Here is a 57671-nt window from a genome sequence, read left to right as displayed (position 1 = left end):
CACTGGTAGACGACGACATTCCGCTGAATGCAGGCTGTCTGAAACCGCTCCACATCATTATTCCTGACGGCTCTTTGCTGAACCCGCAGCCCCCAGCGGCGGTGGTAGCGGGCAATGTGGAGGTGTCGCAGGCGATCGTCGATGCGCTGTATGGCGCACTGGGCGTCATGGCCGGTTCCCAGGGCACGATGAATAATCTGACCTTTGGCAATGCCCGCTACCAGTATTACGAAACCATCTGCGGCGGTTCGGGGGCTGGCCCCGACTTCGATGGCACCGACGCCGTGCATACCCACATGACCAACTCTCGCCTGACCGATCCCGAAGTGCTGGAGTGGCGCTATCCCGTGCTGGTCGATCGCTTCGAGATTCGCCAGGGCAGCGGCGGCACTGGTCAGCACCGAGGCGGTCACGGTATTCGCCGCAGTCTGCAATTCCGGGAACCGATGACTGCATCCATTCTTTCCAGTCACCGCACCGTCGCCCCCTTCGGTCTGGCCGGTGGTGAACCGGGCACAGTCGGGTGCAATCGCCTGGTCAAAGCTGACGGCTCCGAAATACTGCTCGCCGGACAAGATCAGGTCGAGGTTGTCAGTGGAGACTGCCTCATCATCGAAACCCCTGGTGGCGGCGGCTACGGGTTAGCTTGACAGTTAAGGTTGGATAGGCCAAAGTTCTGGTTATTAAAAGGCTTGATCACCATGCCGACTTTGCTCAGGGTTGGCCCCTACCGATTCTTTTGTTATGCGGGCGATCGCGATGAACCTCCTCATGTTCACGTTGAACGCGACAATGGATTAGCAAAGTTTTGGCTGAATCCGATTCGCTTACAATCCAACAAAGGCTTTGCTGCGATCGAAATCAACCGCATTCAAAAACTCATTGCAGACCATCAACAGCAACTATTGGAGGCTTGGGATGACTTCTTCAACGGTTGAGGTGCTAAACATTCCTCAAATTTTAGAAGTTACGGTTTCAGAGGAATTTCTCACCGTCACGCTTTCCGATGGGCGCATCATCTCAGTGCCTGTAGCGTGGTACCCCCGATTAATGCAGGGCACGATCGCTGAACGCAATCATTGGCGACTCATCGCGGGTCAAGAAGGAATCCACTGGCCCGATTTGGATGAAGACATCAGCCTCAAAAACATTCTGTTAGGTCAACCCTCCGGAGAAAGCCAACAGTCTTTGCAAACATGGCTCAACCGTCGGCAACAGTAGCATCAAGCTGAATATCGGGCTAATTTATTAGACGAATGGTTTGTTGTGAGATAAGCAGACAGGCTTTACAGCAATGGCAAATGAGGAACAGGTCGCATTGCTGAAACAAGGCAGTCGAGTTTGGAACGATTGGAGGGACAAAAGTCCTACCCAAGTTATTCTAAGTGCAGCAAATTTTGCCTATGCAAATCTTAGCAATGCAAATCTTAGCTTTTCTTACTTAAACTTAGTTAAACTCAATTTTGCTAATCTCAACCAAGCTAATCTAATTTTTTCCGATATTGGTGGTGCCAATCTCAATGGTGCCAGTCTTATTGGTGCCAATTTGAGTAACACTAATCTCTGCTTAGCAGATCTAAGAAATACAGACCTTACTCAAGCCGATCTCAGTTATGCAAATCTTAGTGGTGCTCGACTCAGTGGTACTGACTTAAGCAATGCTAATCTCAGCTACGCGAATTTAAGTGACGCCAAACTTAGTAACGCTAATCTCAGTAATGCAAATATGGCTGGAGCTCAAATTCTAAGGACTGACTTTAAACACACTATCCTTACTGAAACTTGTATTGGAGATTGGCAACTTGGCAGTTCTACGATTTTTGAAGGAGTTGAGTGTGACTACATTTATCGAACCTATGATACTCAGGGAAAGGAATTGACTGGACGACTACCGGTTGATCCTAGTAGCAGCTTTGCTCCTGGTGAATTTGAGAAATGGATAGAGGTGAGGAAAGGAGCGCTCGATACCATTGACATCACTTTCACCGATGGCATCAACTGGCAGGAATTCTTTCATTCACTGCAAAGAGTTCGACAACGACATCCAGAAGCCCATATCGCAATGAGATCGGTCGAGGAGCGTAACGGTGTTTTTGTCGTTCGCTTTGGAGTTGCAAGTGAATATACAGGCGATGCTCGACAACAATTAAATGCTGATGTTGAGTCCCAGTTGAAGTTGCAGCTTGCAGAAGCGCGGGGTCAAATCAAAGAACTGAGAGATTCAAAAGATTCGCTTGAAAACTTACTGAAGGAAGCAATCATGTCTCCTAAATACAGAATTGAACAATTAGGAAATCTAGCCGATGTCAATCACGGCAACATGACGGCGACGATTCACAACCACTATGGTCAAGACGCCGACACGATTCTCCAAAAACTGGAAGCTTTGCGTGAGTATGCGAAGTCATTTCCAGAGGAGGAAAAGGAAGCCGTCCAAGTACACGTGGAAGGTTTGGGACAGGATCTTCAGCAGTTCCAGAAACCCAGTACTGCACGGTCAAAAACTCGATTGGCAGGTTTATTAGGGGTTGCGATCGCCCTCGGCACCCACATTGCCACTGCCACCGACTTTGCTAACAACGTCCTCGAACTGGCGGACAAGCTCGCTGTTCCGACTGACGCCTTGCAGCCTCAGCTTCAGCAGCTCAAGGAGATCCATCCGGAGTTTGAGTGGCAGCCGTTTGAGTAATTAATTCTGTGCGGATGGTTCAGAAACAAGTCGGCGTTCTTGATGGTTGTGATATCACATTTGCGGATTACGTGACGGCAGCAGCAGACCAACCACCAGCAGCGGCAACAGGGCACAGAGATAGAGACCGAGACGATAGCTGCCAAAAATGTCGTTGCATAGGGCGAGAAAGGATGGCCCGATCGCGCTGGCAATCACCAACGTCATCATGTTGACCCCCGCGATCGCCCCCAGATGTCGTCGCCCAAAATAACGCGGCATGGTCACGGTGGACAACGTGCCAAAACAGCCCCCCGTGAAGCCCAGGCCCGCGATCGCTAGCACCCGCCACGGCAAACTGTCGAGGTGAGCCATGCCCAGCAACCCCAGCGCTTCGCATACCATCATGGCGATAAACAGATATTTCAAACGCAGGCGATCGGACAGGATGCCGACAAGATAACCCGTCGCGGTAGAGAGAATACCGATGGGCAAAAACAGCGCCACCGTCTGCTTTTGCGATAGTCCCGCCGCCGCCCCAATATCGACAATGTGAAAGGTAATGCCCGTAATCGTCAGGGCTTGAGTCGCCAGCGCCAGCGTCACCGACCAAAAGGCCAGGGTGCGGAGCGCTTCCCGGCGGGTAAAATCGCGGGGGGTGACATAGTGACGTTGAACCGGGAGCGGAGCACCGGCGGCGAGTGGCTCATCGGTAGAGCGGCGCGATCGCGCCATCGGCACTGGCGGCACAGCGTCACCATCCATCACCAGACCGCACTCCTCAGGGTTGTCGCGAAACAGCAGCCAGCCGATCGCCCCCATGCCCACCCCCACAAGCGCCGCCAACGTTAACCATGCCCCCCGCCAGCCAAACCCATCAATAAAAAAGCTCAGCAGCAGCGGCGCAGTGGAAAAGCCAAAGGCCACAAAAATCCCCGAAGTTCCTGACGCCATGCCCCGCCGCCGATCAAACCACTTGCCCAAGGTGGTGCGGCTGACCATCGTCAACATCCCCTGACCGCTAAACCGCAGACTCACAAAGCCCAGGCACAGCAGCCCAAACGCTAACGGCTGCGAAGAGTCCAGGGAGAAGAACGTGCTGAGGGTTTGCGCGAGGCGATCGCTCACACTCAAAAACACCAGCGTCAACGCCAGCCATAGAGATGCGGCAACCACCACCAGTCGCGCCCCAAAGCGATCGATAAACACCCCGCCAAAGGGCAACAGCAGCCCACTCGTCAGGGTGCCGATCAAATAAGCGTTGCTCAGGGCCAACCGCGACAGCCCCGTCGCCGCCAGCAGATAATCGGTAAAGACGCTCACCCCCGCCGTCTGACCGGGAATGCTCATGAGAATGCCAACGGTCGCCGCGCCTAAAATCACCCAGCCGTAAAACACCGGCATTCGCTTCGGGGCAAACGGAAAGTCCGGGGTCAACCAACGGGTGTGGTTCAGACGGTGCAGTGACTCCGCCAGCGGTTTTGTAAACGGTAGGGTCGGCAAGATGGCTTCTCAATGGGCGAACGGCGATCGCCTTTTTCCTTCCAGGCAAAAAGACGCTGGTGAAAGTCTGACACGCTTTTTTCCGACTGACGAGCACCCCAGCGATCGCCGGACTCGGTCGGGGGGCCATGAGGGAGCGATCGCGCCTGGACTCAGTTTGATTCCGGTACAGTATGTGCGCCACTGGTTTACCCAGGGTGGTTACAGTGCTTGACCAACCTGCAAACCGCGATCGTAACCGTCCCAGAGACTATGCTGGCTGAGCGAAGTCGAAGCCAAAACCTAACCAGAATGTCCCCTTCGACTCCGCTCAGGGGACGGTTACCCGCGATCAAAGTTACATGCCAAAGTTGAGGAGTCAACCATGCCAGAAACCATCATTTGCCTGGGAGAATGCCTGGTCGATCGCCTCTTTGAGATGGGCCAAAATTCCCACAATGCTCATGACCAGTGGACGGATTATCCCGGTGGGGCACCCGCTAACGTCGCCAGTGCGATCGCGAAACTCGGCACTCCGACCCGGCTGGTGAGCAGCTTAGGGCAAGACGACCTCGGAGACTGGCTAGTTCAGGGGGTGGCAGCCCAAGGCGTTCACTGCCAGATACAGCGCGTCGCCACGGCTCCGACTCGGATCGTCTTAGTCGAGCGGGATGAAACCGGCGATCGCCGCTTCGTGGGCTTCAGCCATCCAGATCCCGCCGCCTTCGCCGATGCCTACCTCACGGCTGAATGGATTGACACCATCAAGTTTACCGGGGTGAATTATCTGGTAATGGGCACGCTGGGGCTGGCTTATCCCACCACGGCCAGAGCCATGGAACGAGCGCGGCATCATGCCCAACAGGCCGGGGCCAAAATCGTGATTGATGTGAACTGGCGTCCGGTGTTCTGGCCCGACACCGCGATCGCCGCTGAAACCATCCGCGCGGTTTTGCCGACCGCTGACTTGCTCAAGCTCTCCCTGGAAGAAGCTCAGTGGCTGCTCGATACCGACTCTGCCGCTGCCATATGCCAGCAGTTCCCTAACCTGCAAGCGGTGCTGCTCACCGATGGCGGCAACGGCAGCACCTGCGCCACCCACCAGCATCAGGTTTCGCTACCGGCCTTTGCGGTGGCCAACGTCGATACGACCGGGGCTGGCGATGCCTTTTTGGCGGGCTGCTTACATCAGCTTTGTCAGCAAGGGTGGAGCAGCTGGCAAACACCTGACCAGATTGAGGCCATCCTGCGGTACGCCAGTGCAGTCGGAGCGCTGACGACACTGCAACCAGGAGCGATCGCGGCCCAACCCACCCCCGAGGCAGTCAATCAGTTCTTAGCCTCCCATGTCCTGACTTAAACAGCCTGCGCAAACAGCCTGCGCCGCTTCGGGATTTTATGTCATCCTGATCCCCCCGCTAAGAGGCTTGTGCGCAAAAGAGATCCCCATAAACCGCGTTTCGACTCCGCTCAACTCTCGATACTGGCAGGGTGAGCGCAGTCGAAACCGGATTAAACGGGTACTCTATTTAGCTACGGCTCCCTAACTTTTCGGGGTCTATGCGCGAACTATTGGGATTGCACGATCGCGACTCGTCCGTAGCGGGAATCAATCTCAATTCCCCAAATATTGAGTTGGCTGGAGCCGAGGGCATATGCTGCCGATTCGCCCGGACTGAGGGTGAGACAAGTGTCAAACATCGCTTTGCGGTGTTCCAGGGGCAGAAAATTCGTTTCGCCCAAGCTGAGAGCCGCTTCATTTTGAAAGGAAAGGCGACCTTCGTGGTTGAGAATGCCAGCGGGGGTGGGGCAATGGTCACAAAAGCTGACGGCGAGAAACCAGCGGGCATCGGCGAAGCGATCGAACACGCGCTCGGGACGGGGGTGCTGCAAGACGCGATAGCCACCCTCAACCGACAAAATCGTGCCGCCCAAAAATCCACAAACCATATTGGTGTTGGGACTCATTGCTGCCCTCCGGGGTCTACGGGTAGTCGCAGTATAGCGGTGATGGCCTGGGCTGGTGGCAATTATCAGTAGCTGCGTCCTGGGCGCGATCGCGCGCGCTAGCCAGCCGCATTAGCGATCGCGCTCATCGTTCAACATCAGGGCGATCGCCGTGCGCCAGACGAGATATCCGCGATCGCTTAAATGCAGACCGTCAGTGGTCAAGTCGGGCCGCAGCGCTCCCTCACCGTCGGCAAACAGTGGGTAAAGATTGAGATATTCAACCCCTTCAGCGTCAGCCATGTTGGCGATCGCCGTGTTGACGGCTTGAATGCGATCGTTCGGTAACTGTAAGAGCTGATCACGACCCTCCCAAGTCGCTCGCTCCGCCCCGTGGGGCAAGATTGATTGCACAATAATGCGGGCCTCTGGGTGCTGCTGCTTCAGATACTGCACCGACTGTTCCAAATTTTGCGCGACTGATTTTTCCGGCACCTGGGCGATCAAATCATTAATGCCCACCATGACAAAAATCGTGTCTGGTTGGGTGCCATCGAGGGCATCCAAGCGACGCAACAACATGTCCGATTTTTCGCCCGAAATGCCCTGATTAAGCCAGGTGCGACGACCCGGCAGCAGCTCTTGGGGAAACCAGAGAGAAATCGAATCCCCCAGCAACACCGTTAAGCGAGAGGCATCAGCATGGGCTTGGGCTTCCTGACGCACCAGATCAACCCATTGTTGATAGGTGAAATATTCGCGATCGCCCACCGCAGTGACCAATCCGTTCGTGGCCTCTGGGGCCGCTTCGGTCGCCACTGAGGCATTCGCCTGGGGCAGCACAGAAGATTTTGGCGTGGGCACTTTGGCAGTGCGATCGCCTTCCCAAGTCAGTGACACGGCCATCAAGAGCAGGCAGTTCATCGCCAGCGAGAGCAGCGCCCAATAGGGAGCTTTTTCTAGTCTTTCCAGCACTTTCATGAACACGGCGTCGTGGAGAATGGGTCAAATTGTATCAAGCCCATTCCCGACTGTGCTGTATTCACCAACAATTCCTCAGATTTTCGGCTGGCCACCGGGTCATCCCATTTACACGTTGAAACGGAACAGCATCACGTCCCCTTCTTGCACAACGTAGTCTTTGCCTTCACTACGCAGTTGGCCCTTTTCTTTGACCCCATTCATCGAACCGGCATCCACTAAATCTTGATAGGAAACCGTTTCCGCCCGGATGAACCCACGCTCAAAGTCGGTATGAATCACGCCCGCAGCTTGCGGTGCCGACATCCCCCCGAGAATTGTCCATGCCCGCGTTTCCTTGGGGCCAGTGGTGAAGTAGGTTTGTAGACCGAGAAGTTCATACGTCGCCCGGATCAGGGATTGCAGCCCGCCTTCTTCCACGCCAAGAGATTCTAGAAAATCCGCGCGGTCTTCTGGCGGCAGTTCGACCAGCTCGGATTCCACTTGGGCAGAAATGACGACCACTTCCGCCCCTTCATCAGCGGCGATCACTTTCACCTGTTCGACGTAGTCATTGCCCGTCGCCAAGTCATCTTCATTCACATTGGTGGCATAAATGACCGGCTTGCGGGTCAGCAGGCCCAGCGGTTTGATGATGAGCTCTTCTTCAGCGGTTAAGTCAACGGTGCGGGCGGTTTTACCCTCGTTCAACACGGGCAGCAGCCGGTCGAGCACATCGACTTCGGCCTGAATGTCTTTGTCTTTTTTGGCTTGTTTGCGGGCGCGGTCTAACCGCTTTTCGACCTGACTCAAATCAGACAGCGTCAGTTCTAGATTAATGATCTCGGCATCGCGGGCGGGATCAATCGAACCGGAGACGTGAATAATGTCGTCGTTTTGAAAGCAGCGAACCACGTGGACGATCGCATCCACCTCGCGAATATTGGCTAAAAATTGATTGCCCAGACCCTCACCTTTGCTGGCCCCTGCCACCAGACCGGCAATGTCCACAAACTCCACGCGAGCCGGAATAATCTCTGCCGATTCGGAAATTTTTGCCAGCACATCCAACCGGGGATCAGGCACCGCGACGACGCCGACGTTCGGCTCAATCGTGCAAAACGGAAAATTCGCCGCTTGGGCTTTGGCATTGGCGACCACTGCATTGAACAGGGTCGATTTTCCGACATTGGGCAGCCCGACAATTCCGGCTCTGAGCATAGCGATCGCACTAACGTTTCAAATAAACCTTTACCAGCATAGAGGATGTTTGCCAGGGACTCGCAGAATGCTCCCTCAGGAATTTCGCCGGGGCGCAGGGCCAGATTTCTACCTGGCTAACCTCCCCCACCCCTCACCCTCAGACGCCTTCATCCAGGGTTTCAATCAGGAGATCAACTTGTTCTTGTTTGGCCTGCAAAAAGTTTTCGCACTGGTGCAGCTGCTGCACGGCCAGCTCAAATTCTTCGAAGACCGCGGCCAGGGGCAATTCGCCTTGTTCGAGACGGGTCACAGTGGCTTCAATTTTGGCGACGGTCTCTTCATAAGACCAGTTTTTGGGCAATTTGACGGATTTTGTCATGGTGTTGATGGCATTGCAGGGTGATGTGGATGGGCGGGCCAGGGCGAGGCAGTTGAACCGCAACGGTGCCGCCTCAGTCCCACCAGATGATCATTCAAATGACTGGCCCCTAGGGCGATCGCTGTTTGACTTCGACGGTGAGTGAACCCTGGCCCAATTGCACCTGTAATTGCTGACCCACCGTGACTTGATCGGCCTGGCCGATCACGCGATCGCCCTCTGCCCGGACGACAGCATACCCCCGCTTGAGTACCGAGTCGGGATCAAGGGTTTGCACCGTCTGCGCCAAATATTGGCAATGTTGCTGGGCCGCTTGCAGCCGATGCTGAATCAGTTGCCGGAGCTGCTGCTTTTGCCAGGTCAGGCGTTGACGTTCCTGGGCCAATTGCCGATCAAGGTGGAGCTGCTCTAACCGCCGCCGCCAGTCGGCAACGTCTTCATAATGCATTTGCACCGCTGATTGCAGAGCACTGCTCACGGCTTGTCGTCGCGCTGCGTGGTCGGCCCACAGGCTCGTGATGTGCGGTACGGCACATTCGGCGGCGGCGGTTGGGGTATGGGCACACACATCGGCGGCCAGATCCGCCAGGGTTTCGTCGCGCTCATGGCCGATGCCCGTCACGACCGGCAGGGGACAGGTAGCGATCGCCCGCACCACCTGTTCATCATCAAAGGCATCCAAATCTTCCCGCGCGCCCCCGCCCCGCGCCACAATCAGCAGCTCCGCCTGGGTCGCTTGGCACACTCGTTCGATGGCTTGCGCAATCGACCGGGGCGCTTGAACCCCCTGCACAATCGCAGGCGACAACACCACCGACAGCCCCGGTTGCCGCTGCTGCAAGGTGCGCTGAATATCGCCCCAGGCGGCGGCTTGGGCCGAAGTCACAACGGCAAGGCGCTGGGGATAAGTCGGCAAGGGCCGTTTCAGCGCTTCATCAAATACCCCTTCGGCGGCGAGTCGCTCATAGAGCTGGCGGCGTTTCAGCGCTTGCAAGCCAGCCCCCGCAGGCAACAGTTGCAGCGTACTGAGCTGATACTGACCGCGAGCCGGATAAACGCGAATTTGGCCCAGCAATATTACCTGTTCGCCGGCGGCGGGCAGGGTTGTCAGTTTTTGGCGTTGCGATCGCCACACCACCGCTTGGATCGCAGCAGTCGCCTCAGGATCTTGCAGGGTAAAAAAGATGTGCCCCCCGCGATCGCTCGCGCTCGACACCTCACCCATGACCCAAACGCGGCTGAGTTGAGGGTCTTGCTCCAGCAGCGCTTGAATGTAGTCGGTAACGCCCGCCACGCTGAGGGCAGTATCAGGAACAGCAACAGGAATTCGTGACATTTCGCAAAAGGGTCGGCGCGGGTAGTCGGCAGGATCAGGCAATCAGCATAACGCTAGCATCTTAGTACATGCGTATGTATGATAGGAAGGATAAAAAATTCAGGTTTGTCGCTAGACTAGCGTTAACTTTGCTCAGCACTCTGCGACCTAAGGGACTGTATGGCTAAGACTACCACTGGCAATTCCGAGAAAGATAAAGCCCTAAGTATGGTGCTCAACCAGATTGAGCGCAATTTTGGTAAAGGCTCCATCATGAAGCTGGGCGACGCTAGCCGGATGCGAGTGGCGACGGTGCCCACCGGTGCGTTGACGCTAGATATGGCGCTGGGGGGCGGTCTGCCCAAGGGGCGCGTAGTCGAAATTTATGGCCCGGAAAGTTCCGGTAAAACAACCCTGGCGCTGCACGCGCTCGCCGAGGTGCAAAAACAAGGGGGCACTGCCGCTTTTGTCGACGCCGAACATGCCCTTGATCCGGTTTATGCCCGCGCTCTGGGGGTCGATATTGACGAGCTGCTGGTCTCGCAGCCGGACACCGGAGAGGCCGCCCTCGAAATTGTGGATCAACTGGTGCGATCGTCGGCGATCGATATTGTGGTGATAGACTCCGTCGCGGCCTTGGTGCCTCGGGCAGAAATCGAAGGGGAAATGGGCGATGCCCACGTCGGTTTGCAGGCGCGCTTGATGAGCCAAGCCCTGCGAAAAATCACCGGTAACATTGGCAAATCTGGCTGTACAGTCGTCTTTCTCAACCAGCTCCGGCTCAAAATCGGCGTCGTCTACGGCAACCCGGAAACCACGACGGGCGGTAATGCTCTGAAGTTCTATGCCTCGGTTCGGCTCGATATTCGTCGTATTCAAACCCTCAAAAAAGGTACAGAGGAGTACGGCATCCGCGCCAAGGTAAAAGTCGCCAAAAATAAGGTAGCGCCGCCGTTCCGCATCGCCGAGTTCGACGTCATTTTTGGGGAAGGGATTTCGAGTCTCGGCTGCATCGTCGACCTGGCCGAGAAGCACGACATTATCGTCCGCAAAGGCGCTTGGTATAGCTACAAAGGCGAGAACATTAGCCAGGGCCGTGACAATGCCATCAAACTCTTGAAAGAACAGCCTGAACTCGCGCTAGAAATCGAAAACAAGGTGAAGCAAACACTAGAGATTGGCGAGTTTGCGGAAGCTGCCACCAAGGAAAATCTTGACGACATGCCAGATGACGATTAGCGCCAGGTCTCATCATTGGGCGAGGGATCGGGGCGATCGCGCGACCCCCATCGGAGCCCCCGGTCGCTGCATGGGTGTGGCTGATGTTATGCAGCGGGATCGTCCATGCTAGTCGATGCGTATATACCCCTGTGCCATGTATCGGATCGTTAGTCAGGCTAGGAAAGTAAGCCTGGGCTCGTTGGAAAAGAGGGGTCATGGCCCCATGAAATCAGCTTCTAGCCTTTTCCTTTTTGGACGTAATATGGATGTCAGGAATCCTCCGTAACGCCCTACAAGAATTAGAAACTGCTTTTAACGATCATGACCAATGCTGTAGACGATAAATCCGTCGTTCGTGAATATTTCAACGCCACTGGTTTTGATCGGTGGCGGCGCATCTATGGCGATGGGAAAGTCAATAAAGTCCAGCGCGACATTCGTAAAGGCCACCAGCAAACGATCGACACGGTGATGGCTTGGTTAGAAGCCGACGGCAATTTAAAGGGATTATCAATTTGTGATGCGGGGTGCGGGGTTGGGAGTTTGAGCATTCCCCTGGCGCAGGCGGGTGCCGTCGTGACGGCCAGTGATATTTCTCAAAAAATGGTGGGCGAGGCCCATGAACGGGCGATCGCTACCCTGCTAGCGGGGCCGGTGCCGTCGTTTCAAGCGTCCGATTTAGAATCCCTCACGGGTAAGTATCACACCGTCATCTGTCTGGATGTGCTGATTCACTATCCCCAAGACAAAGCGGCGGCCATGATTGAACATTTGAGCTCCCTGGCCGAGTCGCGGGTCATTCTCAGCTTTGCGCCCAAAACCGCTTTTTACACTGCTTTGAAAAAGGTGGGCAGCTTTTTTCCCGGCCCGAGCAAAACCACCCGCGCCTATCTCCATGCCGAAAAAGATGTCGTTCAGGTGCTGGAGTCTCTAGGGTGGAAGATTGAGCGCAAAGCCATGAACAAGACTCAGTTTTACTTTTCTCGGCTCATTGAGGCCGTGCGGTAGCCCGATAGCGGCTTCGAGAACCCCGATCGCTGACTGAAGCCATGCCGTGCTGTACCGTTTGGACAGACGGCATGGTGAGGTGAGGAAGTGGCGAGACAAAGTTGGCAGCGCTGTTGGACGGTGGCGGTGGGGTTGCTCAGTGTTCTGGTGATCGGGCTGTGGTGGCCCAGCGCCGGGCGATCGCAGCCCTCTGCTCATGTCGCGATCGGCACTGGGGGCGCGGTGGCGAGTGTTGATCAGCGCGCCACCCAAATTGGTCTGGAAGTCTTGAGGTCGGGCGGCAATGCCGTGGATGCCGCAGTGACGACAGCAGCGGCTTTGGGCGTCACCGAGCCCTTTTCGGCGGGCATTGGCGGCGGGGGCTTTATGTTGATTTACCAGCCCGATCGCGACACCGTGATCACCCTCGATGGTCGCGAAGCGGCCCCCGCCGCCGTCACCCCCGAGTTGTTTCGCGACCCCGACAGCGCAACCGGCGAAAATTTGCCGTTTTTTCCCAACCGCATTTCCAGTGGTCTCGCCGTTGGCGTACCGGGCACACCGCTGAATTGGGCCACCGCATTGGCACGATACGGCACGCGATCGCTGGCAGCAAGTCTGCAACCGGCGATCGCCCTGGCTGAGTCAGGCTTTACCGTCGATGCGACCTTTGCCGAACAGGTCGAACGGAACCGCGATCGCTTCGCCGCTTTCACCAGCACCCGCGACTTGTACTTGCCAGGGGATGAACTGCCCGCCATCGGCAGCCGCTTTCGCAACCCGGATCTGGCGGCCACTTATCGCCGCCTGGCAACTGAAGGCGTTAACGATTTTTACCGAGGCGACCTTGCCCAGGCGATCGCCCACACCGTACAAGCGCCTCCCGTGACCGACAATCCTCCGTTTAAAGTTTGGCCGGGCACCTTAACCGAGGCCGACCTGGATCGTTACGAAGTCCGGGTGCGCCCCCCAGTGACCAGCACCTATCGCGGCTATCGGCTCTATGGCATGGGCTTACCCAGCAGCGGCGGCATCACCGTCGCCCAAACCCTAAAACTACTGGAAGGCTTTGACTTAGGGGCAATGGAACAAGCCGAGGCGCTGCACTGGCTCATCGAAGCGGAGCGCCTTGCCTTTAGCGATCGCAATGCCTACCTGGGCGATCCAGAATATGTCGATGTGCCCCTGGCGGGACTGCTCGACGACGCCTATCTCGCGCAGCGCCGGGGCGAACTGCCTTCAACCGCACCCGCTGATGAAGCCAACTATCGGGCGATCGCAGGCAACCCTTTGCCCTACCAGCGTGATCCAAGCCCAAGTCTTACCACCCAGCCCCCCGTCTCTCTTACCCAGGCTAATGAGGGACTCTCGACCACCCATCTCACCGTGGTTGACCGCAACGGCATGGCCGTTTCCTACACGCTCACTTTGGAATCGACGGGCGGCTCTGGCATGGTGGTGCCCGGTTACGGCTTTATTTTGAATAACGAATTGACCGACTTTGACCCCGAGGCCCCACACCCCAACGTGCCCGAACCCGGTAAGCGACCCCGCAGCAGCATGGCCCCGACGATCGCGCTGACCCCAGATGGGGGGCTATTGGCCTTTGGGTCGCCAGGCGGCTCCACGATCATCACCACCGTCTTGAATATCGCAGTGAATGTGATGGACTTTGGTTTGATTCTGGAGGAGGCGATCGCGGCCCCCCGGTTGTCGCAACGCAACAGCGGCGTCACCCTCGTTGATCAGGGGTTGGAGCGCACAGCGGTTGGCCAGGCTCTATTAGCCCAAGGTCATCAATTGACGCCCACCGACGAAATTGGGGCCGCCACCGGAATCTTTGTCAAGCCAGACGGGATTGCGATCGCCGTGGCCGAACCCGTCCGCCGGGGCGGTGGCAGCGCCCTAGCCCTGCCTTAACAGGCTTCTTAGACCCATCGAGATAAATATTGAAGAAATGTTGCAAATTCTCCAGAGAATAGTTACATTTGTAAACAAGAGATGATTCAAGTCTCCCGTCTCCTTGAAGCAACAGAGGTTTGTAACATGGCTGAAGAGCAAGGTAAGTTTGGTTTCACCGAGTTTGCAGAAAACTGGAATGGCCGTTTGGCAATGCTCGGATTCGTAATTGGCATTGCCACTGAAGTAATCACTGGCCAAGGCATTCTGTCTCAGCTGGGTCTGATGTAGTTTTTACAATTTTCTCTGGAGTCTGAGCTTTTTGGTCTTGGTAAAGTTTTGACTCTAAATCACTAGGAGGCATTGCCTCCCAGTCAGAGGTTCTGAGGGTAAGCTGGTTAGCTTGCCCTTTTTTATTGCTTCATAGCGTTTCTCAGCCTAGTAGAGTTTATATCTGGTTGCAGCGCACCGCGCGCGACCGTGAAGAGTCATTTTTAGATCGAGCGGGTCACCGTAATTTGTTGACTGAGGGGATGGTCTGCATAGCTGATCAATCTGGCTCGTCGCTAGCAAATCAGCCTGATATGGTGACAGCAGTGAAAGATTTTGCAGGCAACTTCATTGCGCAAAGGTGAAAATCACGTGGTGCCCCCCATTCAGTCTTTTTTGGAAACGCTGTACCAAGAATATCGGGATCTCAACGATGGCCAGGTGGCGAGCTACATTCCCGAACTAGCTAAAGCGGATGCCAACAAATTTGCCATCAGTGTAGTCACGCTGGATGGTCGCATGTTTCAAGTGGGCGACTTTCAGCAAGAGTTCACGATTCAATCCATTTCCAAAGTGTTCGTTTACGGCATGGCCATGGAAGATTGGGGTCGCGATCGCCTGCTAGAAAAAGTCGGAGTGGAACCCACCGGCGATCCCTTCAACTCCCACATCCGCCTGGACGAAACCTCCCATCGACCGGACAATCCCATGATCAATGCCGGGGCGATCGCCACCACCAGTTTGATCAAAGGCGACACCCCTACTGAGCGGCTCAATCGCCTGTTGGCCATGTTTGAGCGTTACGTCGGCAGAGATGTCTACGTCGATATTTCCACCTTCCTATCCGAGCGGGCCACGGGGCACCGCAACCGCGCCATGGCCCACCTCATGCTCAATTTCGGCATGTTGCACGGTGACATCGAAGAAGCCCTCGATCTGTACTTTCAGCAATGCGCCTTGCTCGTGACCTGCCAAGACTTGGCCACCATGGCGGCGGCGCTGGCAAACCAGGGGCAACATCCCATCACGGGAAAGCGAGTCTTACAGCCTGAGTACGTGCGCGATTTGCTCAGCGTCATGTACACCTGCGGCATGTATAACTTCGCGGGGGAATGGGCCTTTCGGGTGGGCATTCCGGCCAAGAGTGGCGTTTCTGGCGGCCTGATTGCCGTGGTGCCCAATCAAGCCGGTATTGCCGTGTTCTCACCACCGTTGGACGAACATGGCAACAGCGTGCGCGGTCTCAAGGTGTTTGAAGCCCTGTCGCAGGAATATGGCTTCCACATGTTTGATCTCTCGATGGGGCACTGTCGCTTTCGCCAAAGCTTAACCACTGACTCGGTGGAGTCCGCCCCTTGCCCGCCACACCCCGACCTGGCGAACCCGAGTTAGCGGGCAGCACCCAATTGTCGAATCGGCACTGAGTTTATTCGTGAATGCGCTCAGTGCCGATTCGACTCACCGAAAAACCGAGAAGATTTTATACCTCAGAAGTGCATTTTTACCGAAAAAATCCCTCGAAAGGGGGTGACATTGCCCTGAGTTATAAAATATACTAATAATACAACTGAAAAATCCTCCTCTCAACTAAATTGAATACTCTTAGCGTTTCCTCTAGTGTCCGTTTCCTTCGACCTCTCTCGGCAAGGCCTTTTCAATTCAATATTTTCTCGCCTAGCGATCGCGATTCGATTGACTCTCAATACTCAAATCGCACATCAAAGGCCGAAAATCGGCTGATAGGTCAATTTAATTTACCTATCGATCAACTCAGTATCTTCACCATTGTGCTAGGTGGTTTAGTGACTGGCGGCAGCTACAGCCTGCCCGCTTTGGCCGATCGCTTGGTGGCGATGCTGCCTGATTACACCGAATGGCCGCTGTTCTTCACGACGCTGCGGCTAATAGTCGCCAGTGTGGCGGGCTAGTAGCCCAAGGCTACTAGCATCGTGGTTTACATCAATAGGGCCGTTTCTTTGGTAAGGAACGGCCTATTTCTTTGCGTGGAGCAACGAAATGCGTCCAGGCAGTTTCGCCAGTAGGTCGAGGCCCAACTCACCGACTGGTGAACCGGTAGGAGTAATGTTATGACCGCCATCCAGATGGCGATCGCGGGAACGGTAGCCGAAGTCGCCGCTGCCGAATTATTGGGCCTGGAGGGAATTGAGGGCCGTTATGAGATCAGCAATGAAACTATTGAGAAAATGGCCGACTGAGACAATGGCCGACGCCCTCCCCCCAGCGAAATCAGACAACTGCCCAGGGGACGCTCCCTTTGAAAGGGAGCGTCCCCTGATCGAGATCGCTACGTGGGCACCAGTTCGCCGGGGCGCAGCTTCGACCACTTGCCCATTTCTTCAGCAAAGCTGTCGCAGCCGACGACATCCCACTCCATCTCGATAATTTCGCCGTCTTGGCGAATATTGACATTGATGGTGGGGTTGGTCGCCTCAAAGGTCGGCGATTCCGTCAGATGGGGTTGCTGGTGTTGGGTTTCGACCGCGTTGTAAGTGGTGCAGCGATCGACGTAGTGGCAATTCACACAAATGCACATTGGATCTTTTCCGAAGAAACGGCCTACTGTGGAACAAGAGAGTGCTAAGTTTTTGCTAATCTAGCGCAACTTGCGGTTGAGCTGCTTTCAGAGTGGGGAGCAATGTTGCAAAATGAAAAGCTGTGCCTTCGTTGGTGGGTACCCTCTCGTACCCGAAGGTTTTGTTGTCTACCCGTCGTCCTGCATTGCAAGCTGTTTCCCTCGAACAATCCCCCTTCGCTGCCGCCGCGCTGTCCGTGAGCTCTGTATTATCGCCTCAGACTTGGCCCTTTGAGCTGTCCCTCCTGCCGGAATCGGCGCACTTGGTGGGGGGCAGTGTGCGCGATGCCCTGCTGGGCCGCAAGGCCGACTATCTCGATTTGGATTTTGTGGTGCCCGGTGCGGCGGTGGAAACGGCCCGAGCGATCGCCCGTCACTATGACGCCGGGTTTGTGGTGCTCGATCCACAGAATCAGATTGCGCGGGTGGTATTTGCCCAAGCCACCGTAGACTTTGCCCAGCAGGTCGGCGATAGCCTGGAATCCGATTTGCATCGCCGCGATTTTACGGTGAATGCGATCGCTTACCATCCCCATACCGAACAGGTCTTTGACCCGCTGGGGGGCTGCGCTGATTTAGAGCGGCGGGTGCTGCGGATGATCGCAGCGGATAACCTAGCGGATGATCCCCTACGACTGCTGCGGGCCTATCGTCAGGCGGCCCAACTCGATTTCACCCTGGATGAACCGACCCGCTCCACCATTCACGAACTGGCTCCCCTGCTGGGCAAAGTGGCAGCGGAGCGGGTGCGCGGCGAGCTGGATAGCCTGCTGAGCAAGCCGGAGGGCACGCCGCTGATGAAGCTGGCCTGGGACGATGACGTGCTCTGTACCTGGCTGCCCAACCTGTCGGCGGTGCAGATTCGGCAGTTGGCGGCGGTGGACGCGGCGGCAGTGCAGTTGCGAGAACATTGTCCAGGATTTGCCAAGTTGCTCAACGGGTGGATCAAAGAACAAACGCCCCCCGGCTTTCACCGGAGCTGGTTTAAGGCGGCGAAGCTGAGTCGCATCTTGTCGCCCGATGTCGCCATTGCCGAAACGGAACTGACCCATTTCAAATACAGTCGCGCCGAGCAACAAGCCGTGCTGGCAATTTTGCGCAGTTGGCCCGTCTTGCAGGCGATCGCTCAGGGCGATGATTCAGCTCGGCAGCAATATCAGCTATTCAAAACGGCGGGGAACAGCTTTATCGCTTTAGTCTTAGTGGGCTTGGCCGAAGGGGTACCGTTGACTGTCCTGACCGGACTCATCAATCGCTTTATGAATCCGGCAGATCCGGTGGCCCATCCCCATGCTTTGGTGACGGGGCGCGATTTGATTCAGCAATTGGGGCTGCGTCCGGGGCCGCACATTGGTCGACTGCTGGCTGCTGCCGAAATTGCCCATGCCGAGGGCCACATCACGACTTCGGCAGAAGCGTTGACCTGGCTCGCACAACAAACGGATGCCTAGAGCGACCAAAGCCAGGTAATGGCGGACAATCTCTCAGCGCTGAGGATGATCTCAAATCTCATGCTGACGAAATCCGCCTAGAACCTAGCAGGGAACAGCCGAGACGGCGGTGCCAACTTCATTAAATCTCGATTTCTAAGCAGCAGAACGATCGGGCAAAACCCATAAAACGGCGGGGCAAATAATCACCGTGGAAAGGCTGATCATCAGGCAAATCCACAGACCTTGTATTTGTTCGAGGGTCATGGGGGGCACGCTCCTTACGTTGGGTTGTCTATGAAAACAGCCCCATCTGACGTCGCTCCCGGACGGAATATGTGTTTTTGCTCACAGGTTGGGGTGATGTCAGTCTTCACAGCAAAAAGCCCCCCGATTATCTTCGGGGGGCTTTTTATCGGTTGCCGTTAGCTTGCGGCGACGCTAACGCATGGTGACGAACTCTTCAGCCGCACTGGGGTGAATGCCCACCGTCGCGTCAAAGTTGGCTTTGGTTGCGCCGGATTTGAGGGCGATCGCGACTCCTTGAATAATCTCCGCCGCATCGTCACCGACCATGTGAGCGCCGATGACGAGATCGCTCTCCGCGTGGACGATCATTTTCATCAGGGTCTTGGTTTGAATGTCCGGCATGGTGTAGAACATGGGCCGGAACTTTGAGCGATAGACCTTGATGTTGTCTGCGCCATATTGGGCGATCGCTTCCGCTTCCGTCAGCCCCACCGTCGCCGCCTCCGGCGAAGTGAAGACCGCAGTGGGAATGTTGTCGTAGCTCATGGTGCGCGACTGGCCGCCAAACTGCGTATCGGCAAAGGCGCGTCCTTCCGAAATGGCGACCGGAGTCAGGTTGACCTTATCCGTCACGTCCCCCACGGCGAAAATGTGGGGTTCTGCGGTGGTGCTGTATTTGTCCACCGCGATCGCTCCAGCAGCCAGTTCCACCTGGGTATTTTCCAACCCCAACTTCTCGATGTTCGGCTTTCGGCCCAAGGCAGCCAAGCTCACCACATCCGCCAAAATGTGCTCCTCGTGACCGTTAAGCAACACACAGACATCCACGCCCGCATCCGTTTTTGCCACGTGCTTGATGTCCGTTTGCGTCATGATGTGGATGCCGTCGGCGATCATCTTGGCTTGAATTTCATCGCGGATATCTTCATCAAAGCCCCGCAAAATCTTATCGCCCCGAATGACCTGGGTAACTTCAGTGCCCAACCCGTTCAAAATGCAGGCAAATTCACAGCCGATGTAGCCACCACCCAAAATGACGGCCTTATGCGGTTGGGTCGGCAAATGGAAAATATCGTCCGAGGTGATGGCGTGTTCAATCCCGGGAATGGGAGGCAGCACGGGCTTGCCGCCCACCGCGATCAAAATCTTCTCAGCGGTCACTTTTTCGCCACCCACGTCTAAGGTATGGGCATCAATGAAGCGGGCATAATGCGGCAACACCTGGACATTAGAGCGTTCCAACATGCCGTCATAGATGCCGTTCAGCCGTTTGAGCTCGTTTTCCACCGCGTTAATCAGGGTCGGCCAGTCAAATTTGCTGTCACTCTGACTCCAGCCGTACCCGGTTGCCGCCTGAAATTGCTCGGGAAACCGGGACGCATACATCATCAACTTTTTGGGGACGCAGCCGCGATTGACGCAGGTGCCGCCAATGGTCCAAGATTCTGCAACGCCAACTTTTGCGCCGTACTGAGCGGCTCTGCGGGCCGAAGAAATGCCCCCAGACCCCCCACCAATTACAAATAAGTCGAAATCGTAGCTCATTCATTTACCTCCTTGATTCCCATAGCGGTGACTTTCACCCGGGATCGCACGATGCCAGATGTTGAGTCGCGATAGTTTTCTCTATCCATTGTAAAAGTTGTTGCCAGGGGCGTTGGCGAGTGAGAGCAATTCCGCCCCGACGATGTCAGCAGATGCTCACGCCGAATATCGATCAGAGCACAACTTTCCGCGACGACCTGACGCTGTGACCAGCGGCACGAGTGCTCGGCGGCATCAGTCTCAATCCCGATGCACCCACCACCGATATTTACTATTTAATTATTCAACCAATAAATTATATCTTGCAGCCCTGGGGACTGTGGCATGGGCAAGCCTGTCGCCGCGATCCTCATTGCCATGCAGTTATGTATCAATGGTGGGCAAGCTACTCTATCTGGGGTAAATTTGATGGGCAATACGCTGCATCTAGCGTTGAGCGCCGGACAACTTTCAACCGCAGCGCTAAGGCGACAAAAAATCGGCGATTTTTGCGAGTGTCGGGTGTGTTCAGGCTACTTTGCCGCTAAAATGCGGTGATTCTTGGGAGCGCTCAGGGTGATGGATGGCCATGACACGAGTCCGCAGGCGTTGACAGCAGGTGGTGAGAAGATGACCGCAAATGGCATGCGACAAACGGCCACAATCCGACGGCGGCGTTGGTGGGTGAGCACAGTGGTGTTGGCGATCGCGATCGCCCTGTGCCACAGCTTGATTTTGCATACGCCCGTACAGGCCATGGAGCGTTCCTTCCTGACTAGCCAGTCCATCGAAAACCTGCGGGAGCAAAAAGAGACCATTGACCAAAAGCGCGAAAACCTGGAACAGCAGACCCAGCAGCTAGAGCGACAAACCAACCAAGCTGAGCAAAACTTAGATTTACTACAAAACACCATCGCCGCCACCGCCGAGCAAATTGCCGACACCGAATTTCGTCTAGCCAAGGCCGAAGCGGAACTACAGGCGTTAGAACAAGACTTACAAGTCGCCGAAACCGCCTATGAAGACGTGCGGCGAGCGGCGGTGGGGCGCTTGCAGTTTTTGCAGCGGCAGCGGGGGGGCGAAGGCTGGGCTGTCCTGCTCCAAAGCGAGAATTTCAATGAATTTCTGGATCGCCGCTACCAGTTGAGACGAGTGTATGCCGCCGATCGCAACGTGCTGGTGGACTTGAAGGCCAAAGCGGATGCAATCAAGCAGCAACGGGCGGTGGTCGAGTCGCAAAAGACCCGCGTCTTTTTGCTGCGACAAGAACTGCTGGCGAAACAGCAGCGGTATGAAGCGGAAGCCTCACAGCAAGAACTGCTGATTGGCCGTTTGCAAACGGATCGAGCCGCCTTAGAAGCGGCCCAGGCACAATTGGCCCGAGATTCGGAAGAAATTGCCGCCCTCATCCGCCAAAAGGTCGCGGCGTCAACTGGGGTAATTCGCGGCACTGGGGTGTTTGTGTTTCCGGTGAATGGCCGGATCACCAGTGGCTTTGGCTATCGCCGTCACCCCATTCTGGGGTCTTCGCGCTTGCATGCCGGAGTCGATTTTGGCGCTCCGACGGGCACAACGATCTATGCGGCGGACTCCGGACGAGTGATTTTTTCGGGTTGGTATGGCGGCTATGGCAACACCGTCATCGTTGATCACGGCGGCGGCATTACCACGCTGTATGCCCACAGCAGTCGGTTGTTTGTCAGCGTGGGGCAAGCGGTAACCCAGGGGCAAGCGATCGCGGCAGTGGGGTCTACAGGCCTATCGACCGGCCCGCACCTACATTTCGAGGTGCGGCAAAACGGTGCGCCGATCAATCCGATGGCGTACCTTTAGCCCTTGCTGCGGTTGATGTGCTCCATAATGCGGATCTTGCGAGCTTGTTCAGCCCGCTCGTCCGGCACGGTGGGGCCGAGCTTAATGTTGGCGCTGAGGGACAAGTGCTTTTTAATTTGTTCTTTACTAGCCATGGGGACTCTCGGTAAATGGGATTGACGACAAAAAAGCCAGGACATGTCAACGAATTCTCGAAAGACGTATCCTGGCAATCATCACTATGAGGAACCTTCTCCAGCGGCTGCGGAGAAGTGCCTTTGTATTTCTTAATATACTCTCGCAGGGGACAAATCTCAATTGGCTCTTGTCTGGAGCCGTCGCAATTCTCAGGATGGCTTCGTCACCTCAGGCATCCCGCATTGGGTCTGTCGTTCGCGCCGCGTCTCCCACCGGCAGAAAGCCTATTCACCCTTGAACGAGCGCAGGGCAAACGGCCCGTTTTTCAACATGAGCACGGCTGTAGAGATGGGGGCGCTGGGGCAAATTTGCAAAGATTGTGACGGGGCCGCTGGCGGCGTTGATTCAGAATCATAGGATGGAAACCAGCAGGCTTGAGGTGATGGGGTGACAAAACAGCTGTCCGGCTTATGGCGATCGCTGTCCCAGTGGCTGACCCAGCAGTGGGCGGTGGCCCCGACAGTCACGGAAAGTGAAGAGCAGTGGGCGGCCTTGCCCGCAGGCATCACCCAAGCGCTGACCCAACAGCTCCAGGCATTGCCCCCGCCCGTGCCCCACACGACGGCGATTCAGGTGGCGACGCGAGAGGCGCTGCAGGCGTGGCAGGCCAACCCAGAAACGGTGAGCAATTGTTTAGTGGTATTAGCCAGTCCGGTGGACGCGATCGACCTCGTCCTTAAAGCGGGGTTGCAAGACTACTTACTCGATTATGAGGTGCGCTTCTTTTTCGGCGGCTACCATCGTCCCCCCAATGCGCTGGCCGTCACCGGACATTTGCAGCGCGAGCTCGCCCCGGAGCAGCCCAGTGAGGGCACGAAACCCGCGATGCCCGTGACCCAAACCGACCTCCATGACTCGCGGCCCCAGGTCAACATCATTCCGAGCCTAGAGCCCTGTTTTTTGCGCTGCATTCAGGGCTGGCAGGGCATTGAGTATTTGCAAAATTTCGTCACTCAGGATGACTCGTGCTTTTGGGTCGTGGGTTGCAACCACTGGGCGTGGACGTTTTTGGACAAGGTGTGTCAAGTCGGAGCCTACTTAGAACGGACCTTGGCCTTGCCGCAGTTATCGGGGGATGACCTGGCGGACTGGCTCCGCCCCATGGCGGAGGTGGTGTTGCCCCGCGAGTCTGACGCGGCGCTCACGCTGAAAATTGCGCAGGATGACGCCACCTATTGGGAGGCGTTGGCGAGTGTATCGGCAGGCAACGCGACCACGGCGGCCTACCTCTGGTTGCAAACTTTGCGAATTGAGGCGGCACAGCTGGCACCCGATGGCACCTTGCCGCCGGATATCAGCTGCCTCGAAATCACGCCTCGCAAACCGAAGTTGCCGAGCCTGATGAGTCTCGAAGCGCTGGATCGCTATTTGCTGCATGCGCTGCTCTTGCATGGCGAGATCACGCGATCGCACCTGGCCCTAAGCATGGGCGAAGACGAGCGGATGATTCGCTCGCGGGTGCAGGTATTGCGACGCGAAGGGCTGATTCGCCAGACGGGACGGTGGCTGACCGTGCATCCAGCCCACTATCCCAAGCTCTACACCGAGTTGGGCAACAACAACTTTCTGATCGGGCAGGCATAACCGTGATGACCGTTTTCCCACACCTTTGGCTGCTGGCGCAAGATACCGTCCCCACGGCGGAAAATCTGGATGCGCTGTTTAAGGAATTGACGTGGCGATCGCTGGCCCATGCGGGGCTGACGGTGGCGATCGCTTACGGACTCCTGACGGCGATTCAAAGTTTCACCACCGCCATTTCCGAAAAAGTGCCCCGCCGGTTTCGCCTAATCATCAAACAGTCTGTACCGTTTCTCAAAGCGCTGGTGCTACTGGTGGCGATCGTCCGCTTACTGCACCTGTTTGTCAATCCCACGGGGTCTAATCTGTTGGCCCTCACGGGCACCATTGCCGTCGCCCTCGGCTTTGCCTTTAAGGACTACATCAGCTCGATCATTGCGGGCATTGTCACCTTGTTTGAGGGCTCCTTCCGCATGGGCGATCGGGTGCGCATTGGCGACCATTACGGCGAAGTCGTGAACTACGGACTGCGAGAAGTGCGACTACGCACCCCCAACGATGACACCGTTACGATTCCCCATAACACGCTGTGGAACGAACCCATCGCCAATGCCAACAGCGGGCAACTGGAAGCCCAGGTGGTCACCGATTTTTACGTGGCCCACGAGGCCGACCTGGAGCTGGTGTCAGAGCTGTTGTATCAAGCGGCCTACAGCAGCCGTTACACCCAGCTCAAACTCCCTGTGGTTGTCGTCATTCAAGAAAAAGCTTGGGCGACTCAGCTGAAGCTCAAGGCTTACCCAATGGATGCCCGGGATGAGTTTTTGTACCAGACTGATTTGGTGCTGCGGGTGAAACAAGCCTGTGCGCGGCACCATGTGCCCTATCCCCAGATGGGCGGGGCAGCGGCGGCAGAAGCTGTGGGGGCATCCGGCGAATAGCGATTCATGGCGATCGCCCTCAGGCACCGGCGATCAAATCATGTCCAGCAAAATTCAAAAACATTGAATTCCTAGCGATCCCCAGCGGTGAGGTTAGGGATGCGCGGGCCATTAAAGTACCGACCCTGGACACGGCACTGCCCCAGCTACCCAGCTACCCTAGCACTCCCCTCACCGGAATGTTATTTTCCCGCCAATCCCTCAGATCAGAGGGCCAAACCTGAGTCTGTACCTGGGTCTGTCTCGGCAGACGGTTTAGTCAGCAGGCTGACAGGTGGGGCAATAGTAGTAGCGTCGCCCGCCCGATCGCTCCTTCACAATGGGGGTGCCGCAGGCATAGCAGCCTTGACCATCGCGGCCAAACACCCAATGGCGATATTGCCGTCGGGGCCAGCCCCGCTGTTTCAGATCTTGGGCGATGTCGAGGTCGTTGGTAATGCCGTTGTGGTGATAGGACTGCTGGGGAATCGCCAGGGCCGCATCGGCGAAGCGGGCGAGTCGCTCGCGATCGCAGTCCGTCGGTCGTCGGGTGGGGTGAATGCCGCTGACGAACAAAATCTCACTGCGCAGATAGTTGCCCACCCCGCAGAGAAAGCCTTGATCGAGCAGCAGCGTGGTGAATCGCCGCCGATAAAACGCCTTTTCCTGTACCCACTCAAAGATCTGCTCGCGGGTCACTTGCGGGTCTAAAATATCTGGCCCGAGCTTTTGGATGAAGGGATGGTGGGGGACCGCGTCGGCGGTCAGGACTTCAATGTCGGAAGCGCTGTAAAGGAGGGCGGATTTGCGATCGGTGTGGATGGCAAACCGCAGTTGCCGATTCGTGTTAGGAAAGTTGTAAGCCTGGCGCACCATCCATTTGCCGTAGAGCTGGTTGTGGCTGTAAACGCAGAAATCATTATCAAAATGGGTGACGAGGGCTTTGCCGTAGGTGGCGAGGTGGGTGACGGTGCGCCCGGTCAACTTTGCTGCGTAGGGCTGCAAATGCTTAAAGGCAAAGAAGACTTCAGCGGTGGGTTGGTGGGCGATCGCCTTCTCCAACTTGTCCGCCGCTTTCCGAATCTCTGGCCCCTCTGGCATCCCGGATCACCATTCATCGTTACATACTGTAACGTTTTACTCCTTGGTCTGCTGCTGCATGGTGGCTGTCGGGGGGCTATCCGGGCATGACGCGGTGGGATCGATGGATCGCCGCTCTCCCGACCATTGCGCCCCGCCGACTTATTGAAAACATCAATTTTTGTCATTGATATCATCCTGGGCAAATTGCCGAAAACCATTACAAACCAGACGCTCTGGCGGCTGCCGTGGCCATTAGCTCGCCACCTTTATCCAGTAAGCTAAGTGCAGTCTCCGAAGATTTACGGACTCTCCCAATTTTTCGCCACTGGCAGGCGCGACTGAGCGGCCACAGTCGCGGATAGCGAGATCGCGGGTCGGCTCACCAACGACAACTGAGCTGGCAACTTGCCACCTGTTATCCCTCATTCCCCTGAGTTCATGAATATTGCCCTGAATTCGTCAGTTACGGCTTTGGTGTTTGGTAGTGCGCTACTGGGCTCTGCCCTGCCGGGGGTCGCCACACCGATCACCCCGGATCCCACAGGGGCAACTCAGGTCGAGGCGGCGGGGGATCGCTTCAACATTACTGGGGGCAATCTGTCGGCTGACCAGCAGACGCTGTTCCAGGCGTTTACCGAGTTTGGGCTGACGGCACAACAAACGGCGGCATTTTTGGCCCAGCCCAACGTGCGATCAATTCTGGGCGCGATTACGGGTGGTCAAGCCTCTTACATTGATGGGCGCTTGCAAGTAGCGGGCAGCGCCGCCAATCTCTATCTCGTCAATCCCGCCGGGATTTTGTTTGGCCCCAATGCGCAACTCGACTTAGCGGGCTCGTTTGCGGCCACCACGGCCAGCGGGGTGCTGTTTGATGAGGCGTTGTTCAACGTGTTGGGTCCCAACGACTACAGCCAGTTGACAGGCGCGCCGACCGGATTTGCGTTCACAGGCGAGGGGGGGGCGATCGTCAATGCGGCTGATTTGGCGGTGCTGCCGGGGGAGTCCATTACCCTCGTGGGGGGACAGGTGATTTCGACCGGGACGCTGACCGCACCGGGGGGTGACATCACGATCGCCGCCATTCCCGACAGCAATCTCGTCCGCATTAGCCAGACCGACATGGCCCTGAGCCTGGAACTCGAAGCCTTGCCCGTCGGCACCCCATCCTCCTTGCTGTTCGAGCCGTTGGCCTTGCCCGAGTTGTTGACAGGTAGCGAAATTGCCACGGCGACGGGCATTACGACGAATCCGGATGGGACGATCGCCCTGGTGAACACCGCCGTGGCCGATGTGACGGGGATGGCGATCGCATCAGGCACCCTCGATACGTCTGGCCCGACGGGCGGTGACGTGACGGTGGTGGGCGATCGCGTTCACGTACTCAGCGCCACGGTCAACGCTTCCGGCGATCAAGGGGGCGGGACGGTACGCATTGGTGGCGACCTCATGGGGCAATTGACTCTACCGGGCTCCAGCCTGACGACGATGGATGCGGAGAGTGCGATCGCGGCCAATGCCCTGGTGGACGGCGATGGCGGCACCGTCATTCTCTGGTCTGACGACACGACCGCCTTTGCGGGGGATATTTCCGCCCAGGGCGGGCCATTGGGCGGCGATGGCGGGTTTGTGGAAGTGTCGGGGGCGCGATCGCTGATCTTTGACGGCACGGTGAACACGACCGCACCGCTGGGCACCGACGGTGAACTGCTCATCGACCCGACGGATATCATCATTCGCAACGGCACCGCCGACGGCGACGACTCGGACTTGCTGGCGACCCTGTTGAGCGAGCCCACCATTCCCTTCACCGCAGCCTTACCCACCATTTTGTATGAGTCCGAGTTGGAAGGGCTGAGCGGTGATACCGCCGTTACCTTGCAAGCGAGCAACAGCATTACCATCGAAGATTTGGCCGATAACGAACTCACTTTTGCCGAGCGATCGCCCATCCTGGTCAACGGTGTGCCGATTACCGAATCCCTCATCCCTAGCGAGGTGCCGCCGGATCCCGCGCCGATTCGGTTTGAGTCCGGCGGTACCTTCGCCATGAATCAGGGCGATACGATTTCTGCTCCGGGTCGAGATGTGTTCATCACAGCGGGCGGCGCGGTCACCCTGGGCGACATTCGCACCTGGCGCGACGGCAACGATAACGCTAATATCGCCCCCTCGGTAGAAACGGACGGCAACTTGACCGTGATTGGGGCCACCATTCAAGCAGGGGATTTGAATGCGCTCCAGCGGCAGATTATCGATGCCGATGGGGTGCCGCTGATTTCGGGCGCTGTGGGTCTGGGCGGCGGCAACGGGAGTCGCGTGTATTTAGAATCGACGGCGGGCGACATCACGGTGGATAGCATTTTGTCCGGGGCGGGCGGCCTCGTGGTTAATGCTGCCGATACTTTCCGGGTGGAGGACTTCTTTCGGGTGGAGGCGGTGTCGCAGCGGGATGCGGATGGCAACGCGATCGCTTCTGACACCTACGACCTGAGCATTTTTGTGGCGATTCCCCTGCCCCGTGATGCGGCGGATAATCCCATTCCCCCGGCTGCCGACCAGCAATACTTTTTTCGCGGGGTGAAAATTGCCCCCAGCACCCGTGGCGAAATCGAGATCGCTTTTGACACGCTGAATACTCGTCGTTTTGAAGAACGCGACTTTTTTGTGGGACCGGCGATCGCGGGCGATGGCGGCGTCGCCCCCCCACCGGGCGAAAATGGCACCCTGGCGGGCCTGCTCTTTGCGGAACCTGATCGCACCATCGTCACCTTTTTAGAGAGTCAGCTATTTGAACCGACGAGCGAAGTTGCAGATACTACCGGGCTGGATGATCTCGCCGACGAAGATGATAATGAGGTCACCCTGCGCGGGCAAATCGAGACTGAAGAGCCCATTCTAGAAATTTGTAACGACGATAATGAAGATCCCGACGCTGAGTGTGAAGAGTAAGGCACCGCATTATTGAGCGTATTGAGCGCTGAGGGGAGAGAATCTCATGCTATCGACCCTATGGGCGGCGATGCTGCTGAGCGCTGACATCCAGCCACTTGCATTACTACCGACGGCAGCGGTCACGATTAGCCAAAGTCAGCTGGTACCCGATCCGACTGCGGCCTTTCAAGCTGGCTTAACGGCATTTCAGGCCAACGATTACGAAGGGGCGATCGCCGCCTGGGAATCGGCTTTGACCGGGTTTCAAGCAGCGGACAATTCCACCCAAGTCGCCCTAACGCTAAATGCGTTGGCCGCCGCCACGCTGTCACTCAGTCGCCATGGTGAGGCGATCGCCTACGCCAGTGAAAGTGCCGCGATCGCCGAAACCTTGGATCGTTCCGACTTGGTGGCCCAAGCTTTGGGCAATTTGGGTATTGCCTATCAAGCTTCGGGGCAGTTTGCCCAGGCAGTGGCAACCTATGAGCAAGCCCTCAATCGTCTGCAAGATCAGCCCGAATCTGCCGCGATCGCCCAACTCTACGGCCTACTGGGCAACGCCTACGAAGCCCTGGGTGATTACGATTCGGCGATCGCGGCCCAATCAACCAGCATGACCCTGGCGGCTAACCTCAACGCCCCTTCCCTGGAAGCCACCGCGCAAATGAATTTGGGAGGTCTGTATAGCCTAGAGGCGGACTACGACCGGGCGATCGCCTGGTATGAGCGCGGCATTGCCCTGGCGACGGAAACCGGCTTCCTCGGCTCAGCGGCCTATGGTCTCAACAATTTGGGCGGCACTTATCAAAAACTGGGAGACCAGGCAGCAGCGATCGCTCAGTTTGAGCGCAGCCTCGTCCTGGCGGTAGAAACGGGCAATCGCCAGTTGCAAGCCACCGTGCTGACCAACTTGGGCGTGGCGTTTGAAGATGCAGACGACTTCGACCGGGCGCTGCGGAGCCACCAAGCCAGCGTGGCGATCGCCCGCGACCTCGAAACCCCGCGCTTGTTGGCCGACGCCCTGAACAACCTGGCCCACACCCAACTCGTCACCGGCAACTTCGATCAGGCTGAAATGGCACTGCAAGAATCGGTGCAGCTATTATCAGCGCTGCGTCAGGGGTTGGCCGACGCCGATAAAGTCAACGTCTTCGACACGCAAATCTATACCTACAACCTGCTGATGCAGGTGCAGGTGGCCCAAGGGGATTACGTCGCCGCCCTGGAAACTTCGGAAGCGGGGCGGGCGCGGGCCTTTGTGGAATCCTTTGCCACGGACGCAACCCAGCTCGCGGCTCCCACGATTGACGAACTACGCCAGGTCGCCCGGCAGCTAGATGCGACGTTGGTGGAATATGCGATCGTGCCCGAAGACGACTTCACCGTACAGGGCCGCCAGCGGGGCGAAGCGGGGCGCGTCTTTGTGTGGGTAGTGGCTCCCGACGGCACCGTCACCTTTGCCGAAATCTCCCTCGCTGGGGTGACTCTCAGCTTAAATGAGCAGGTGCAGCAAAGCCGCTCAGCTATTGGCGCTTTGGGCCGCACCCGGGGGATTGGGGTCGTGCAAAACGAGAGTATTGAACCCGCCACTGATCTGAACGATCTGTATAACCGGCTGATCGCGCCGATCGCCGCCGCGCTGCCCGATGACCCCGATGATCTGGTGGTGTTGGTGCCCCACGAATCCTTGTTCTACCTGCCGTTTGCCGCCCTGCAAGATGATGCGGGCAACTATCTCATCGACCAGCACACGTTGCTCACAACGCCGGCCATTCAACTGTTAGCGCTGACCCTAGAGGCTACGCCAGCGGAGGGTGGCGCACCCTTGGTAGTGGGCAATCCCACGATGCCTTCGGTGCCCAGTTTCGATGCTGAGTTGCAACCCTTGCCCGGTGCCGAGGCCGAGGCGACGGAAATTGCTGAACTCTTTCAAACGAAGGCGATTCTCGGGGGCGACGCAACAGAATCCCAGGTTGCAGCGGCAATGCCCGCAGCCAATGTGGTGCACCTCGCCACCCATGGTCTGCTGGATTATGTCGATACCACCGATCGCATTCCCATTCTGGGCGCGATCGCCCTGGCCCCTTCCGATGAAGACGATGGCTTATTGACGGCGCGTGAAATCGCTAACCTGTCCCTGTCGGCTCAACTCGTCGTGCTCAGCGCCTGCGACACGGGCTTGGGCGAAGTCACGGGTGATGGCGTGGTGGGATTATCGCGATCGCTGCTGTCCGCAGGCGCACAGAGTACAGTGGTGTCTCTCTGGTCAGTGCCGGATGAACCCACCGCCGACTTAATGAAAGCCTTTTACACTGAGCTCTGGCAAGGTGCCAACAAGGCCCAAGCCTTGCGACAAGCGATGTTGCAGACCCGCGCCCAATATCCCGACCCGATCAATTGGGCCGCCTTTGTGCTGGTCGGCAACCCGGCCCCTTTGTCGAGCCACCCAGCAAGACTGTGAGTGTATGTTGTGTAAGGGCCGGGGTCGGCCAGCTGCGAATCGTTTTGATGGGGTGGGGGCGGTTAGGGGACGGAGGGATAGCGGGTCGAGCCACTACACACAACACGCCGACTTTTTCGGTATGCTATGACAGCGAAACTAACGGGTCATAAGCGCTATAACGCTACTATCGTTGAGATTACTTACTGAGAGACTGAATCTGTCAGTCAGGAGTTGAGTGAGTGAAGCTTTTTGCCAGATGGCGGGTTGGCCTAGTGCATTCCACGCTGTTGTCATTGCTATCAGTAGTAGGCCTGGTGGGCTGTCATGCGGCGGTATCTGAGAGCAACGCCCCGGCGGCTCCGCCCCCAGCCGCACCGTCATCGACCGAATCACCCGTTCCGGAAACACTGCCCCCCAACCAATTAGATCCCGACCAAGAGCTGCTGAACCAACAGCTACTGGCACAAGGGCAAATTTTGCCAGTGACCGCTGAAGTCGAGATTGATGATCAGACGCTGGGCCTGGAAGTGGCAGCAACGCCGCAGCAGCAGGCGGTGGGCTTGATGGCACGGGAATCGCTACCGGACGATCGCGGCATGCTCTTTCCCTTTGAACCGGCCCGCCCGGTGAACTTCTGGATGAAGAATGTCCTGATTCCTCTGGATATGGTCTTCATCCATGAGGGCGAAATTGTGGACATCGCTAGCGATGTCCCTCCCTGTGAAAGCAATCCCTGCCCTACCTATGGGCCTAGTCGGCAACCCGTTGACTATGTGCTGGAGCTGCGGGGAGGACGGGCCACTGAACTGGGCCTGCAAACCGGAGATGCGATCGCCTTCACCTGGCTCGAAGACACCGAAACCACCCCCGAAGCATCGCCAGACTCTTAGCGACTCGCAGAGACTTGACTGGAAATTAGTTACGCCACCCGTTGCTAGATCAGGATCAACTCGATGACCCGGCGCGAACATCTGACGTTACTCATTTCCGCTGTCTTGTTGACAGTCGTCGCCTTACTCGTGATCACTTTGGAATCACAGGTTTCTTTTCCGACGCTGCCGTCAGGCAGCCCGACCATGAGCCGCTTGCTGACCGATCCATTCTTGCAACTACCCACAGCTAATTCAGTCCGAGTAGTTTGGTTTACAGAATTTCCGGGGCAGGCCCACACGGTTTACTACAGCTCGCAACCCGGTGAAAGTTTGGGCAATAATGCGTTGACGGTGTCAGCCACAACGCGGATGCTGACCCGCTTGCAAGAAGATCAGGCGTCGAACTTACCCAGTGGTGAAACGCTGTCAGCGCCGACCCCTCGGCTCATTTGGCGACACGAAGCAGAAATTACTGGGCTTCAACCAGGTCAACATTTACCCTATCAGGTCGAAAGTGTGACCGACGCCGGGGAGGTTTTGAGCAGTGAAGTCTTTGCTCTCGCAGCGGCTCCAGCGGCAGGCACTCCCCTCAAAATTTTGCTAACGTCTGACCACCAGTCCAAACCCATGACTGCGGCCAACTTGCAAAAAGTGGAGGAAACCGTAGGGGCGGTGGACGCGGTGCTGGTAGCAGGCGACTTGGTGAATGTACCCGATCGCGCCTCGGAGTGGTTTGACGATGCCGCCGGAGCCGCTTTTTTTCCCGCTTTACAAGGGCGAGCGAACTATCAGTTGGGTAATCAGCGCTATCGCGGCGGTGCCTTGATTCAATCCGCGCCGTTGTTTTCAGCGATCGGCAATCATGAAGTGATGGGCCGGGTTTCGCCGTTCACGCCGTTGAATGAGCAGTTCAATGATCCGGTGCCCCGAGCCGCCGCTGCCGCTGTGTACGATGCCCAACCCGAGCTGTTCAACGCTCAAAATGACCCGGCCCTGCGCCAACAGTGGATTGTCAATCACTCATTCAATACCGAGACCTATGAGGAATTGTTCTCGCTCCCGACAACGGAGGTGCCCGGACGCGATCGCCCCACCAGCCAGTTTTATGCGACCACCTTCGGCGATGTGCGCCTAATATCGCTTTTCGTGACGAATATTTGGCGGCGTCCAACCGTGGAAATTGATGTTCAAGGCCGCTTTCAAGAACGCCTGGCGGATCTGGGCAATCCCATCGCCTGGGGACACGGACAACATATCTTTGAGCCGATTCACGCAGGCAGTCCGCAATATCAATGGCTCCAAGCCGAACTGGCCAGTGATGCATTTCAGCAGGCGCGCTACAAAATCGTGATGCTGCACCACCCGCCCCACAGCCTGGGCGATAACATTGTGCCGCCCTTTACCGACCCGGTGCCGCTGTACGATCGCTACCCCGACGGCACACTGCGCGCCGTCCGCTACGAGTATCCCAAACGCGACGATTACATTATTCGCGACCTGGTGCCCCTGTTAGAGAGCGCTGGCGTCGATCTAGTGCTGTACGGGCATTCCCATCTGTGGAACCGCTTTGTCAGCGCATCGGGGACGCACTTTTTGGAAACCTCAAACGTGGGCAATACCTACGGCGCGTTTTGGCAAACCTCGCAGCGACAGACACCACCCGCCGCCGATCAGGTGGAGTTTAATGGTTATCAGCAAGATTATTACGTGGCTCAGGGCGATCCGAATGGCCTCGCGCCAGTGATGCCCACCCTGGCCCCGCTACAAGATGACACGGGGAGTTTCTTGCCTTACATTGCCAGCGACGATATCACCGCGTTCAGTATTTTTGAAACGGGGGGCGGCAACATCACCAGCTACTATTTCGACACCCGTCAGCCCAACTCGGAGGTGGTCAAATTTGATGAATTCACCCTCGAACCTAGCGGTTAAGCGTGGTGCGGAGCGGTGAGGATTGCAGATGGTTCTAGACAAATTCCCTCAGGAGGGGGCGAACTCCCCTTGCAGGTCGCCTAATCCCTTGTAGGCATCAGCCGATGGCTAGGGCCGTCCGACAGCTGAGGAAAAATAAGGTGTAAATCGCCAAGCTGCCAGTGGCAAACATGGCCGATCGCAGCAAGGGAATATCTAGAATATAAAAAACGCTGTAGAGGCTGCGGGCGATGAGGTAGGCCATCACCGCGCCCAGGGCGATCGTCGAATCTTGCCCTGTCACGTAGGCCATTAGGGCCGCCGGGGCAAATAACGCTAGGGATTCAAAAGCATTTTGGTGCGCCCAGTTGGCCCGCTGGGCATAGGAAGGCATCTTGTCAGTCATAGTGCGCGGGGCCGACATATCGTAGCCCATTTGCAAACGCGCAGCGCCTACCAAGATAAACGGTGCGTACACGAGCACAGCGGCAATCACAATGCTCACCAGCAGCGTGGCGGGCATGGGCAGTTGGGTCAAAAGCGTCATAGCAGCCCTTAGCGATGGCGATTAATCGAAATAGAACAGGGTGACAATTTTGCGCTGATCTTCCGCATCTTCACAGGTGCGCAACAGCGTATGGCTGTCATGAAACGCAAAACAAATGAGTTGCTGGCAGCGAGAAATAATTTCTTGGTTACAGATGGCACTCGCTTCGGCCAAAGACAGCGAATCATTACTGCTGTTTTCGACCAAGTGCATCACCTGATCAAGCTGATCGCGCGACTCTCGGGGTTGCCGATCTAGACTTTGAGGCAAAATTACCGTTAGCAGGTTGGGATCACCCTTCAACGCCCCGCGAATGGCAGCAGAGTTCGTACCAGTGGCACCGGAGGTCATAATCTGATTGCCTCCCACCGCCAAAGCGTAGGTCATCAGCTCAATCAGCTGCTGGTGGGTAATCGGCACGTGCCGCGAGCCCAAAATCGCAATACGCTTGGAGCCGGACTGCTGGATGGCAGCCAATTCTTGAAGAAATACATCAACCTTGGAGGACTCCAAGGGGGCATCAATGGACTGACTCAACGGAGATACACGAAATGAATGGACGCGCCTATTGTATCAGCCCAGTGGAAAATGTCAGCTATGGGGTGCGATCGCGGGCAAATCTAAGCCAATTAAGGTCAATAACCGTTTCATATCCACCTGACTCGCCAAATGCGCCTTGATGAGGGGCACCTTGTCAGGGTTGCTAAGGGGCAAGCGGCCAAACAGCATGTCAATGCGCTCAACCGTGCTCAGGGTGTCAGTCGCGACGGAGAGCACGGGCACTTCCTTTTCTTTCGCAAAAGCCAGTACGTCTTTACTCGGCGCAATTTGCCCCGTGAGGATGAGGCAGTGAGTAGAAGTCTCTAAAGCCGCAATTTGCAAATCGCGGCGATCGCCCCCAGTCACCACCGCTTGGTGGGTGCCCTGACCAAAAAAGCGCAGGGCCGAGTTCACATTCATCGCGCCAATTTTCAAACTCTCCACGACCAAATCGAGGTGGTCTTGACCGCACAGCACTTCCGCGTCGAGGTAGCGCACCAATTCCGACACGCGAATGCCTTGGAGAAAGGGCAACTCTGGCAGCACCCCCAACACTGGGATGCCCAGCTGCTCTAGATAGGGCGCGATCGTTGCGTGGGTCAACTCACGATCTTGCTCGCTCACCTCATTCAAGACGACGCCGAGCAAAGCGGAACCGAGACGCTTTTGGGCGGCCACGAGCTGATCAATCATGCCCAACGTGTTGGAATGCATGACTAAAATCACTTGCGCGTCTAAGGCGATCGCCATCTCCGGCAAAGACAAATTGAACAGTGCGCCTTCATCTAAGTTGGATGGCCCTTCTAACAGGGCAATATCTCCTTTAACATCCCGCCAGTAATGGTCGAGCGTTTTCCCCAAGCCAGCGGTATTGGGCTGCTGGATCTGGGCCATCCAAGACTGCCGATTGAGCGACAGCAAGTTGGCCGATTGTTGAGTCGCCTCTAACCCCAGGATGGTGGGCACAAACGTTAAATCACCGTCCGTGACATCCAGACCGTAACCAAATGCATCCACCGACGCTAGAGGCTTCCCCCAACTCATTGGCACCCCCATTGCTTGCAACTGACTACCAATGGCGATCGCCAGGGTTGACTTGCCACTATAGGGCGCTGTTGAGCCAATAATTAGATGCTTGGCGGTGTTGGGCACTCCTCTCGCTCCTTACTAATGCTGATCTGTGGGACTGCCCTTTCAATTTTGCCACTCTTTGCAGAGTCCGGCGGTGCAACCCTAATCGTCTAACCGTAAAAGCTTACGATAGAAAGACTTAGAAAAGTCGGCGGGGCGCTTGTGGCGCAGGGCAACCACCACATCAAAGAGAAAATCAACGTACTCAAATGTCGCCATAGTGATCTCGTAACTCAAGTCGGCGTCGTCATCAAATTGCAGCCGACAGCGGGTCAAATCGGCTGGCAGCGTGGAAACATTCCACGTAGCGACAAAGGGAATGCTATCGCCCTCTTCAATCGCTCGCTCGCCCTCTAAATTGCCCTGTTTATATAAGCCAATGGCATAGGGCAGCGCATTGCGTTTGTTGCCCTGGTAGTAGGGTAAGTAAACGCCAATTTCGGCTTTTTGAGCGGGTTTAATCTCTTCAAATGTCAGTGACATAGTGGCTTTAGAAATTGGTGTGACCGATGACTCAGGTGAGGTTACGGGTAATAACCTCAGTGCTCCAGCTCTAGGGTTCCCGAAGTTGGGCTTGGTGACCTCAGTGATAGCACAACAACCGTCTTTACAGGCATAACATTTATCGTTAAGAACCCTTAAGCCGCTAGGATGAGAGCAGGCTTCCGGTTAAGGGGTCGCTATTGTCAGAGTCATCCGGCAGCGACTCCAGCGATGCCTGATCCTGAAGCCGCTCATCCTGCTCCTTGCCTGCGATCTTGAGTGAAGCTGTGGCGAGCTATCTGAGCGGCCCCAGCAGCGAGCATTCATGATGTGAGGGCCAGGGTCGGGGATTCACTTTCTTAGTCGTCAGCGGAGAGCACGATCAGCACTTATGTTGAATGGGTTTAAGGGCAATTCGGTGAATTTACCTCCGTTGGCAGCCGATGATTTTGATCGCTATGAGCGGCGGCGACTCAAGGCGGCGATCGCGTTAGTAACCGTTTGGGCGTTCACCGCGATGTTGCATCTGGTGGTTTGGGGCCAGTGGTTGGTCTACGGTTTTGCGCTGCTGATTGGGGTGCATTTGGTGCGCGTGTTGCTGCGGGTGCCGCCCGCCGCGCCCGCCGCGTTGCCGAGTTGGCAAGATACTCCCCCCAGTGAGCGCACCGCCAGCCATCTCAGCCAGTGGCCAACGGTGTCGATTTTGGTGGCGGCTAAAAATGAAGTGCGAGTGATTCAGCGGTTAGTTAATTCGTTGACCGCGATCGATTATCCCTCCACCCGCTTGGATATTTGGCTGATTGACGACAACAGCACTGACGGGACGGGGCCACTGATGGACCAGCTGGCCCAAGCCCATAACAATCTGCACGTCATCCATCGGGGCGAAACCGCCACTGGGGGTAAGTCAGGCGCGTTAAATCAGGTGTGGCCGATGACGCCGGGCTCAATTTTGCTGGTGTTTGATGCGGATGCGCAAATTCCGCCGGATAGTGTGCGGCGAGTGGTGCCTCTCTTTCAGCAAGAGCTGGTGGGGGCAGTGCAATTGCGGAAGGCGATCGCCAACGGCACCCAAAACTTTTGGACGCGGGGCCAAGTGGCGGAAATGGCGTTTGACGCCTACTGCCAATTCAAACGGAATGCCCTGGGGGGCATCGGTGAATTGCGGGGCAACGGCCAGTTTGTGCGTCGAACCGCCCTGGAACAATGTGGTGGCTGGAATGAAGAGACCATCACGGATGATTTGGATTTGACGCTGAAACTACACGTCAACGGCTGGGATGTGCCGCTGGTGATGTCGCCAGCGGTGCGAGAAGAGGGCGTCACGCAGGCAATTTCGCTCTGGCACCAGCGCAACCGTTGGGCCGAAGGAGGCTACCAGCGCTATTTGGACTACTGGCGGCTACTGACGCCGCGTCGTTTGGGCTGGGGCAAGACCTTGGACTTAGCGATTTTTTGGATGATTCAGTACGGGTTGCCGACGGCGGCGCTGCCCGATCTAATGTTAGCGATCGCGCGCCAGCGGCCCCCCATGCTCGTGCCTTTATCCAGTGCGGCGGCCATCTTTGCCACGGTGGGCATGGCCCAGGGCCTGCGGCGCAGTCAAAGCGCTTCCCTCTTTTCATTACTGGTGCAAACCGTGCGGGGCATGATTTATATGACCCATTGGTTGGTGGTGGTGGCAACGGTGACGTGCCGCATGGCGATTCGACCCAAACGATTGAAATGGGTCAAAACTCACCATGGCGATGCCGATGACGGTGCGGTGATTGAAGCCAGTATCTCTTCACAGCCTTAAAGTCGGTTGACCAGCGGCCTGGAAAAATCCAGCGACTGGCTGGCTCAGCATGACCGGCAGCCGCCATGGTTTGCGTTGTTTTGTTACTGAGGCCAGGGCGATCGCGGCCTTCAGTCGATTACTCTCCAGCCGCTCCCCAGCCCAAGATTTATAGTAATGAGGTGGGCGATCGCGGGGCGTCTGGGCCGCCTTCACCTAGCCTTGCCAAGTCATTGTAGAAGTTTGCTAGCACCATGCTTGATTCCCGAATTCCGGCGGGTTCGTTATCTGATAAGTGGACGCTGTTTCAAGAACGCAGCCCCCTGGTAAGCCCAAACAACAAGCGCAAGCATCCGGTGCTCGTGGTTGGCACGGGGTTAGCCGGAGCGTCCGCCGCCGCCACCCTAGGCGAACTGGGCTATCACGTCAAGAGTTTTTGCATTCAAGATTCGCCCCGCCGCGCCCACAGCATTGCGGCCCAGGGGGGCATCAACGCCACTAAAAACTATCCCAGCGATGGCGACAGCGTTTGGCGCTTGTTTTACGACACGATCAAGGGCGGCGATTACCGGTCTCGTGAGGCCAATGTTCACCGCTTGGCGGAAATCAGCAGTCACATTATTGACCAGTGTGTGGCCCAGGGCGTGCCCTTTGCGCGGGAATATAGCGGCCTGCTGGCGAACCGTTCCTTTGGGGGGGCGCTGGTGTCGCGGACGTTTTATGCCCAGGGGCAAACGGGGCAGCAGCTGTTGCTGGGCGCTTACAGCGCCATGATGCGGCAAGTGCAGGCCGGGCAGGTGGAGATTTTTGCCCGCCGCGAAATGCTGGACTTGGTGACCGTGGATGGTCAGGCTCGGGGCATTATCACGCGCAATTTGGTCACCGGGGAGTTGGAGCGCCATAGCGGGGATGCCGTGCTGCTGTGTACGGGCGGCTATGGCAATGTCTATTACCTCTCGACCAATGCGAAAAACTCAAACGTCACGGCGGCGTGGCGCTGCCACAAGCGGGGAGCCTATTTTGCGAATCCTTGCTACACGCAGATTCATCCCACCTGCATTCCCGTCTCGGGGGACTATCAGTCCAAGCTGACGCTGATGAGCGAGGGGCTACGCAACGACGGGCGGGTGTGGGTGCCGCAGCAAGCGGGCGATCGCCGCGCGCCCAACGAAATTCCCGAGGGCGATCGCGATTACTATCTGGAGCGTCGTTACCCGGCTTTTGGCAATTTGGTGCCCCGCGATGTCGCTTCGCGCAATGCTAAAACGCTGACGGATGAAGGGCGCGGGGTGGGTGAAACGGGGCTGTCGGTGTATCTCGACTTTCGCGATGCGATCGCGGAACACGGGCAGGCGGCGATCGCGGCCAAGTACGGCAACCTGTTTGACATGTATCAGCGCATCACGGGAGACAATCCCTATCAGGTGCCGATGCGCATTTACCCCGCAGTGCACTACACCATGGGCGGCCTCTGGGTGGACTATCACCTGATGAGCACGATTCCCGGTCTGTTTGTGTTGGGGGAGGCCAACTTTTCGGATCATGGGGCCAATCGCTTAGGGGCTAGCGCCCTCATGCAAGGGTTGGCCGATGGCTACTTCGTGATTCCGCAGACTCTGGGAGCATACCTCGCGACGCAAAAACCGGAGCCCGTTAACACCGATCACCCCGCGTTTGATGAGTCCGAAGCCAGTGCCCGCAGCCATATTGAACAGCTCCTAAATATTCGCGGCGACAAAACGGTGATGACCTTTCATCGTGAACTGGGCCGCCTGGTGTGGGACTACGTGGGCATGGCGCGGGATCAGGCGGGCCTGGAAACGGCGATCGCCCGCATTCAAGATTTGCGTGAGGAATTTTGGCATAATCTCAAATTGCCCGGTGCCGCCAATACTTTGAACAAGAACTTGGAGTTTGCAGGGCGGGTGGCTGACTTTATGGAACTCGCGGAACTGATGGCGCGGGATGCGTTGCATCGCGAAGAGTCCTGTGGCGGTCATTTCCGCCAGGAACATCAGACCGCCGACGGAGAAGCCAAGCGCGACGATGACCACTTTGCGTACGTCGCCGCTTGGGAATATCAGGGTCGTGATCGCTCGCCAACGCTACACCGCGAGGCCTTGAACTTCGAGAATGTGGAACTCACCCAGCGCAGCTACAAGTAAGAGCTTGACGGGTAAATTAAGCTCCTACTTGTAGCCAGTGGCTGAGTTATCGGGTGGGTGGCTGAGTCAGTGGCGAACAGAAACCGATAACTTGATGTCGAGTGCGTCCCGAGTCTTGGTCAAACCTTCACGGCGGATTGGCGGGCTCGAAACCCGGCAGCCAGTTTTGCAACTGCTCCCAGATGGTTTGGGGGCCAATGCCCACGATCAACAGTGCCAGCAACCCGATCGCGATTAGAATTGCGAGCCTCAGCGTCGCCCGCACGACTTTAAGCACCCAAGTCGTCACGAGAAACAGAATGATTAAGATGCCGATAACGATCGCGATTTCCATCGAGTAATCCTAAATTCAGGCCATCACGGGAGACGTGAGATTTTTGCTGGCGGCCACAGCTTCGCGACGCGCCCACTGATCGACGGTCAAAATATCTGACAAAACGGGCTGGGCCACCAGATCATCGCGATGGCGATCGCACACCCGCTCAATCACCTTGGCAATGTCCAAATAGCCAATCTGTTCATCCAAGAACAGCTCCACCGCCTGTTCGTTGGCCGCGTTGAGCACTGCGGTCATGGTGCCGCCCGCGCGTCCCGCCGCGTAAGCCAAATCCATACAGGGATACTTAGTGTGGTCGGGTTCCCGGAAGGTGAGAGTGCCCGCTTTGACCAAATCCAGCGGTTCCCAATCGGTGTAAACGCGATCGGGCCAGGAAATGGCGTACAGCAGCGGCAGCCGCATATCCGGCCAACCCAATTGGGCCAGCACCGAGGTGTCTTGCAATTCGATCAGAGAATGAATGATGCTCTGGGGATGGATGACGATGTCGATGTCGTTATAGTCTTGGCCGAAGAGATAGTGCGCTTCGATCACCTCCAGCCCTTTATTCATCAACGTGGCAGAGTCCACGGTAATCTTGCGGCCCATGCTCCAGTTGGGATGTTTCAGCGCATCGGACACGGTGACTTGGGGCAGCTTTTCCACCGGCCAATCCCGGAACGCGCCGCCCGAAGCAGTCAGGATAATGCGTCGCAGACCGCGATCGGGCACCCCCTGCAAACACTGGAAGATGGCGGAATGTTCCGAGTCCGCAGGCAACAGCTTGACACCATGCTTTTCCACCAGGGGGAGCACGACAGGGCCGCCAGCAATCAAGGTTTCTTTATTCGCCAGGGCGATGTCTTTTCCCGCCTCGATCGCCGCCAGCGTCGGCAGCAATCCGGCACAGCCGACAATTCCCGTGATCACAGCTTCTGCGTCCCCGTACCGCGCCACCTCCACCACGCCGTCATCCCCAGCCAGAATAATCGGCTGAGGATCGAGATCAGCGATCGCTGTTTTGAGGTCATCCAGCTTGCTTTCGTTGCAGATGGCGACTATCTCAGGTTTGAACTGGCGCACCTGCTGGACTAGCAGCTCCACATTGTTGCCAGCCGCAATCCCCACTAAGCGAAAGTCTTCAGGATGTGATTCCAAAATATCTAGGGTTTGCGTGCCAATGGAGCCGGTGGAGCCGAGCAGAGTAATCGCTTTCACAGTGTTACCAGAGTGCAGGTCATCTCCAATTTACAATTTCCTGGACTCTGAACCGAACTTTTAGATCGGCTACTCGAAACTCGAGCAGGCGATTTATTCGGAGTGCAACCAACTTTTTGCCTAGCCTGACTAATAAAAATGGTGCGTGACTTGCCCCAGAAAACTGCAAGCAATCTCACGATTTCCTAAAGTGTTAAAGTCTGAGGACTAGTCTCGATGTCGCCGTTGCTAACCGACGGTGCCCGTGAGGACAACGGGCACGTTACTGAATATTCTTCAGACCAAGTGGTGAACGTATTTTCATCCAGATAATGCCGAGGTGTGGTTAACAGTATCTTCCACGCCTCCTGCGCCGACAGTAAATTAAATCGCTCAGGATAATGAGTTAATAAAAGCTGCTGCAAAACAGGATAGTAGTCTGAATTCATTCCTGGAAAAATGTGGTGCTCTGTATGATAAGAAAAATTCAGATGAAGCACATCAAATATTTTGGGTACACGCAGGGAAATGCTATTGATTAGGGGATCGTTGACCGGGGTCATGCGGCAGGCCATGTGATTTGTATATATGTAAAACAAAGCACCCGAATATCCAATCCAAATCGGCAAAAAATAGCTCAAAATCAATTTTATCGGATGCCATCCCAAGTAGGATAAAATGCCGACATGCAGCAACGCCATCATCGCCAACTCAAGTGCGATGGCTCGCCGCTCTTTGGCGCTCACGCGGAAAGATACCACCGGATATTGGGCTTCACCGTTGTTAAACAAGAGGACTGAACTGAGATTGCGAAAGGTGTGAACACCCCAAGCATTGGCCATCCCAATGATGAGCCACAAAGGATTTACTTCGTTGGAAGGGACGAAAAGATCCTGGATGCGCTTACCCCAATTCTGAGGATGGCTGGATAGATAGTTTCTATCAGGATCATGTAGAGAATTACTTTTGTTATGATGCTCGCGGTTATGGACAGCCTTCCAAAAAGTCGGCGGCGTCCACAGCATAGTTAGTCCTAGAAGGCCAAGGAGTTGCCGTAATCTAGCATTTCTAATGACTTTGCTGTGCAGGATATCATGGGTACAAAACAAAGAAACAACAATGCTGTTTCCCATAATTAATGAGAACGGCAAAAACAGCCACCACAAGCGCCAATCCCATTGGTCAAGGCGACTCGCGATGCCCCATCCACAGATCAAGATCAGACCGTTGATCAATAAAATAAGCACGTTGTTCGAGTTGGGCTGGAAAGCCTCAGGTGGCATCAGAGGCCGAAGTTTTTTGGCATACTCTGGCTGTGAGATATAGTCGATTTGACTTTTTAAATTCATTGGTCACAAAAATAGGTAGAAATAATATAGCCTGGATTCTGACCGAAAAACATATGCCAAGTGGTTTGGGGTAAGAAAGTCGAGGTATATTTCGGAGAGTACAACTTTGATTTAGATCGGCAGCGAGGGCAACTGATGGGAATGCGATTGCATGTGTTCTCACTCCTGAGGAAAAGACCGCACCTGACGAGAGTTACACCGAGCCACGACTATCCCACAACGTGTTAAGGATTGTGCAAAGGTGGTGAACATGAATGCTCAGGGTGATGATGTCGAGACCATTGCACTTACTTCAATTGCCATGCAAAAACTCTGTCATACTCTAAGACATTGGCAGACATATTGGCAGACATAGGTTATCTGCGGTATTAGTCTGCTGCCTCTACTTGAAGAAAAAGTTGGGTTTGGCCGTGAGCTGATAAACCTGGGGGTAAGTACCAGCTTCAAAGGCTCCCACGCAGAGAAGCAGATAAAATTCCCAATGACGCTTCCACGCTTCGACATTATCAAAAGGAGTCGTATCTAAAATATGCTGAATGTGGGGTTGAATCTTAGTCCAATTTCTTTGGAAGAGGTCATTCCAGGCACGCAGAGTAGCCGGGTAATGATGACCAATGTTGTGCTCTTTTAACTTCACAAACTGGCGATTTCTTTCAATCGCTTGACCCAACTCTGACGGTGAGCCGATCGAGAGATGTTGAAAAATGTAGCGGTTAATGTAAGGATCACAAACTAGGTTGGGATGTTCCGCGCCAATCGTTTGAATGCCTAGCAGACCTTGAGGTGAGAGCACCTCACGAACGTGCTTGAGAATGTGGGGCCAATTACGAACGCCGCCATGTTCTATTGTTTCCAGGAAAATACACTTAGTAATTTGGTCGACACCCACTTGAGAGAGCAATTCCGGGTAGCGATCATGGTAACTATGATTATAGAAATAGTATTTGTCTAAGCCTTTAAACTTAGAGCGGCAATAGCCAATTTGCACATCAGAAATCGTGATGCCAATGTAAGTGACATCAGCCCGATGCTTCAAATAATCAGGTAGAGTACCCCAACCACAGCCACAATCTAGAATCACATCGCCATCTTTAATTTGCAGTTCGTTGAACCAGTAATCAAGATTTTGAAACTGAGCTGCTGAAAGATTTGCGGAGATTGGCTCCAGGCTAGTCCAATCTCCAGTGGTGTATTTCATGGTTTCCCCTAGGAATCCCTCATACAACTCAGTGGGCAGGTCATAGTGGTTTTTGGCAACATCTCTTTGGCGGATCAAGGAAATATTGAAGACCTTGTATAAAAACTGCTCTAGCAACAACTGGAAAGAATTAGGCATCTCAAATAAAATTGAGTTGGCTGGTTTATCAAAGTTAAGGGCAAACAGGCGCTTAGACAGTAAATCAATACGATCGCAGCGCCATAACGCTTGAGCATAAGTATTACCTAGCCCAAGAGTCTTAAATCGCTTAAATTGATTTAGGACATGTTGTACCTGACCTGTTTGGCAAATAATATCCCAAGGTTGCGCCCCCCTTGCTGCCTCCTGTTCTGTCAGGAGATGAATGTTTTGATCCAACAATAATTGGCTAGTTGAATCAGGCTTGATCGACGGGAGACTTCTCTCTTGTGGATATTGTAGGAATAGAGACATCTTATTTTCCCAAATTTTATTTCAATCCAGAGCAAGACACCTGTCATTATTTTGAACATGGCAACCCCACCATTCCCCAGAAGGCTCAATACTCCGAAAGGTCTTGATTCAAACTAAATTTTAAATATCAGCTAGACGAGCCCCTCTCATATAGAGAAACCCATCAAAGCTTCATTCAATCTTATGACCATAATTTTTTTGTATTTACCAAAAAATGCTGAAAAAACATAGATTTATTAAAGTTTACAAATCGAATAATTATCCTGTGGCGAGAAAAGAATGCTGACAATGTTGATCTGCGAAGGAGCTTGAGATGAAAAGGTCGGGGTGTATTTCTGAGAGTAAGGCTTCGATTTAGACCTTCCAAATCCTCGCGGGTCGCTAATCATTGTTGTCGCTGTCGCGATGGGTTGCAGTGCTCACCCTGGGCGAAGGTTGGCACAATCTACACCATGCGATCGCTCATTCCAGTCGCCACGGCATTACCTTACGGAACGGCACAGTCGCTTATCTTCCTGACCCGACGTTTCTGTTTATTCAGATGCTAGAACGAATATCTTGGGCCTCGCGGCTGCAACTCCCGACCGAAGCGTCTTTGTTGGCACGAGCAAACGACCTCAGTCAGGCAGAGCAGGATATCAGCATCAAGCTAGAGCCCCCAAAACCACAACTGTCGGCAACTCGCTAAGACCGGGGACTAGCGCCACCGGAATCCTTCCTTGATCGCAATCGGGATCAACTTTGAAATGGATTAAAGCTGATGCCGATTGTCGTCATATGACGAGCAAAGTCGCAAGCACGCTTAAGGCTTAAGGATTGTTTAATAGCTATCTTCACCATCGATCTTCACCATCGACGTTGTTGAGGGTCATGCGGTGGTTAGCGTTGTCGAGGCGATCGCCTACCGGGTTTCAATATCTACACCCAAATCAGCTCGCCCCTCACACTGCATCTTGCCGATATTCGGTATTGTGAATGGTCTCAGCCAGCGGTGATCCCCACTAGGCGAAAATCTTCGGGGTGAGATTCCAAAATGTTCAGAGTTGGCGTGCCAATGGAACCAGTGAAGCTGAGCAAAGTAATCGCTTTCACGGTGTTACCAGAGGGCAGGTCATTCGCAATTGACAATTTTCTGGGGTTTATCCCCAACTCTGACTACCGCGATCGCCCTCCCGATCTGAGCTGAGCCGGGCTGATGACCGCCGCGACCACGATCTAGAAGCGACACACTAGGCCGCCGCCGCTCAACTCGCCCCCCCAGCATGGCCTCGCGATCGGAAGTCAAAACCAACGGCATAGGAGACTGGTGCTGCCTGCATTCTGACCTGGCCAGGGACAATCCATCACCTAGTCTGCATCCAAATTGGGATGACCCGCGTACTAACAGTGAACAAGCTCCTATGAGCTTGCTCATTGTTATTCCCTAATTGACGTAATCATGATGAATTCTCAAAAACGAGTACGCCATTTTCTCTTGGCAGCTTGGACCTGTTTTTTGCTGGTGACCTTAACGGCACCGGCCTTTAGTTACCTGTCAACCATGGTGCCAGCGCAGTGGCGGCAGGCGACTACCGATGTCCAATTTTCGTCAGGCAGCATGTTAGATGCGGACCTTGCTGCCCTGGAGTCTGATTTGCTGGCCCAAGGAATTTCCAGCCCCTCGATGGTGATGTATGGCGCTGTCTTGAGTGCTAAAAATGTCGTGCCCAATGCTCCAGACGCCAATGCTCGGGGTGCTGTCGGGGCAGTCTTGGTGGGCGATCGCTTGGTCGTGCGCGGGAGCTTTAGCAGCCTGTCGAGTCCGATGCGCGATTACGCCACCGATCCGGTGAATCCGCCCAATGCCAACATTACGTCAGCCTTCCACATTCACCAAGGCGACTCGACCGGCAATGGCCCCTTTCAATATGCGCTGGATGTGGCCATGACGGGGGCTGGTCGGGGCGATGCCCAAGGCGAATACACCCTCACTGCTGAGCAAATCACCGCGTTGGAGAGTGGCCAACTCTACTCAGATATCCATACCACGATGAATCGGGGTGGTGAGTTGCGCGGTATTTTGATGCCTTATTAAGGGCGTTGGTAGCGATGTCGGTCTGTCAACCAGACCGGGCGATTACCGAGATATCGATCGCCTGTCTCGGTAATCGTTACCCAAGGGGTAATCCCAATTCTCGGTGATTGGACTACGATTGGACTACACATCCAGATTTGGCAAAGCCCCCTGATGGCAAGGGGGCGGTGACAGCGGCAGATCCTCAATCTGTAGCGCTATTGCGCAGCATCGATATCAATGAGGACTGCACGGCGGATTGCGCCTTCTCAATCTGTACCCAAACTACCGGAATGAAGATAACGCTAAGCGATAGGATAAATCGTGACGGTTGCGGTATTGCCAGGGGCGATGGATTCCGAGCGAGTGAGTGAGGCGGAGGGAACTGCCCTAACGGATGCAGAACTGTGGTTAGCCAGTAAGCAAGGGCAAACGGCAGCGCTCGGCCAACTTTACGATCGCCATGCGGGGTTAGTGTATGGCATTGCTCTCAAGGTGTTGGGCAATGCTCAAGAAGCGGAAGACTTGACCCAAGATATTTTCATCAAGTTGGCATATCGCTCGTCTTATGATCCGCAAAGAGGTTCTCTGAGAACGTTTTTAGCCATTTTGACGCGATCGCGGGCACTAGATCGAGTGCGATCGCGCCAGCGAGAATCTCAGCAAGTTATTTATGAACCATGGCTGGAGCCAGCGGCGGCTAGCACCGCATTGCCTGTGGATATCACGTCACAAGAGGAACAACATCAAGTGGTGCAAGCGGCCTTGTCCGAGTTGTCAGACCCAGAGCGGCAACTATTGCAAATGGCTTATTACGAGGGGTTGACGCAAGCCTCAATTTCGAGCAGCTTAGGGCTACCGTTAGGCACTGTAAAATCCAGAGTACGTCGGGGTTTGCTAAAGCTGCGTCAAGTATTACACGGTCGCATAGAGAGATGATGTGGGGTTGATGGGGACATGGCCGAGTCAATATCAGCAGAAGCGTTACAAGAATTAATTGCGGGCTATGTGCTTTATGACTTAAGCCCCGAAGAGGCGGCGACTCTGCAACAGTTGATGGCTCAAGATGCGACGATCGCCCCAGCGATTGAACGTCTGCAAACCCTACTGGAGGCGGCCCATACATCGGCAGCCGTGCCGCCGCCTGACCGAGTGCGAGCGGCTGTATTGAATGCGCATCAGGCATTGTCGCCGGTGGCTGAGCCGGCGACGGCGGGCTCGGTGGTGCCGTTGGTGCCCCCCCGCTCGTCGCCCCGCCGCCGGTGGCGGGGCTGGGGGGCCGTGGCCGCAGCGATCATTGTCGGGTTGGGGGTGAGCAATGTGGTGCTGTGGCGATCGCTGCAAATGGCCCGTAATCCTTTGGGCTCAGGGGATGCGCTTATCGTGACTCTGACCCCCATAGCCAGCGACACCCCCTCCGCGTCGGCGATCGTCACCATCAACGCTGAGAGTTTGCAAGCGACCTTGGATATTGGGCAGTTGCCCCCCTTAGAGGTCGGCCAAGTATATGCGTTATGGACGGTGCTACAACCCAATGCACCATTCACCACGGACGACAAAGATGCCATTTTGACCGAGGTGGTAACTGCCGATGACCTGGGTCGCCCTGCGGTACAGATTCCGTTACCCCCGGTCTATCGCGATCGCGAGTGGATTAAGGCGATTGCCGTGACGGTCGAAGCAGCGGATGCTCCCCAGCGTCATGTATCCAGCCCCATTCTTTTTACAGCACTGTAGATGACTCCTCACGTTTGCACCGTGGGGCCCACATTCTAGCGCCATACAGGTGGGGGGCACTGGCCTTTGGGCTAGCGCCCCCAGGTTTTAATAACTATCTTCACCATCGACGTTGTTGAGGGTCATGAGGTGGTTAGCGTTGTCGAGGCGATCGGCAATTTCTTGGCGCACTTCGACATCGACCTCCAGATCCGCCAGCACTTCAACCGCATCCTGGCGGTATTCTGCGCTTTGAGCGGTCCCGGCATTTTCGAGCTTGTCAAGATTTTCGTAGACCTTTTCTGGCGACGGGTGGGTGTGTGGCATGACGGTGGCCTCCATATATTTGCAACGGTATCGAGCGAGGGAACAGAGAAAGAGGATGAGTGTGTCGATATTCTAGACTGCGGCGATAGGCGGTGAGCGGCCACACTCTCTCTTGGTAGAAAATTCGACGCCCGATGTCTGGTCACAATTATCACTAACCGCGCGATCGCTGTTCCGACCTTAGTGATGAACTGTTATGGTTGTGCATCCAATGCGGTTTTTGTTTACAGTTTTCAAGAAAAGCCATGACGCTTTGCGTCGTATTACAAAACTTTCGTAATAGTCTGAAGCGTTAAAGCCCATTGCCAGGACTGCTTTGCTGCCTTGGCCGGATCGCGTGAATCCTCCCCCGGCCAATCTGGTGAAAGTGGCACCGGCAGGATTGGGATGTGCTTTCTTGCCTTGCTGGCCCGCCTTGAGTTAGCAAATCATGCGTTTGATAAGAAATAATTCGAGTAATCTCGTCCAGATCTGACGATTTTCTTAAGCGTCGTGAGAAATTCAATTTTCTGGATAGATAATTATCAGCACGCGAGAGCGATCGCTCTTCATCCAACCATGCAGTCTGCGAATGCCAGAGCCGGTTTCGTGGGTTGTCGATGTGCTGTTTTCAGGCCAATACCATAATGATTCGTCAAACTTCGCCCTCCAAACAAGGCCTTTACGATCCGCAGTTTGAGCATGATGCTTGCGGCGTCGGGTTTGTTGTGCAGATGAAAGGGCAAGCGTCTCACGACATTGTTGAGCAAGCGTTGACCATACTCCTTAACCTTGACCACCGGGGAGCTGTCGGCGCGGAGCCGAATACGGGCGATGGGGCGGGCATTTTGCTGCAATTGCCCCACAAATTTATGCACAAGGTGGCGGCGGCTGAGGGCCTGGAGTTGCCGGGGCCGGGGCAATACGGTGTGGGCATGATCTACTCCTCGCCCGATCCCCAGATTCGCCAGGAGAGCCGTCGCATCTTTGAAGGTTTAGTAAAAGACGCGGGGCAGACGGTGCTGGGCTGGCGCGATGTACCCACACACAACGCTAGTTTGGGCAAGACGGCGCAAGCCAGCGAACCGTTTATGGAGCAGGTGTTCATCGGTCGCAGTGCGGATCTGGCGGATGAGCTGGCCTTTGAGCGCAAGCTGTATGTGATTCGCAAGCAGTCGCACATGGCGATCCGCCATCCGGGGATCAATACGCGCTGGTATCCGGCCAGTATTTCCTGCCGCACCATTGTTTATAAAGGGCAACTGATGCCGGTGCAGGTGGGGCAGTATTACCCCGACCTCAGCGACCCGGATATGGAAAGTGCGCTGGGCCTGGTGCATTCGCGCTTTAGTACGAATACGTTTCCCAGTTGGGAACGGGCGCACCCCTACCGCTACATCGCCCACAACGGCGAAATCAATACGATGCGCGGCAACATCAACTGGATGCACGCCCGCCAGTCGATGTTTGAGTCGGCGCTGTTTGGCGATGACCTGAAGAAAGCGCAGCCGATTATCAACGTGGACGGCAGCGACTCGACGATTTTTGACAACACGCTGGAAATGCTGACCTTGTCGGGGCGATCGCTACCCCACGCCATGATGATGATGGTGCCAGAACCCTGGGCCGGGCACGAATCCATGAGTCCGGAGAAAAAGGCGTTCTACGAATATCATTCTTGCCTGATGGAGCCGTGGGATGGCCCCGCGTCCATTGCGTTCACGGACGGCACCGTCATGGGCGCAGTGCTCGATCGCAACGGCTTGCGGCCTTCGCGCTACTACGTCACGACGGACGATCGCGTGATCATGGCGTCAGAAGCGGGCGTGCTCCCCATTGCTCCCGAAGACGTGGTGAAGAAAGGGCGATTGGAACCGGGCCGGATGTTCTTGGTAGATATGAGCCAGGGACGCATCATCGCCGATGAGGAAATCAAGCAGGGCATTGCGACCGAGCAGCCCTACCAGGATTGGTTGGACGCAAATTTGGTGAATCTGGCCGATATCCCTGTAGGGGCGCACGGCCGTGCGCCCCTACCCGATGCACCGCTAACTCAACGCCAGCGGGCCTTTGGCTATACCTTTGAGGAATTGCGCCTGCTGCTGTCGCCGATGGCGCAAAACGGGGTGGAAGCGATCGGGGCGATGGGCACCGATACGCCGCTGGCGGTGCTGTCGAATCGTCCGAAGCTGCTCTACGACTACTTTCAGCAGTTGTTTGCCCAGGTGACGAACCCGCCGATCGACTCCATTCGGGAAGCGATCATCACATCGCCGATTACAACGATTGGCAGCGAGCGCAATCTGCTCAAGCCGGAGCCGGAAAGCTGTCGGCTGATCAAGCTCAATACGCCGGTGATTAGCAACGCGGAGTTGGCGAAGCTCAAGGCGTTACAGCCCTCATCCCCTCAATCCCCTTCTCCCCAGGGAGAAGGGGAAGCCGGAAGCCCCTCTCCTTCAGGGAGAGGGGTTGGGGGTGAGGGCCACTTCCAGTCGATCGCGCTGCCGATGTTGTTTGATCCCAAATCGGGGGTGGAGGGGTTGGCTGCTGCCATTGAGGAAATTTGTCAGCAGGCCGATGCGGCGATCGCGGCTGGCACCAATTTGATTATTTTGAGCGATCGCGACATCGATAAGGAGCATGCGGCAATTCCCGCCCTGTTGGCCGTCGCTGGCCTGCACCACCACCTGATCCGCAACGGCACCCGTACCCGCGTGGGTCTGGTGCTGGAATCGGGCGAACCCCGCGAGGTGCATCACTTTGCGGTGCTGCTGGGCTACGGCTGCGGCGCGATCAATCCCTACCTCGCCTTCGAGACCATTGAAAACATGATCGAGGAGGGCGTCCTGAATGGGGTGGACTACGCCACTGCCTGCAAGAACTTCATCAAGGCGGTGACGAAGGGCGTGATCAAAATCGGCTCAAAGATTGGTATTTCGACTATCCAGAGCTATCGCGGAGCGCAGATCTTTGAGGCGATCGGGCTGGATTCCAGCGTGATTGATACCTACTTCTCCTGGACGGCGTCGCGGCTGGAGGGGGCCGATCTGGCGGTGCTGACCCAGGAAGCGCTGATGCGTCATGGTCACGCCTTCCCTGATCGCGACAGCAAAGACCAAACCCTGGATGCGGGGGGCGACTACCAGTGGCGCAAGGATGGGGAAGCCCACCTCTTCAGCCCGACCACCATTCACACCCTGCAGCAAGCAACCCGCAACGGGGATTACGCGCTGTACAAAAAATATTCCGCTCAAATCAACGACCACGGCAAGCAGTTCTTTAGAATCCGCGACCTGCTGGAGTTCAAAGCCCGCGATCCGATTCCCCTAGAGGAAGTGGAACCCGTGGAGGCGATTATGTCGCGGTTCAAAACCGGGGCGATGAGCTACGGCTCGATCTCGAAGGAAACCCACGAATCGCTGGCGATCGCGATGAATCGCATCGGCGGCAAGTCCAACACCGGGGAGGGCGGCGAAGACCCGGATCGTTATACCTGGACGAATGAGCGGGGCGACTCGAAGAACAGCGCCATCAAACAAGTGGCCTCTGGTCGCTTTGGCGTCACCAGCCTCTATTTGTCCCAAGCGCGGGAACTGCAAATCAAGATGGCCCAGGGCGCAAAACCGGGCGAGGGCGGTCAACTGCCTGGCCTCAAGGTGTATCCCTGGATTGCCAAGGTGCGCCACTCGACCCCCGGTGTGGGTCTGATTTCGCCGCCGCCCCACCACGATATTTACTCGATTGAAGACCTAGCGCAACTGATCCACGACCTGAAGAATGCCAACCGCGAGGCGCGGGTCAGCGTCAAGCTAGTGTCTGAGGTCGGCGTCGGCACCGTCGCCGCTGGGGTCGCCAAGGCTCACGCCGATGTCGTGCTGATCTCCGGGTTCGACGGCGGCACGGGGGCATCGCCCCAAACCTCCATCAAGCACGCGGGCTTGCCCTGGGAACTCGGGCTGGCGGAAACCCACCAAACCCTGGTGCTGAATAACCTGCGGAGCCGCATTGCGGTGGAAACCGACGGGCAGATGAAGACCGGGCGGGACGTGGCGATCGCCACTCTCCTCGGGGCCGAAGAATACGGCTTCTCTACCGCCCCGCTGGTTTCCCTGGGCTGCATCATGATGCGGGTGTGCCACAAAAACACCTGCCCCGTCGGCGTCGCCACCCAAAACCCGGAGTTACGCAAGAACTTCACGGGCGATCCCCAGCACACGGTCAACTTCATGACCTTTATTGCCCAGGAACTGCGGGAAATCATGGCGGAACTCGGTTTCCGCACCATTAATGAGATGGTGGGCCGCACCGATGTGCTGGAGCCAAAGCAAGCGATCGACCATTGGAAAGCCAAGGGCATTGACGTCTCGAAGATTCTCTACCAGCCGGAAGTCGGGCCGGAAGTCGGGCGCTACAGCCAGATTCCCCAAGACCACGGTTTGGAGAAATCTCTGGACATCACCACGCTGTTAGATCTGTGCCAACCCGCGATCGAGCGGGGCGAAAAGGTCAGCGCCACCCTGCCCATTACCAACGTGAACCGGGTGGTCGGCACCATTCTCGGTAACGAAATCAGCAAGCGCCACTGGGACGGCTTGCCGGAAGACACGGTGCGGCTTCACTTCCAGGGCAGTGCCGGACAAAGCTTCTCGGCCTTTGTGCCCAAGGGCGTGACCATGGAGCTGGAAGGGGACGCCAACGACTACCTGGGCAAAGGGCTTAGCGGTGGCAAGATCATCCTCTATCCGCCGAAGAATTCCACTTTTGTCGCGGAGGAAAACATCATCACCGGCAACGTGGCCTTCTACGGTGCAACGGGCGGCGAAGCCTACATTCGCGGGCTGGCGGGTGAGCGCTTCTGCGTCCGCAACTCCGGCGTGCGGGCCGTGGTGGAAGGGGTCGGCGACCACGCCTGCGAATACATGACGGGTGGGAAAACCGTGATCATCGGCCCCACTGGCCGCAACTTCGCGGCGGGCATGAGCGGCGGTGTCGCCTATGTGCTGGATGAGGCAGGGGACTTCGCCACCCGCTGCAACACCGAAATGGTGGATCTGGAACAGTTGGCCGATCCGGAGGAAATTCTGGAACTGCATGACATGATTCAGAACCATGTGAAGTACACCGGGAGTGCGAAGGGCGATCGCGTTCTCGCCGCCTGGAACGACATGGTGCCCAAGTTTGTGAAGGTGATGCCCCGCGACTACAAACGGGTGCTCCAACACATTCAAAAAGCGCTGGCCGATGGGCTGGATGGCGACGATGCCCTGTCGGCAGCGTTTGAAGAAAACGCCCGCGACATCGCCCGCATCAGCGGCAGTTGACGGCAGTGGAGAACCTCACCGCCTGCGGCACCTCTCCTTGCTAAGGAGAGGTTTACCCACACTCCGGTCTCCGGTTCCTCTCCTTGGTAAGGAGAGGCTAGGTGAGGTTCTTCCGAATGTCCAAGCTCAATCTCAGAAATCTGCTACACGATAACTCTTCGCTTCAGAATCAAGAACCTTTTACCCTTAACCACTTGCAAAATCATGGGAAAACCAACTGGCTTTATGGAATTTTTGCGCGAGGTGGCGACCGAAGTTGCGCCGAGCGATCGCATCCGCAACTGGGATGAATTCCACCTCCACATGCCCGAGGAAAACTTGCAGACCCAGGGGGCGCGCTGCATGGATTGCGGCACCCCCTTCTGCCACACGGGCATGGAAATGAACCGCGCCGCCAGCGGGTGCCCCATCAACAACCTGATCCCCGAGTGGAACGACCTGATCTATCGGGGTCGTTGGCAAGATGCCCTCGATCGCCTCCACAAAACCAACAACTTCCCCGAATTCACCGGACGGGTTTGTCCCGCCCCCTGTGAAGGCGCTTGCGTGCTGGGCATCATTGAGCCCCCCGTCACCATCAAAAACATTGAATATTCCATCGCCGAAAAGGGCTGGGAAGCAGGCTGGATTACGCCCACGCCGCCGAGCCAGCGCACCGGGAAGAAGGTGGCGATCATCGGTTCCGGCCCCGCTGGTCTGTCTGCCGCCGCACAGCTCAACTCTGCTGGACATTGGGTGACGGTGTATGAGCGGAGCGATCGCCCCGGTGGTCTGCTCATGTACGGCATTCCCAACATGAAGCTGGACAAGGAAAAAGTCGTCATGCGCCGCCTCGACGTGTTGGAAGCCGAGGGCGTCACCTTCGTCTGCAATACCGAGGTCGGCAAAGACCTGCCCACCCAACAGCTCATGGATGACTTTGATTCGGTCATTCTCTGCACGGGCTCGACGCGGCCCCGCGATCTGCCCATCGAAGGGCGCGACCTCAAGGGCATTCACTTCGCCATGGAGTTCCTCACCGCCAATACCCAAGCGGTGTTGAACGGCACCCCCGGCGCGGACTACATCACCGCTGCGGGTAAGGATGTGGTGATTATCGGCGGCGGCGACACTGGGACGGACTGCGTGGGCACCTCCATCCGCCACGGCTGCACCAGCGTCACCCAATTGGAAATCATGCCCCAGCCGCCAGAAACTCGCGCTGCCAACAACCCCTGGCCCGAATGGCCCAAGATTTACCGTCTGGACTACGGCCAGGAAGAAGCCGCGGCCATGTTTGGCGACGATCCCCGCACCTATACCACCACCGCCACTCACTTCGAGGGCGACGAGCACGGCCAAGTCACCGCCGTCCACACTGTGCAAGTGGAATGGACGAAGGATGAGCAGGGTCGCTTTATCCCGAAACACGTTCCCGGCACGGAGCAGCGGCTACCTGCGCAATTGGTGTTGCTGGCGATGGGCTTCCTCGGCCCCGAACAGCCCATCATCGATGCGCTGGGTCTGGAGCAAGATGGCCGCAGCAACATCAAAGCCGAACACGAGCAATACACCACGAGCATTCCGGGTGTGTTTGCAGCGGGCGATTGCCGTCGGGGGCAAAGCTTGGTGGTGTGGGCCTTCAATGAAGGCAGGGGTGTAGCCAGGGAGTGCGATCGCTACCTCATGGGCACCACTGAGTTGCCCTAGAGATCGCCCCAAAACCCCGGCTTCTCAAAGAATCCGGGGTTCTTAGCTCGCAAGTTACTGTATAAGCTGGGAAGTCTATAGCGTCTGAGCCAGAGACGTTAATGATATTCTTGCCAGAACCCTGACCTGTGAGCATCAACGGCTGTGAAATCCTTTTCTGTCAAGATCAATATCGCCTGTTCGCCAGAAGAGATTTGGGCGGTGCTGATGGATACCAGCAGCTACTCGGAGTGGGCCACTGGCACCCAGCGGCTCGACGGTCAAATCGCCAGCGGAGAGCAATTAGAGCTCTTTACGGTGTCTAAACCGGATCAGCCCATGACGCTCCAGGTGGGTAATCTGGAACCCCAAAAAACCTTTACCCTCAGCGGCGGGTTACCGTTCAATCTGTTTCGGGGCGATCGCACTTTTACCCTGACGCCTCAAGCTGACGGCACTACCGAATTCAGCATGCGCGAGGTGTTTAGTGGTTGGCTATCCCCCGTCCTAGGTCGCATGATTCCCGACCTGACTGACTCGTTTGAGGCCTACGCAACGGGGCTGAAGCAAAAATGCGAGGGCAATCAAAGTTAGCGATCGCCCCAGACCTCCGGCTTCTTCGAGAAGCCGGAGGTCTCTTTTGAACCAATTTGCTAGATTTAGAGGTATCTCTGAACCAAGTTGAGTCTATAAACTTGGCTGAGGGAGCAGCGATCGCGTTAATTGGGAGGCGCTCATGACCATTACCACCCAACGGCTCAGCCTTGATGACTACCTGACCTATGAAGATGGCACGGACACCCGCTATGAACTGGTTAACGGGGAATTAATCGCGATGGCGCAGCCTAAAGGTCGTCATGGGGCGATCGCGGAATTCCTCAACGACACCTTTCGGGCAGAAATTAAGCGGCAAGGGCTGGAGTGGACTTCGAAGCAAATGGCGATCGCGCTTCAGTCGCCGCGTGGAGGGCGCTGGGACACAGCCCGTATTCCGGATGTGATGGTGCTGGCGCTAGAACAGTGGCGAATTCTGCGAGACCAGGAAGCGATCATTCGTCTAAACGATCCGCCGCCTTACTTGGTGGTGGAAGTGGTCAGCGACTCAACAGTGACTGTCGATTACCGGGCCAAGCGGGTCGAGTACAACGTCCTCAATATCCCCGAATATTGGATCGTCGATCCCCTCGAGCATTGCATCACCCTTTTGCAGCCCGTCGATGAACTCTACGAAGAGACCCGCTACACCAACAATGACTTGATTCAGTCCGCGATTTTTCCAGAACTCGCTCTCACGGTTGAGCAAGTATTGACGGCTGAATAAAATCAAGTGTGCATTGCTCCCCCATTTTTCCCGCTGTCTCCAAAGCCGAACTCTATCAATTCCTCGCCACCTGCCAACAAGACGAGGTAAAAGCAGAACTGAATTTGCGGACTTGGATAAGGTTAGGTACGTGATGCACGTTAGTCACGCGGGCATTCTGAGCAAAGACACCTTCTATCAGAGGGAATATAGATGACTTCTCCAAGACTAGTGGCAAAAATCGAGTCTGAGGAACCAACCTTAGTGGTGCAGAAAAGTCCTGAGAGTATTGATGTAGCTAGATTCTCAGATTGAGAAGGGGAGCCATCTGTG

At 56.0% G+C, this 57671-nt stretch carries 52 protein-coding genes and 1 pseudogene (1 of these 53 running past the window's edge); 32 read left to right on the top strand and 21 right to left on the bottom strand.

Annotation, left to right across the window (positions count from 1 at the left end; genetic code table 11):
* From JUK32_RS25080 to JUK32_RS25065, 4 genes are all read left to right on the top strand, one after another.
* A protein-coding gene (locus tag JUK32_RS25080; RefSeq protein ID WP_204141610.1) for a hydantoinase B/oxoprolinase family protein crosses the window boundary here: on the top strand, positions 1–650 show its end. It extends 3346 nt beyond the left edge of the window; the window shows 650 of its 3996 coding nt (coding positions 3347–3996); its start codon lies off the left edge, out of view; its stop codon occupies positions 648–650.
* A 51-nt stretch (positions 651–701) separates the two neighbouring features.
* Positions 702–938, top strand: coding sequence for a DUF4160 domain-containing protein (locus JUK32_RS25075; RefSeq protein ID WP_204141609.1), 237 nt, complete (start codon positions 702–704; stop codon positions 936–938).
* Complete coding sequence (locus JUK32_RS25070) at positions 919–1221, top strand: DUF2442 domain-containing protein (RefSeq protein WP_204141608.1); 303 nt, start codon at positions 919–921, stop codon at positions 1219–1221. The genes JUK32_RS25075 and JUK32_RS25070 overlap by 20 nt, the downstream gene beginning before the upstream one ends.
* A gap of 73 nt (positions 1222–1294) precedes the next feature.
* The gene (locus tag JUK32_RS25065) at positions 1295–2689 is read left to right on the top strand and encodes a pentapeptide repeat-containing protein (RefSeq protein WP_204141607.1); all 1395 of its coding nucleotides are present in this window, start codon (positions 1295–1297) and stop codon (positions 2687–2689) included.
* Positions 2690–2743: 54 nt separating this feature from the next.
* Here JUK32_RS25065 and JUK32_RS25060 read toward each other — a convergent pair whose 3' ends face one another.
* Positions 2744–4171: an MFS transporter gene (locus JUK32_RS25060; protein WP_239113061.1), complete on the bottom strand. Its 1428-nt coding sequence runs from the start codon at positions 4169–4171 to the stop codon at positions 2744–2746.
* 1 nt (position 4172) lies between these two features.
* On the opposite strand from JUK32_RS25060, the gene JUK32_RS25055 reads away from it, so the two are divergent.
* Together JUK32_RS25055 and JUK32_RS25050 are read left to right on the top strand one after the other, a co-directional pair.
* Positions 4173–4385, top strand: coding sequence for a hypothetical protein (locus tag JUK32_RS25055; RefSeq protein WP_204141606.1), 213 nt, complete (start codon positions 4173–4175; stop codon positions 4383–4385).
* A gap of 150 nt (positions 4386–4535) precedes the next feature.
* A complete protein-coding gene (locus tag JUK32_RS25050) occupies positions 4536–5510 on the top strand; it encodes a carbohydrate kinase (protein WP_204141605.1) in 975 nt (324 codons plus the stop codon).
* Between the two features lie 209 nt (positions 5511–5719).
* On the opposite strand, the gene JUK32_RS25045 is transcribed toward JUK32_RS25050, so the two are convergent.
* From JUK32_RS25045 to xseA, 5 genes are all read right to left on the bottom strand, one after another.
* The gene (locus JUK32_RS25045) at positions 5720–6118 is read right to left on the bottom strand and encodes a hypothetical protein (RefSeq protein ID WP_204141604.1); all 399 of its coding nucleotides are present in this window, start codon (positions 6116–6118) and stop codon (positions 5720–5722) included.
* 111 nt (positions 6119–6229) lie between these two features.
* Positions 6230–7078 (bottom strand): GDSL-type esterase/lipase family protein, encoded by an 849-nt coding sequence (locus JUK32_RS25040; protein ID WP_239113085.1) that lies wholly within the window; start codon positions 7076–7078, stop codon positions 6230–6232.
* A gap of 108 nt (positions 7079–7186) precedes the next feature.
* Entirely contained in the window at positions 7187–8278 is a 1092-nt protein-coding gene (gene ychF, locus JUK32_RS25035) for a redox-regulated ATPase YchF (RefSeq protein WP_204141603.1), read from the bottom strand.
* Positions 8279–8417: 139 nt separating this feature from the next.
* Positions 8418–8639, bottom strand: coding sequence for an exodeoxyribonuclease VII small subunit (gene xseB / locus JUK32_RS25030; RefSeq protein WP_204141602.1), 222 nt, complete (start codon positions 8637–8639; stop codon positions 8418–8420).
* Between the two features lie 109 nt (positions 8640–8748).
* Positions 8749–9975 (bottom strand): exodeoxyribonuclease VII large subunit, encoded by a 1227-nt coding sequence (gene xseA, locus JUK32_RS25025; protein ID WP_204141601.1) that lies wholly within the window; start codon positions 9973–9975, stop codon positions 8749–8751.
* Between the two features lie 159 nt (positions 9976–10134).
* Here xseA and recA point away from each other — a divergent pair, with 159 nt between their 5' ends.
* From recA to JUK32_RS28160, 7 genes are all read left to right on the top strand, one after another.
* Complete coding sequence (recA, locus tag JUK32_RS25020; RefSeq protein WP_204141600.1) at positions 10135–11193, top strand: recombinase RecA; 1059 nt, start codon at positions 10135–10137, stop codon at positions 11191–11193.
* Positions 11194–11496: 303 nt separating this feature from the next.
* Positions 11497–12183 carry a magnesium protoporphyrin IX methyltransferase gene (gene bchM, locus JUK32_RS25015; RefSeq protein WP_204141599.1) on the top strand — a complete coding sequence of 229 codons (687 nt, stop codon included), beginning with the start codon at positions 11497–11499 and terminating at the stop codon, positions 12181–12183.
* An 87-nt stretch (positions 12184–12270) separates the two neighbouring features.
* A complete protein-coding gene (ggt, locus tag JUK32_RS25010) occupies positions 12271–14082 on the top strand; it encodes a gamma-glutamyltransferase (protein ID WP_309224635.1) in 1812 nt (603 codons plus the stop codon).
* Between the two features lie 126 nt (positions 14083–14208).
* Complete coding sequence (locus JUK32_RS25005) at positions 14209–14352, top strand: high light inducible protein (RefSeq protein WP_204141598.1); 144 nt, start codon at positions 14209–14211, stop codon at positions 14350–14352.
* Between the two features lie 315 nt (positions 14353–14667).
* On the top strand, positions 14668–15723 hold the full coding sequence (gene glsA / locus JUK32_RS25000; RefSeq protein WP_239113059.1) for a glutaminase A: 1056 nt from the start codon (positions 14668–14670) through the stop codon (positions 15721–15723).
* A gap of 395 nt (positions 15724–16118) precedes the next feature.
* Positions 16119–16259, top strand: coding sequence for a hypothetical protein (locus JUK32_RS24995; protein ID WP_204141597.1), 141 nt, complete (start codon positions 16119–16121; stop codon positions 16257–16259).
* 159 nt (positions 16260–16418) lie between these two features.
* Positions 16419–16547 (top strand): hypothetical protein, encoded by a 129-nt coding sequence (locus JUK32_RS28160; protein WP_255538380.1) that lies wholly within the window; start codon positions 16419–16421, stop codon positions 16545–16547.
* Positions 16548–16636: 89 nt separating this feature from the next.
* On the opposite strand, the gene JUK32_RS24990 is transcribed toward JUK32_RS28160, so the two are convergent.
* Positions 16637–16885: a Ycf34 family protein gene (locus tag JUK32_RS24990; protein ID WP_204141596.1), complete on the bottom strand. Its 249-nt coding sequence runs from the start codon at positions 16883–16885 to the stop codon at positions 16637–16639.
* 122 nt (positions 16886–17007) lie between these two features.
* Between JUK32_RS24990 and JUK32_RS24985 the strand changes: the two genes are divergently transcribed.
* Positions 17008–18375: a CCA tRNA nucleotidyltransferase gene (locus JUK32_RS24985; RefSeq protein ID WP_309224634.1), complete on the top strand. Its 1368-nt coding sequence runs from the start codon at positions 17008–17010 to the stop codon at positions 18373–18375.
* Positions 18376–18795: 420 nt separating this feature from the next.
* Here the strand turns inward: JUK32_RS24985 and gorA are convergent, their stop codons facing one another.
* Positions 18796–20148 carry a glutathione-disulfide reductase gene (gorA, locus tag JUK32_RS24980; protein ID WP_204141595.1) on the bottom strand — a complete coding sequence of 451 codons (1353 nt, stop codon included), beginning with the start codon at positions 20146–20148 and terminating at the stop codon, positions 18796–18798.
* 324 nt (positions 20149–20472) lie between these two features.
* Between gorA and JUK32_RS24975 the strand changes: the two genes are divergently transcribed.
* Positions 20473–20685, top strand: coding sequence for a hypothetical protein (locus JUK32_RS24975; protein ID WP_204141594.1), 213 nt, complete (start codon positions 20473–20475; stop codon positions 20683–20685).
* A 72-nt stretch (positions 20686–20757) separates the two neighbouring features.
* Positions 20758–21960: a murein hydrolase activator EnvC gene (locus JUK32_RS24970; protein WP_239113057.1), complete on the top strand. Its 1203-nt coding sequence runs from the start codon at positions 20758–20760 to the stop codon at positions 21958–21960.
* Here JUK32_RS24970 and JUK32_RS24965 read toward each other — a convergent pair.
* Positions 21957–22094, bottom strand: a complete 138-nt coding sequence (locus JUK32_RS24965; RefSeq protein WP_204141593.1) for a hypothetical protein — start codon at positions 22092–22094, stop codon at positions 21957–21959. The genes JUK32_RS24970 and JUK32_RS24965 overlap by 4 nt on opposite strands.
* Before the next feature lie 430 nt (positions 22095–22524).
* Here JUK32_RS24965 and JUK32_RS24960 point away from each other — a divergent pair, with 430 nt between their 5' ends.
* Positions 22525–23721: a hypothetical protein gene (locus tag JUK32_RS24960; RefSeq protein WP_204141592.1), complete on the top strand. Its 1197-nt coding sequence runs from the start codon at positions 22525–22527 to the stop codon at positions 23719–23721.
* Positions 23722–23726: 5 nt separating this feature from the next.
* Positions 23727–24599 carry a mechanosensitive ion channel family protein gene (locus tag JUK32_RS24955; RefSeq protein WP_204141591.1) on the top strand — a complete coding sequence of 291 codons (873 nt, stop codon included), beginning with the start codon at positions 23727–23729 and terminating at the stop codon, positions 24597–24599.
* Positions 24600–24854: 255 nt separating this feature from the next.
* On the opposite strand, the gene nei is transcribed toward JUK32_RS24955, so the two are convergent.
* The gene (gene nei, locus JUK32_RS24950; RefSeq protein WP_204141590.1) at positions 24855–25679 is read right to left on the bottom strand and encodes an endonuclease VIII; all 825 of its coding nucleotides are present in this window, start codon (positions 25677–25679) and stop codon (positions 24855–24857) included.
* A gap of 420 nt (positions 25680–26099) precedes the next feature.
* Here nei and JUK32_RS24945 point away from each other — a divergent pair, with 420 nt between their 5' ends.
* From JUK32_RS24945 to JUK32_RS24930, 4 genes are all read left to right on the top strand, one after another.
* On the top strand, positions 26100–28610 hold the full coding sequence (locus JUK32_RS24945) for a filamentous hemagglutinin N-terminal domain-containing protein (RefSeq protein ID WP_204141589.1): 2511 nt from the start codon (positions 26100–26102) through the stop codon (positions 28608–28610).
* Between the two features lie 46 nt (positions 28611–28656).
* The gene (locus JUK32_RS24940) at positions 28657–31053 is read left to right on the top strand and encodes a CHAT domain-containing tetratricopeptide repeat protein (protein ID WP_204141588.1); all 2397 of its coding nucleotides are present in this window, start codon (positions 28657–28659) and stop codon (positions 31051–31053) included.
* A gap of 221 nt (positions 31054–31274) precedes the next feature.
* Positions 31275–31925 (top strand): DUF192 domain-containing protein, encoded by a 651-nt coding sequence (locus tag JUK32_RS24935; RefSeq protein ID WP_309224633.1) that lies wholly within the window; start codon positions 31275–31277, stop codon positions 31923–31925.
* A 63-nt stretch (positions 31926–31988) separates the two neighbouring features.
* Positions 31989–33839 carry a metallophosphoesterase family protein gene (locus JUK32_RS24930; RefSeq protein WP_204141587.1) on the top strand — a complete coding sequence of 617 codons (1851 nt, stop codon included), beginning with the start codon at positions 31989–31991 and terminating at the stop codon, positions 33837–33839.
* 97 nt (positions 33840–33936) lie between these two features.
* Here the strand turns inward: JUK32_RS24930 and JUK32_RS24925 are convergent, their stop codons facing one another.
* The 4 genes from JUK32_RS24925 to ebsA all read right to left on the bottom strand — a co-directional run bounded on the left by JUK32_RS24925 (position 33937) and on the right by ebsA (position 36519).
* On the bottom strand, positions 33937–34365 hold the full coding sequence (locus JUK32_RS24925; RefSeq protein ID WP_239113055.1) for an MAPEG family protein: 429 nt from the start codon (positions 34363–34365) through the stop codon (positions 33937–33939).
* A gap of 21 nt (positions 34366–34386) precedes the next feature.
* Complete coding sequence (locus JUK32_RS24920) at positions 34387–34902, bottom strand: DNA recombination-mediator protein A (protein ID WP_204141586.1); 516 nt, start codon at positions 34900–34902, stop codon at positions 34387–34389.
* A 54-nt stretch (positions 34903–34956) separates the two neighbouring features.
* On the bottom strand, positions 34957–36057 hold the full coding sequence (locus JUK32_RS28525) for a phosphotransacetylase family protein (RefSeq protein ID WP_204141585.1): 1101 nt from the start codon (positions 36055–36057) through the stop codon (positions 34957–34959).
* Positions 36058–36138: 81 nt separating this feature from the next.
* On the bottom strand, positions 36139–36519 hold the full coding sequence (ebsA, locus tag JUK32_RS24910) for a type IV pilus biogenesis protein EbsA (protein ID WP_204141584.1): 381 nt from the start codon (positions 36517–36519) through the stop codon (positions 36139–36141).
* A 418-nt stretch (positions 36520–36937) separates the two neighbouring features.
* Here ebsA and JUK32_RS24905 point away from each other — a divergent pair, with 418 nt between their 5' ends.
* The gene (locus JUK32_RS24905; RefSeq protein WP_309224632.1) at positions 36938–38317 is read left to right on the top strand and encodes a glycosyltransferase family 2 protein; all 1380 of its coding nucleotides are present in this window, start codon (positions 36938–36940) and stop codon (positions 38315–38317) included.
* On the opposite strand, the gene JUK32_RS24900 is transcribed toward JUK32_RS24905, so the two are convergent.
* On the bottom strand, positions 38306–38512 hold the full coding sequence (locus tag JUK32_RS24900) for a hypothetical protein (RefSeq protein WP_204141582.1): 207 nt from the start codon (positions 38510–38512) through the stop codon (positions 38306–38308). The two genes, JUK32_RS24905 and JUK32_RS24900, sit on opposite strands and share 12 nt — an antisense overlap.
* 38 nt (positions 38513–38550) lie before the next feature.
* On the opposite strand from JUK32_RS24900, the gene JUK32_RS24895 reads away from it, so the two are divergent.
* Complete coding sequence (locus JUK32_RS24895) at positions 38551–40461, top strand: fumarate reductase/succinate dehydrogenase flavoprotein subunit (RefSeq protein WP_204141581.1); 1911 nt, start codon at positions 38551–38553, stop codon at positions 40459–40461.
* Positions 40462–40588: 127 nt separating this feature from the next.
* Here the strand turns inward: JUK32_RS24895 and JUK32_RS24890 are convergent, their stop codons facing one another.
* From JUK32_RS24890 to JUK32_RS24875, 4 genes are all read right to left on the bottom strand, one after another.
* Positions 40589–40795 (bottom strand): hypothetical protein, encoded by a 207-nt coding sequence (locus JUK32_RS24890; protein ID WP_204141580.1) that lies wholly within the window; start codon positions 40793–40795, stop codon positions 40589–40591.
* Positions 40796–40810: 15 nt separating this feature from the next.
* Complete coding sequence (dxr, locus tag JUK32_RS24885; protein ID WP_204141579.1) at positions 40811–41995, bottom strand: 1-deoxy-D-xylulose-5-phosphate reductoisomerase; 1185 nt, start codon at positions 41993–41995, stop codon at positions 40811–40813.
* 185 nt (positions 41996–42180) lie between these two features.
* Positions 42181–43323, bottom strand: coding sequence for a fatty acid desaturase (locus JUK32_RS24880; protein ID WP_204141578.1), 1143 nt, complete (start codon positions 43321–43323; stop codon positions 42181–42183).
* Positions 43324–43705: 382 nt separating this feature from the next.
* A complete protein-coding gene (locus JUK32_RS24875; protein WP_204141577.1) occupies positions 43706–44974 on the bottom strand; it encodes a class I SAM-dependent methyltransferase in 1269 nt (422 codons plus the stop codon).
* A 391-nt stretch (positions 44975–45365) separates the two neighbouring features.
* On the opposite strand from JUK32_RS24875, the gene JUK32_RS24870 reads away from it, so the two are divergent.
* On the top strand, positions 45366–45662 hold the full coding sequence (locus tag JUK32_RS24870) for a hypothetical protein (RefSeq protein ID WP_204141576.1): 297 nt from the start codon (positions 45366–45368) through the stop codon (positions 45660–45662).
* A 296-nt stretch (positions 45663–45958) separates the two neighbouring features.
* Here JUK32_RS24870 and JUK32_RS24865 read toward each other — a convergent pair.
* Positions 45959–46066 (bottom strand): annotated as a pseudogene (locus tag JUK32_RS24865) (hypothetical protein); the annotation flags it as partial.
* Between the two features lie 349 nt (positions 46067–46415).
* Here JUK32_RS24865 and JUK32_RS24860 point away from each other — a divergent pair.
* From JUK32_RS24860 to JUK32_RS24850, 3 genes are all read left to right on the top strand, one after another.
* Positions 46416–47048 carry a CHRD domain-containing protein gene (locus JUK32_RS24860; protein WP_204141574.1) on the top strand — a complete coding sequence of 211 codons (633 nt, stop codon included), beginning with the start codon at positions 46416–46418 and terminating at the stop codon, positions 47046–47048.
* A gap of 330 nt (positions 47049–47378) precedes the next feature.
* Positions 47379–47966: a sigma-70 family RNA polymerase sigma factor gene (locus JUK32_RS24855; protein ID WP_204141694.1), complete on the top strand. Its 588-nt coding sequence runs from the start codon at positions 47379–47381 to the stop codon at positions 47964–47966.
* 18 nt (positions 47967–47984) lie between these two features.
* Entirely contained in the window at positions 47985–48764 is a 780-nt protein-coding gene (locus tag JUK32_RS24850; protein ID WP_204141573.1) for an anti-sigma factor, read from the top strand.
* Between the two features lie 87 nt (positions 48765–48851).
* On the opposite strand, the gene JUK32_RS24845 is transcribed toward JUK32_RS24850, so the two are convergent.
* Positions 48852–49070: a hypothetical protein gene (locus tag JUK32_RS24845; RefSeq protein WP_204141572.1), complete on the bottom strand. Its 219-nt coding sequence runs from the start codon at positions 49068–49070 to the stop codon at positions 48852–48854.
* 626 nt (positions 49071–49696) lie between these two features.
* Here JUK32_RS24845 and gltB point away from each other — a divergent pair.
* The 4 genes from gltB (at position 49697) to JUK32_RS24825 (ending at position 57359) form a co-directional block, all read left to right on the top strand.
* On the top strand, positions 49697–54370 hold the full coding sequence (gltB, locus tag JUK32_RS24840) for a glutamate synthase large subunit (RefSeq protein WP_204141571.1): 4674 nt from the start codon (positions 49697–49699) through the stop codon (positions 54368–54370).
* Between the two features lie 204 nt (positions 54371–54574).
* Positions 54575–56059, top strand: coding sequence for a glutamate synthase small subunit (gltD, locus tag JUK32_RS24835; protein ID WP_204141570.1), 1485 nt, complete (start codon positions 54575–54577; stop codon positions 56057–56059).
* Positions 56060–56203: 144 nt separating this feature from the next.
* Positions 56204–56632 (top strand): SRPBCC domain-containing protein, encoded by a 429-nt coding sequence (locus JUK32_RS24830; RefSeq protein WP_204141569.1) that lies wholly within the window; start codon positions 56204–56206, stop codon positions 56630–56632.
* A 142-nt stretch (positions 56633–56774) separates the two neighbouring features.
* Positions 56775–57359: a Uma2 family endonuclease gene (locus JUK32_RS24825; RefSeq protein ID WP_204141568.1), complete on the top strand. Its 585-nt coding sequence runs from the start codon at positions 56775–56777 to the stop codon at positions 57357–57359.
* The last annotated feature ends 312 nt before the right edge of the window (positions 57360–57671 follow it).

This window comes from Halomicronema sp. CCY15110 (assembly GCF_016888165.1).
Lineage (GTDB): Bacteria > Cyanobacteriota > Cyanobacteriia > Phormidesmidales > Phormidesmidaceae > Halomicronema.
Note: the sequence above shows the minus strand (reverse complement) of the source record. Positions and strands in the feature narration are given on the sequence as shown.

Coding starts and splice junctions, on each gene's coding strand:
- gltD (WP_204141570.1), top strand. CDS start 54,575: ATGGGAAAACCAACTGGCTTTATGGAATTTTTGCGCGAGGTGGCGACC.
- JUK32_RS24825 (WP_204141568.1), top strand. CDS start 56,775: ATGACCATTACCACCCAACGGCTCAGCCTTGATGACTACCTGACCTAT.
- bchM (WP_204141599.1), top strand. CDS start 11,497: ATGACCAATGCTGTAGACGATAAATCCGTCGTTCGTGAATATTTCAAC.
- JUK32_RS24925 (WP_239113055.1), bottom strand. CDS start 34,365: ATGACGCTTTTGACCCAACTGCCCATGCCCGCCACGCTGCTGGTGAGC.
- JUK32_RS28160 (WP_255538380.1), top strand. CDS start 16,419: ATGACCGCCATCCAGATGGCGATCGCGGGAACGGTAGCCGAAGTCGCC.
- JUK32_RS24895 (WP_204141581.1), top strand. CDS start 38,551: ATGCTTGATTCCCGAATTCCGGCGGGTTCGTTATCTGATAAGTGGACG.
- JUK32_RS25070 (WP_204141608.1), top strand. CDS start 919: ATGACTTCTTCAACGGTTGAGGTGCTAAACATTCCTCAAATTTTAGAA.
- xseA (WP_204141601.1), bottom strand. CDS start 9,975: ATGTCACGAATTCCTGTTGCTGTTCCTGATACTGCCCTCAGCGTGGCG.
- xseB (WP_204141602.1), bottom strand. CDS start 8,639: ATGACAAAATCCGTCAAATTGCCCAAAAACTGGTCTTATGAAGAGACC.
- JUK32_RS24965 (WP_204141593.1), bottom strand. CDS start 22,094: ATGGCTAGTAAAGAACAAATTAAAAAGCACTTGTCCCTCAGCGCCAAC.
- JUK32_RS24945 (WP_204141589.1), top strand. CDS start 26,100: ATGAATATTGCCCTGAATTCGTCAGTTACGGCTTTGGTGTTTGGTAGT.
- JUK32_RS25075 (WP_204141609.1), top strand. CDS start 702: ATGCCGACTTTGCTCAGGGTTGGCCCCTACCGATTCTTTTGTTATGCG.
- JUK32_RS24955 (WP_204141591.1), top strand. CDS start 23,727: ATGACCGTTTTCCCACACCTTTGGCTGCTGGCGCAAGATACCGTCCCC.
- gorA (WP_204141595.1), bottom strand. CDS start 20,148: ATGAGCTACGATTTCGACTTATTTGTAATTGGTGGGGGGTCTGGGGGC.
- JUK32_RS25005 (WP_204141598.1), top strand. CDS start 14,209: ATGGCTGAAGAGCAAGGTAAGTTTGGTTTCACCGAGTTTGCAGAAAAC.
- JUK32_RS24860 (WP_204141574.1), top strand. CDS start 46,416: ATGAATTCTCAAAAACGAGTACGCCATTTTCTCTTGGCAGCTTGGACC.
- JUK32_RS25055 (WP_204141606.1), top strand. CDS start 4,173: ATGGCTTCTCAATGGGCGAACGGCGATCGCCTTTTTCCTTCCAGGCAA.
- JUK32_RS25065 (WP_204141607.1), top strand. CDS start 1,295: ATGGCAAATGAGGAACAGGTCGCATTGCTGAAACAAGGCAGTCGAGTT.
- JUK32_RS24880 (WP_204141578.1), bottom strand. CDS start 43,323: ATGAATTTAAAAAGTCAAATCGACTATATCTCACAGCCAGAGTATGCC.
- JUK32_RS24875 (WP_204141577.1), bottom strand. CDS start 44,974: ATGTCTCTATTCCTACAATATCCACAAGAGAGAAGTCTCCCGTCGATC.
- gltB (WP_204141571.1), top strand. CDS start 49,697: ATGATTCGTCAAACTTCGCCCTCCAAACAAGGCCTTTACGATCCGCAG.
- JUK32_RS25045 (WP_204141604.1), bottom strand. CDS start 6,118: ATGAGTCCCAACACCAATATGGTTTGTGGATTTTTGGGCGGCACGATT.
- JUK32_RS24850 (WP_204141573.1), top strand. CDS start 47,985: ATGGCCGAGTCAATATCAGCAGAAGCGTTACAAGAATTAATTGCGGGC.
- JUK32_RS24855 (WP_204141694.1), top strand. CDS start 47,379: ATGGATTCCGAGCGAGTGAGTGAGGCGGAGGGAACTGCCCTAACGGAT.
- JUK32_RS24845 (WP_204141572.1), bottom strand. CDS start 49,070: ATGCCACACACCCACCCGTCGCCAGAAAAGGTCTACGAAAATCTTGAC.
- JUK32_RS25040 (WP_239113085.1), bottom strand. CDS start 7,078: ATGAAAGTGCTGGAAAGACTAGAAAAAGCTCCCTATTGGGCGCTGCTC.
- ebsA (WP_204141584.1), bottom strand. CDS start 36,519: ATGTCACTGACATTTGAAGAGATTAAACCCGCTCAAAAAGCCGAAATT.
- JUK32_RS25050 (WP_204141605.1), top strand. CDS start 4,536: ATGCCAGAAACCATCATTTGCCTGGGAGAATGCCTGGTCGATCGCCTC.
- ychF (WP_204141603.1), bottom strand. CDS start 8,278: ATGCTCAGAGCCGGAATTGTCGGGCTGCCCAATGTCGGAAAATCGACC.
- recA (WP_204141600.1), top strand. CDS start 10,135: ATGGCTAAGACTACCACTGGCAATTCCGAGAAAGATAAAGCCCTAAGT.
- JUK32_RS24890 (WP_204141580.1), bottom strand. CDS start 40,795: ATGGAAATCGCGATCGTTATCGGCATCTTAATCATTCTGTTTCTCGTG.
- nei (WP_204141590.1), bottom strand. CDS start 25,679: ATGCCAGAGGGGCCAGAGATTCGGAAAGCGGCGGACAAGTTGGAGAAG.
- JUK32_RS24940 (WP_204141588.1), top strand. CDS start 28,657: ATGCTATCGACCCTATGGGCGGCGATGCTGCTGAGCGCTGACATCCAG.
- JUK32_RS24970 (WP_239113057.1), top strand. CDS start 20,758: ATGACCGCAAATGGCATGCGACAAACGGCCACAATCCGACGGCGGCGT.
- JUK32_RS24990 (WP_204141596.1), bottom strand. CDS start 16,885: ATGTGCATTTGTGTGAATTGCCACTACGTCGATCGCTGCACCACTTAC.
- JUK32_RS24930 (WP_204141587.1), top strand. CDS start 31,989: ATGACCCGGCGCGAACATCTGACGTTACTCATTTCCGCTGTCTTGTTG.
- JUK32_RS24975 (WP_204141594.1), top strand. CDS start 20,473: ATGGGCAAGCCTGTCGCCGCGATCCTCATTGCCATGCAGTTATGTATC.